Source organism: Paenibacillus sp. 453mf (assembly GCF_900116105.1).
Lineage (GTDB): Bacteria > Bacillota > Bacilli > Paenibacillales > Paenibacillaceae > Paenibacillus > Paenibacillus provencensis.
On record NZ_FPAC01000001.1, the window covers coordinates 1,674,539 to 1,732,209 of the forward strand.

A 57,671-nucleotide genomic window follows, 5' to 3' on the forward strand; every position below is an offset into this window, starting at 1 on the left:
GCTTCATCGAAATAACTCTTTCTAAAAACAAACCTATCATTATCTTCAGTAACACATCTGTGTATAGGATGAGACCAGCTGAAGATAAATACACCATCTTTTTTAAGGTAAGAAGCGATACGGCAAAAGGTACCTTCAAGGTCGGTTGTCCAACCGATGGCATAAATCGAATAAACATAGTCAAAATAATCCGCCGGTATACCGCATTCTTCTTCCATGGGAGAACAGATCAATTTTGCCGATAGACCGAGTGACTCCAAATGCTGCGCTGCCTTTTCGATTTGTCTTTCCGATATATCCACAGCCCATAGTTCAGATGCGTTGCGTTCAGCTTGATACTGCAAAGATTGACCATTGCCGCAGCCGATCTCCAGTAATTTTTTTCCTGAGATATCGCCAAAAAGCTGGTATTTTTCTTCTGAGACAAACGCACCATAGTTAGGAAGCACGATTGCTCTTAAGAAGTCATTGCCTTGTGTATCCCAATAGAAGCTGTTTGTATTATGAACAACATTCATATCCATGTTTTCCGAAATGGCAGCACCAACTTCGCCAGCGCTAATAATGATTGGTCTATTTACAGACTTCTTGTCCATGAAGACACCTCTCCAGAAATGTATTTGTAGTTTATCAAACTGATAAAATATTCAAGAAATGATTCAACTATCCTGCCCGTTAGCTTAATGAAAAAGCTATAAAATTTTAATTAGATATCTATCTAATCGGTAATAGGAACATGTTTTTGTCCATTCCGGCAATCGGTACAAGTTCTTGTCCTTGAATCGGGACACGAACTTGTACCGATAACATAAAAAAGCCGCTAAAATAGCGACTTTCAACGGGAATGTGTTCTTTGTTCCCCGACATCTTCTATATAATTGTGCCGATTGCCGTATTAGGGCTCCCACTGCACGCCATATTCCCGTAAATTAACAAATTGTTATCTTTATCATAGATTAGAAAATGTCACTCTTTCGGAAATATTTTTACTTATTTCTTCAGGATTTTCAACACCAATGATTAACTTTGATATTTTGAACTTACCAACTTTAAAGTTATTCAAATCTAAATGAAGAGTTTCAAGCTCATTTTCAAAAAAGTGCAGTTGATAACCACCATTTGATCTAAATAATCCATTTCTCATTCCTCCTAATAAAGCACCATATAGTTTAAAAGCTTTTGGTATCGGTCTACCTGTTGTTATTCCCTTGATTGAAGAGTATGGAATTTGTAACCCTTTATCTAATTTTAAAAAGGGTGAGTTTCCAAAGTCGATATTTACGTAGGTTTCCATTAGTTGAATTTTACGTTTCATATTTTGATTCCCCCATTTTCAAATAATCCATTTATTTAATAACCCAATACTAGAAATACCTTTTTTATTCATAAAAGTCTAAGCTCTGCCCGTTAGCTTAATAAAAGGACGTCTACCGCCGTCGATGAAATCATATCGGGAATGTAACAATGTTCTTATCATCCGTCGGCTGACTTCACCCATGTCCGAAATCGTGAAAATTCCAGCCAGTTTACCCGGAAAACGATTTGTTCGTAAAGAAGGGTGCTGGGATGCTAGAAGAATCGAAGTAAGGTCACGCAGTTACATTTGACATAACGGAATATCGAATTTTATGAAATATTCTTATCAATATTTAAAAAATATAGATTTTGGTGTTACTTTTTTTATTGCAAAATGATGCATGTGTCATTATGATTAAAATGACACATGGATCATTTATTTTGCTGCAATGAAAGGAAGGAGTATATGTCACCAAAACTGACCGATCGCCGTAAGGAACAGAGGCGCCTACAAATACTGGATGCGGCCAAGTGCGTTTTTGCAAAAAAAGGTTATGGTGCGGTTTCACTGAAGGATATCATCGAGGAAACCGGTATGAGCCGAGGGTGGATATACCTGTATTATCAAACAAAGGATGAGATTTTCGAAGCTCTTTTGGATCATCAGGATAAGGAGCATGAGGGATTTGTTGAAGAGCTGATTGAAGCTTCGTCATCGATCTGGGAAGTCGTAAACACCCTTTACGCCCAGCAGTTGGAAGAGCTTCAGCTTCTCGACAACGGCAGTTTGCTGCCTGCTTTTTACGAGTACTTTTTGGTTGGTTGGCGTGACCCCTCACGTAGAAAAATGCTTGAAATCAGATACGAGAATGGAATCCAACGTTTCGCCGAGCTGCTACAGCTCGGAATCCAACGTGGCGAGTTCTCCCCGGTCATGGATATCATGGAAATCTCCAGATTGGCCTCTTCATTCCAGGAAGGCATCATGACGCACTCCATTACGATCGGTACCACGAAAGCGAACACGAGCAAACAATTTAACGCCCTACTTCGCTATCTAAACAATCTACTTCAACCAACATCCGTCAAAGATCCAAAGCGAGAGGGTTCAGAGGAGGAAATTTATTGAAAACGCTTCTTAGAAATCCTACGTTCTGCAGACTGTTTTTTGCGACATTTACATCCCAATTGGGAACGGTGGTTGGAAACATGGCCTTTGCATATTATCTCGTGGATCGATTTAGCGAGCGCCCTTCGCTTGCCACGACTGCCGAGCTGATGTATTCGCTTCCTACCCTAGCTGTCTTTTGGATTGTCGGAGCTGTGGCCGATCGTTTTGATCGTAAGATTATTGCTGTATACAGCGACTGGATTCGAGCAGGGTTGACCTTGCTGCTGCTGTTGTTCGTTCATTACGATCTCATCTTCCTTTGTTTTATAGTACTGTTTTTGCGTAGCTCAATATCAAAATTTTTCGGACCATCAGAGATGGGGTTACTGCAAGGAAGCATTGGCAAAGATCAATATGTTCAGGCCTCCGGTCTAAACCAGATTTTGATGGGTATGTTCATGCTCTTTGGCATAAGTTTGGGAGCAACAGCCTATCATTTTATTGGAATTGAAGGCGCTATCATTATAGATGGAATTAGCTTTCTGATTTCGGGGCTATTGCTTGTCTGGGGTGACTTCCCCGAAAAAGCCCGTATTCCTAACGGTAAGAGCTCCGTTCGCGAGCTTCGTTTCTCGGTACTCCTAAGTGATTTTTGGCAAGGACTTCGTTATATTGCAAAAAGCCGAATATTGCTTGTACTCATTAGCGGCTTCATGTTCTTCGGTATCGTTAATGGCGTTTTTGCCGTACTACCCATTTTTGCCATGAAATATAAGCTTAGTCCGGACAATTATGTTGTCCATTCTTCGTTGATCACCGTTTTTCTGGGCATCGGCTTCCTAGTGGGCTCAATTCTCGGGCCTCGTCTAATCGCTCGCTTCACGCGTGCGCCAATTCTGATCACTGGTCTGTTCGTATCTAGTATACTTATCGGAGGCTTGGGCCTAGCGAGCCAAGTCGAATCATATTTTGTAATCGTACTCCTCGCGGGGATAGCGATTGCGCCGATCAATATCGCATTGGGTAGCTGGATGCCCGAATTGGTTCCTCCTAAAAATATGGGTCGCGTCAATGCCCTGATTGAACCGGTAATGATGCTTGGGCATTCCATCGCGCTGGGCATAGTAGCCCTTGCCTTTCCTGCCTGGATATCAGTAACTGGGTTACATTACATGCTAGCTATATGCACGGTTGCCGTCAGCTTCTTCTATTTGATTTCACTGCCGCGTTTAGTAAGAAAACATTCGGTTCGAGCTGCCACGGAACGCTCTACAGAGAGCGGAACAGCCTAACTGGATTCAACAATCGACTTCTAATTGCTATAATCGGGTACCCGGGTCGAGTCCATTTCCTTCTTTGGATCAAACGCGCTCCAATGGTAAAGAAAATATCTGTACCTAAAGTCGCTAGTAGGCGACAAATAGCTGTCCCGATTCCCATTGATCTACTAGCTCCAGTCACTATGGCAATTTTATTTTTATTAAACTAACCTGCCCGTTAGCTTAATGAATAATCTATCAAATTAATTACTCACTATATCAAGAAAGTTCATACCTTTGAACTACTAAGAGGCACTGCTCCTTTTTTCATAAATAAACCAGATAATAAAGCTGAAGAACCAAAGAATAAATTAGACTGGTCTTGGTCGATTTCTCGCATTTCACGAAGTTCAACAACATCGTAATTATGGAAGACTTCAATTAATCTTTCTTTGGTATATCCCAAACCACCTCTTAAGGATTTTTGCCTGTAAACCTCCCAATCTGACATATCCGCACCACCATATTTACCACCGACTTTAAAACATGTGATTGCAAAAGCACCGGATGGTTTAAGTACTTTGTTTAATATGCTCAAGTAATTTATTCTCCGGTGTGGAGGCACATAATGAAAACAGCCAGAATCATAAACCAAATCATACTCTGCTTCATTAAAATTCAAATCAAACATATCACCTAAAATTAAATTCACCTTAACATTTGCTTCTGTAGCACGATCATTTGCCCATTGAATAACCTCAGAGGAAATATCAACTGCGTCGACCTCCCAACCTCGGTCTGCTAAGTAAATAGCATTTCTACCAGGTCCGCAACCTAGGTCAAGAGCTTTTCCCGGCTTCAAGAGACCAGTATCCATGTATTGTACTAAATTTTCATCGGGGGCATTGGCAAAGAACGGGACCGGTTGCTCCCTATTAGAGTAAAAAGAATTCCAACTAAACTTTGATTCTTCTCTTAACAACTCATCTAGCATAGTAAGCACATCTTCAACACTATGTATTCTTTCCTTCATACTTTGCCACCTCCAGTAAGTATTTCTATACTATTTTACCATTAAAGGGGGTATTTTATGGAAGGAATTACAAGACCTTATAATAGACATTGGAAAACCCCATAGGTTAACTGATGAAATTCTTGGGGGTGCAATTTTTATGGCGACAAAGGGTCAGGAGTTTAAGGTTTTAAGCGAAGTAAGGGGCTGTCAATAATTTTGTGTAAACCTCGCTTGCTCCGTTCTTGCCATGGTCCGACTGGTGCAGGGTTGTCCGCCTGATTCCTATTCCCCGAAAATCCTCGGGCGGACCAAGGAGCGTGGTAGCGTATCATAGCGTGAATGCATTGTTATGTGCTGCTTCCGACCTCTTTAAACCACACCCAAATCCTGTTAAGTTCGATCCCAGTCTCAAGGATCGTCATCATATAAACATCAGGGTTGGAGAGCCCCTTCCAATCACTAAATCCAAACTGTTTATCATAATGCTTTATTATCAATGACAGCAGGTTCCCGTGAGTAACAACTACAATATCCCGATATGTATTATCCAATAGTTCTTGTATGACTGAAACACCACGCTGCATTGCTTCCCTCGACGACTCGCCCCCTGGGAGCTTTTTATCTAGGTCGTCAAAGGACACTCTTAGTGGTGACATCCAGTCACTTAAATTCTCTGAAGACCAGGAGTCTACTAAGTTGATTCGATTGATTAATCCCTTCTACTGTCAATTGAGCATCCGGATCTTGTCCGGTTGCCTTACAGAGCCTTATAAGAAATATCCTCTTCATTGAAATCCCCTTCACTCGGCAATTGGCACATAACCTCTGTGTATTCACGAACCCGAGAACCTTAAGCCCCAACGGGGCGGCCGCAGCGCGGTTAGGTTCGCAGGGTTGCCCGCCTAAATCAACTTCCCCTAAATCCTCTGGCGGACCGAGCAGCCGTTCAGACTTTGATGCGTGAATACAGTGTTAGGAGATGTAAACGACATCTTCGAACAACACTCACCATTGTTATTCATTCAATTCTAGTAGTTCGGATTCATATCTTATAAATAGTTCTTTCAAAGTTTCTAAATTTCTTTGTTCTGTTGCATGGATTGCATCAATCAACGATCTAATTCTTGAAGTCATTATGATGATATAACGTGCTGTACCAGGCTTTGGGTTCCAAAAAGTATGTGGAGTTCCACGGGGTACCACCACTGCTTGGTTAGCGTTAACTTCAATTTCTTTATCTCCAACTTTAAAACCAAGTGCGCCTTCCAATATGTACCAAGCTTCATCATCGTTATGATGTATATGTAATGGTGCAATAAATTGAGGTGTATCACCTAGGGATGTACCTGAAGCAGTCCACTCAGCAATTGCCAACCTTGAATTTTTTGGTTGAAGGATGTATCCATTATCAAGTGATGCAATGAAGTCTACTTGTTTCATTATCACTGGCTCCTTAAATTGTCTTTTCGTTGATTACATCTAACGTTTCCGTGTTCACGAACCCCGAAGGGGTTGTCTGCTGAAACTCCTCTCCGAAATCCCTCTCGCAGACCTAGGGCTCCAAAGGAGCCCTAGCTTGAATATTATGTTATGTGAAGTATCTGCCTTCCTGGCAATTCAGAGTATATTCATTTCTTTTTCAGTTCTTTCTTAGCCTCATCTCTAATAATTTGAATACATTTCTTGACTGCACCATACCATCTATCAAAGTCTCCAACATAATCACCATTACTGCTCTCTTGTTCGATATTTCTTACAAGTTTCCTCTAATGCTTTCGTCGATCTATCAGAAATTATAAAAGCACCTGAAGCATAAGTTTTAAATATTTGTTGTTTTGAATTACTAAAATTCTTCCATAGTTCATCATGGACATCACTATTAATTTTCTTAATTTGTATACCCTCATCAAATAGCTCGCCAAAGTAATATTGTAAATAGGATAGTTCCTCAATAATTTTTGAGTAAGTATCTGCCTTTCTTTCCCACCACTATTGAGTATAAAATTGCTTCATTGATAATCTAACAGTAATAAATGAAGTTACAATAGATATTAATATTCCTGGGAGTATTTTAGAAGTTATTACATCAAAGATAACGGTCATCTCAATTCCTCCATTGTTTGCGGGTATTTCACATAACGTCTTATCTACGAACTTCGCAAATAACCCCAAAGTAAAGTATTCGCGTAAGCATTGTTTTATCCTTCCTGTCCTTAATGAATTAGGGCTAATCGGTAATCGGACCAAGTTCCTGTCCATTTCGGCAATCGGTACAAGTTTTTGTCCTTAGCTCGGGACACGAACATGTATCGATAAAACAAAAAAGCCGCTATAATAGCGACTTTCAACATAATTGACACTAACAAATCTTTACTGGAAAATAGTGTGTCAAATCAAGGTTTACATTAAAAACAAGGTTGAACATTGGTTCGTCAAGGCTGCATGGCAAAAAAGCCTCACATTCCATTTCAGGATTCTAAGGCTTAGGATTTATTTGATAAAAGCATGCATCGCATTTTTTAACTGATCTAGCGCCTGCTGATATTCAAATTTTTCTTTTTCGTTTAATGCAAACTGCTTACGTACAGTTAGATCATTCTGTAATTCATTTACCAATTCGGATATTTGATCTTTGGGTTTTAGTAGCGTTTGTTTGGGTAAGCCTTCTTTTCCAGACTGTACAGTGAGCTCTCCCTTGTTGTCTACTTGACCGACAAACACTTGGTCTAGTGTTAGGTCTAACTTTCGAAGCTCTTTGTAGAGCCATTTTTCATCGTAGCCTGATGCCCTTAGAGTATCGGGCAAAATATGTCCATCAATAATTATCGTTATTGGTTCACGTTCTGAAGAGAGCTGGTATCCGAGTATGTTAGCAGTAAGAGGCTGATGTTCTTTTTTGAGCATAACATTAATATCCCCACTCTGCTCCATTACAGCAAACTCCACATCAGCAACTCTAAAAACATTTTTTTTGCGAAGTTGTTCCAAGAATTCATCTATGGTCAGGCGTTCTTTTTTAAGGTTCTCCCCCAGCAATACTCCTTTTTCCACTAATACGGTAGCTTTTCCATCAACGATATCACGGAACTTTTTATTTTTCATTGTGTAATATTCTGCTCCTGTTGATACAGCCACCCATACAAAAAGTGCGATAAAACCTAAAAACCAAGTATTATCAATATCTAGAGAGATGTAGCCCACCAAGTTACCTAGGGTAATTCCTGTAATATACTCAAATAAAGATAATTCGGAAATCTGTCGTTTTCCTAAAATTTTCGTGATAATAAAAAGAGTAGTTACGGCTGCCAATGTCCTGAGTGAGACCTCTAGCCAGTCAGGCATATTTATTTGCCCTCCTATATCGTTTTTATTGAATTGATTTCTCGATCCGAATTGACTTCTATGTGTGACTCCATTAACTCTTGTGCATCACAATTGTCAGGGTGGGAAGTACATTCTTCCCCCCCATATGCATACTATATAGGAGGGATGTTTTGCGAAAATTGTGGTACAGCATAATGTTTTACTAAATTAATTCAACTTATTCATTAAGTATGATCATTAAAGCTCTACTCCATATAACTACCAGCTCTTCCCACAGCTTGTTGTACATGTGAAGCAGATACAACGCCAATCCAATAACGGCTTTGCTGGGTTATTTCATTCGGCATTTTCCGTCCCTTTCTTATTGGCAATTTTCTAAAAAATTTTGTAAACGTTCCAGTTGCAATAGATGATGCCTATAATGCATTTCTACCAGCAAAAACACCACTCTGTAGCGTTTAACGCGCCTAAACCTGGATGAAGGATTTTATTCCCTTCCACCGCCTGACTCAAAGCGATTTCAGTACGTTTCATCCGTTCCACTACGCCACGGAGTCCTTCTATCAGCTGCTCCTTACTCTCCGGCTGCTGCGGTGTGTACTGTGGTGAAGCCGGGACCCGTATCCGAATGGGCGGAAGACTCCCAAGTTCAAACGCGGCCCTGCCATTCTCCGTTTTTTCCCCCGTGCTCACCAACACATCTCCGCTTCCCGCCAAACATTGGTCAGCATTACGCAGCTGCACGAATTGAGCCGACTGAATCAAATGCATATACATTTGCCCAATCGACCATTCCTCCTCGTTCGGCTTTGCATGTAGTTGCTCTATATCGAGGTTTTCCAGTTCAACTAAATACCGACCAACCGTCGACTCAAACGCCTGCAATGCTTCTGCTGTACTTCTCATATAAACAACACTCCTCATTCATCTTGGATATAATCCCAGTATAAAAAAACGCTCCTGACAACAGCATGTCAGTAGCGTTTTAAAATTTTTTCGGCCTCTTCCCGAATCCGGCAGCGTAAAGACTCCGGTTCCACAACCTCGACGTCTCCTCCCCAACTAAGGATAAGATGCAGCAATTCCTCCGGTGTTCGAACACGAAAGTGGATCCAAACACTGTCTAACCGCTCCTCGACCGCTTCCATATAAAAATTACCGGTCTCGACGATTTTATCGGCTATTTCTGGAATGGCCCGAATCAGCACGCGTTCGTTGCGGTCATCTGGCGGACGGTAATCGCTCAAGTTAAAGCCATACGGCATAACAAAGTACTTATCTAACACGACTAGTTCAGTCATTCGCGACAAACGGAAATGCCGTATATCCTGCCGCAGGTCGCAGCGTCCGATCAAAATCCAATTGCCCTGAACGAGCGCCAGTCCGTACGGATCGACCTCACGTATACTCTTCCTATTGCCGTCCGATTCCGGCATTTTTTTCTGGTACGAAATATTTATTTTTCGCCGCTCCAAAATCGCCCGCCGCACTTGTCCAAGATAGTCTTTTTCTCTCAAGCCAGTTAACGGTTCACTAGCTTGAAGAAGCCGCATGGTTTCCCGAACGCGTGCCGACTCATCTCGCACTTGCTCCGGCAGAATAGCTTCAATCTTGCGTCTGGCGGCCTGAGCCACAGTTTCGTAATTACCATCCAACCTCTGTTCGATAAAATCTGTTCCCATAAGCAAGGCCACGGTCTCTTCCGCCGAAAAACTGACCGGCGGCAGGAAATATCCATCGATCAGGGAATAACCCTGACCGGGAGCCCCCAATATTGGGACTCCCATTTCGCTCAGGGCTTGAATGTCTCGATATATCGTCCGCACGCTCGTCTCAAATAAAGAAGCCATATCTTCCGCTCTCAATACCTTGCTCCGTTGTAGTTCAAGCATTATGGCAAGCTGCCGTTCGGTTTTATTCATTTTTCTTTTCCCCCGCTGATCCATCATCCAGGTCCATTTAATTTATTCTAACACAGCAAGCTACCTCGATTACCGATAAAAGGGCATTTGATCCGAGACATGGGAGCGAAATTCGTTAGGGGCATCGTGGATAATTTTATAGAAAATGGAATAAATTAGGTGTGGCTACCTCAACCTCTGTTTCCGCACGCCTTCTAACGGCTCAATTAGCCACTCTTTCTTATCAGCGGTGCTTCCGCATGTATGTTGTTATCTGATGGATTTGCCTGCTATGTAACACTAAACTCTCTTTTACTTAATTTCTTAAATGCAGAGTAACCCTGATCGGACTTAATAAAACGTAATACTTTATCGGCACATTCGGTTGGACTCAATTTTTCCGTGTTTACTTCAAGATCATATTCATTATAGGAATATACTCTGTCAAACTGGGAATGTGCTAGTCCAATTAATCGATCTCCCCTGCTCTGCTCTCTTCTTGTGAGTTCTTCTTTCGAGCATCGTACGCCTACAAACAATATAGGATGATCAACAAGTAAATCATAAAAATCATTAAACGACTTGTCATTAGCGATTATGGTATCTACTATTACATTAAAACCAAATTCTGATAACAATTTAATAGTCGAATGGTACACTGAGAATATGGAATGATCAACGATTTGTGAGACAACTTGGTGATCTATTTCTCTTGGAGGATCATCTGGAAATTTATTATTAATAAAATCATTGTAATTATTAAAAAAATCATCAATTGATAAATGATAAAAAGGAATCTCTTTCTGATTTATCAGTTCTGTCGATATGGAGGTCTTTCCAGAACTTGACGTTCCGTTCAAAAACACAATGAGTCCTTGCTTCACATGAATCACCCTTATCTATAAGATTTTCGTTTCATTCATACAACCTTATTTCAACAAATTTCATTAAATTATCCAACTAATAAAAAATTCGAGGAACGATTCAACAATCCTGCCAGTTAGCTTAACGGACGACAGCAGTTTATGCGGGGATGTAACGATTCCTCTCTGTTATGACAAGCTTATCTAGCGGAAGCCTGTGTCTTGCCGGCTTTGGCCGATACGGAAAAATACCTCATCTCGCTAGGTGTGACAGGCTTTGGTTTCGGTTCACCCAACATTTTCTCTGGTACGCCGTCTAGACCTTCATCCGTGCAGTCCTGTCTATATCTCCCCTCCTCCAACTTCATGTCGATAAAATCAACAACTTGCTGCAGTGAAGTGATCTGGCTGACAATATTTTCACGATGACTTCTTAAGAGTTCCACAAGCTCCGGATATTCCGCGGGATCAGTATCGGCCGAGACCGCCAAAAAAGGCCGAATTTCCTCTAGCGGCATCCCCGTTTTTTTCAGGCATGCTATTAGCCGGATCGTACTGATGTCCTCTTGCCGGTAGATGCGGTGCCCGTTATCCTTCCGCTCTGCACGAGGCAGCAGCGCGATCTTTTCGTAATAACGGATTGTATCCTCAGTAATTCCGGTTTGCTTAGCGGTTTGCTTTATCGTAAAGCATTGCTCTTCCTTCATCCTGTTCCCTCCCTAAGATCGATTTTTGTACATTATATATCTTGAAGCTGACTCCAAGTCAAATCTCTTATCCTTGGAAAAAAGCTTTATTTTCGCGTCTTGACTTGGAGTCGACTTCAAGTTTTAGAATGTGGACTATCGAATCAAATATCCCGATATAAAAGGAGATGTACAATGAACAAGGACCAACCTGAACATATCGCATTGATTACAGGTGCAAGTGCCGGGATCGGGCTGGAACTAACACGGAAATTACTGTCGGAGAACTACCATGTGGTTGCCGTAACCCGTTCTGATTTTCCAGCCGACGATAGGAGTATTCAGAATGCGGTCAAGAACGGATCGCTTCGAATTTATAAAACGGATGATCTTTCCGATTATGCCTGCTTGAGACTTACTATGGAAGAGATCAAAAGCAAGGAGCAGCGGATCGATATTTTGTTCAATAACGCTGGAGGGTCTTTTCCCGAGCTGAGTTATTCGAAACAAGGACGCGAGAAACATTATGAAACTGATGACTGTCGTTCCGTATATTATTCTGATGGAATTGAAGGAACTCATTGAAATCAGTCGTTTAAAAACGGTAATCAATACCTCATCTTCAGCTCTAAAATTTACAAAAGAGTTTTAGATCGAAGTCCTGGAGCAGCCCAAAACCTTTCGCAAGTTGCTTGGTCCTTACGCGACCTCAAAGCTAGCTCTTTCTCTGTGGACTCAGGCCATCGCTTCGCAGCTCGCCAAGAATGGTATCAAGATCCGTAGCGTTGACCCGGGTAGCAACAATACACTAAGAAAAGGGAAACAATCCGGACTGCCCTTTTTGGTTGAAGTATTGATGAAGCTATTTTTCTCGCCTCCTACCCTCGGCGCCAACAAGCTGTATGAAGGGGCTCTCGGTGAACACCGTCATGAAAGCGGCGTGTTTTTGCTAAAAGGGCGGGTAGCGGAATTAAAGTTTAGAGACCAGGCGCAGAACGTTTTGGAAAGGATTCAAGCGATTTATGAAAACGAATTTCTCGTGTCTTGAAGCCCAGACCTTGAACAGGGTACTCCTAACCTGCCCGTTAGCTTAACAAAAAGGAGCAGCTGCCGACTGGCAAACTGCTCCATTCTATTTTCACCTAACGTTTTCCGTTAGTTCAATGCCATATCATTAAAATTAAATTTCATTGTATATTCCTCTTCAACTAAATCGGTCTCACCGTTAACTAAAAGAGATGAGAATTCTTTAAAAAGCTGTTTTAACTCGGTATTATCATTAATTAAATTAATGCTTCTTCTATATTCATTTTCGTCCTTATATTTTGATATTTCAATCCACTTACTTTTATCTTGATTACTATTTATACAGAAGGAATGAAAATCTATGTAAGACGCATAAATCTCTGCTGATTTTTTTTGAATATCTAAGTACTCTTCTATTCTATCAGGCTGAATTTGATAATGATAAACTTTAACAAACACTGGCTACCACCCCTTTTTAACCACGAACCTGCCCGTTTGCTTAAGGTCCAAGTAATAACTATCAGTTCGTGACCTTAAGCTATTCAATTATAACTTCATTAAAATGCTGCTTTTCATACAATTCTTCAATCAACCTTACTCCAAAAGCCTGCCGAACCATTTCATACCCTTGATCAAATTATTTCTTTCAATAATACTTTTCTAATTCGCTCTTTCTCTTTCACTCATATCAGAAACGCGAACTTGATAAGTCATTTCAAAAATCATATTGCACCTCCTATTTCTACTGAATTAATTATAGAACAAGCGTTCTTTTATGTAAATATATTCAAATTCCTCGCTAAACTAACCTACCCGTTAGCTTAATGAACTGTTAGTTCGCTTATTTCAAATTCTGCCGGCTATTGTCTTTCCGCGGCACTCTCCAAACTACTAATGTATCAATGAAAGCAGGGTGACCAGCTATTGTTAATCAATATTGGACTCCCATCATTCCCTCTCTCAGGGAACCCACTTGATTATTCAAAGTAAGTGGGTTTATTATATAAATAATTTCTTTTGCATTACATAAGGTTTTCAAAATATTGATCTTCAATTACCGGCAATCTGAAGGGACTTTTTTCAAATAACCTATATATTAAAAGGAAGCGATAATGTGGATCAGATCGATAAAAACATCCTGTTCCATCTGGAAAATCAAGCCAGATTGTCCATGACCGAATTGGGAAAGCTAGTGGGGCTATCACAGCCAGCCGTCACGGAACGTGTGAAACGTCTGGAAGAAGGCGGGGTGATAGAAGAGTATCGTACCGTTATCAACCCCCAAAAATTAGGCAAACAAAGTACATCCTATCTACTTTTCCGGACCAGAGAATGCCATGCTTTCCTTGATTTCTGCCGTTCCTCGCCTGAAGTTGTAGAATGTTATCGCGTAAGCGGGGAACATAATTATTTATTAAAAGTCATGACAGACTCCATCGCGGACCTAGAAGCGTTCGGAGATCAGTGTGACAAATACGGGACCTACACGACGCTTATCGCGATGTCTTCGCCTATTGCACATAAAAACCTGATTGAAGGAGCCGATCTCCTCATATGAGTATTGCGCATTTATTCAAAGACCGGCCGGCCATCTATCGGTTACATGGTTTGGGTCGGTCTTTCTTATAAAGCAGGAAGCCGTTTTGCAACGGATTCCTGACAATTGGTCTTTGTCGATGTAAAATATGCTTTTAGCGAGTTCTAGGAAATCCGTGTTTTTTGGCAGTCCAAGCTACAAGAAGGGTAATTAGCAACAAGAGAACTAACGAAACTGGTAGGAATCTGGCTCCGATCCAATCAAGCAAGATAGCACCAACAATTCCTCCCCCACCTATTCCAAGATTCCACGCCGTTACAAGCATGGATTGAGCGATATCCGCACTTTTGCCTCCTGCATGTGCAATGGCTGTCTGTAGTAATGTGGCTGCTCCTCCAAAGGTCAATCCCCATGCGATGACACCGAAGATGATGACGGACGGCTGATTTATCCAGATACCCATTGTCGCTGAGGCAAGGGCAAATATCGCAATGCTTGATAAAACCAGTATTCTCAAATAACGATCAATCAGCAACCCAATTATCCAAATGCCGATCACTGAAGTCACGCCGAATATCAGCAGAATCAGATCAACTCTATGGGACAGCGCCGTCTCGGCAAGAAAAGGAGAAATGTAAGTATACAAAATATTGTGAGCCAGTACCCAGGCGAGAACCACAAATAAAATGGATCGAATTCCAGGTATGAAAAGAATTTTATACAATGGGAGTTGATCCTGAGCGGGCTCTCCTTCATAGTCCGGCACCTTCCAGAGCACCCATGCGATGAGGGTTAGCGTCAATATGGACACTATCCCAAAGATCAGGCGCCAGCTTACAAATGTTCCGAGAAAGGTTCCTACGGGAACCCCAAGCGCCAATGCCAAAGGAGTGCCCACCATGGCCACGGCCATGGCTTTTCCTTTTAACGACTCAGGCACCATTCGGCGTGCATAACCTGCAGTCATTCCCCACAACACCCCCGCAGCTACTCCTGCACAGAAACGTGCGATTAGCGTTAAAGCATACATTGAAGATAAGGCAGTCACCGTGTTAAATACCAGAAAACCTATGATACAGAGCAGCAAAAGCGGTCTTCGTCTCCAACCTCGTGTTGCCGTGGTCAGCGGAATGGCAGCCAGCAGGGAGCCCAGTGCATATAACGTAACCAGTTGTCCGGCCAGCGCCTGCGTTACACCAAGATCAATCGCAATCTGGGGCAGTAGCCCTGCAGGCAGACTTTCTGTAAGTATGCAAATAAATCCTGCCATGGCTAACGCCAATAGACTTGCCCAGGGAAGGCTTTCCTTTTTGGTGTCGGTGTCATCTTTGACAGAATACGATTCGTTCGAGATCACAAAAATTCTCCTTTTTACTGTATTTTGAGATAGCTCAAATGCCCACTTGCTATCTTTCATAAGCTTACACAAATGAGCTCTCATTTTGCATAACGTATTAAAGGTAGTTAAAGCTTATCACAAGGATAATCCATTAATTTTGGATTTTTTACTTTAAATTTAATGGTCTTCTATATTTTAAGCTACTATGGCTGCGTTAACCTTCCCGTAAGTTGAATAAAAAAGAAGCAGCTGCCAACCGGCAAACTGCTCCTTGCTGTTTTGAACTAACGTTTCCCGTTAGTTTAATAAAGATAACCTAATAAATCCAAGTCTCCCTCGATCCATTCTCTCTTACCTACTTCCTTTATCATTAATTCGTTCACTGACTCATAGCCTATTCCTTTAATAATCTGAGATTCATTATCAATTTTCAACCATCTACACTTGTTTTTAACTGTTTTATATCCATTATTCAAATATAAGGTCATGTTATCTGCAAATAAAAGTATAAAATCTATATTTCTTACTTTAGAAAACTTATCAACTTCTAATAGTAACGTAGTACCTATTCCTATAGAACGAGTGTTTTGCGAAACACACAAATCAATTATACCTAATACTTTTATCGGTTCTCCATTTAGACTCATCACTCTGTAATCTAAACCCACATGTCCCACGAGTTGATTTTCTTGGTTGAACGCAAGAAATCTCAAATGCGGCAATTGCTTAAAATAAATCCTATTCGTTGGATAAATTTTTGGAAAACTGTTGGTTAATAAATCTTGTATCATTGCCTCCAGTTCCCTATTAATATCATATTCAGGCACCTTTTTTATTCTCAAATTACCTCTCCTACCATTCATTTATTTGTATAAAAGGATGCTAAACCCTTTCTGCTAACTCTCCGCCAATAGATCAATGAAAGAGCAGATGACAAGCCTCTGATAAGCTGCCAGCTTATTTCATTAAGGTAATGTTTCCCGTTAGCATAATGAATACTGTTAGTTCGCTTATTTCAAATTCTCCCGGCTATAGTCTTTCCGCGCTACTCCAAACTACTAATGAATCAATGAAAGCAGGCCGACTATGCACCCCTACTCCATCGAGAAGGAAACTCCTCTTTATTACGTTCTGTGTTCGATGTAAGATGAATTTAAAATACACGCTCCTTTTATATTTATTTGTAATACATATTTTCGCATCTAATATCTGTTATACTTTGGATTTCCTTATCTTCACTTGATAAGCTGCGACCATGAAAAAGAAGATAATGCACATCAAACTAAGAATTGCCGAGCTCAAGGCACCCGTGGGTCCATCACTTGCCTGCAGCGACTGCACCGAAATTTGCGGCAAGGAACCTGGGCTGCATTTCTTTACGAAAAAACAATAAGAACTGCCTCACTATTGCACCACCTTCATAAATAAATCTTCGAGTGTGCTGTGGCCTGCTTCAAGTGAACGAACATGATGCGGTGGGATACAGCGTCGGTCATGATCGCAAGAGAAATGTTCCGAGTAATGGATGATTAGGCACTGCTAGAGCCTCGCGAACGTAATGTAATCGACTTGGACAGGCTCTGCTGATTCGATCCGAAGTGCCCGGTTGATCTGTCCTCGGTGATATTGCCCATGTAAGAGGACCTGTAACAAAATGTCCCGCACGGACGATCTGAACGTAACCCCGGTCTGGTTCGTATATTCGATCACCCCGTCCAACTCAGATTCTTCAAGTTCTTCGATATAGACGCGATATTGCTCGGCGTTTTCTTTGAACATCGTCCGGATTTCCGTAAGATCTTCCGCTTCTTCCCATAACGAATATTGTGCACTGTCCTTGCCTTGCAATCGGGACAGCCAGATTTGTTCTGCGACCGCGACGTGGCGAACCAGCTTCAGTAGGTCCCTGTTCTTCATCTTACTCTCCTCAAGCGCATCCATAATTTGCTCGTCCGCCCAGTACAGGTGATCCATCATGCATTTGATCGTCTTCATTTCGGTTTCCTCCTCTGCCCGTTAGCTTAACGAAGAAAAAAGGAGCAACAGCCAACCGGCAACTGTTCGATGGTTAAATCAATAGACGAGAAACTAGTGAGTCAGCCTCATGATTATACCCTAATAAACGAAGATCATTGGCAATTCGATCAATTAAGGTTTTATCACCAGAGCAAGTATGTTGAAGATGGCGAACGAGAGCTAACATGTCTATAATTTCATTAGACACTGCTGGCATGAATTGTTTGATACCTACTGAATCTAGAGTATTTACAGTTACTTGGAATGATCTTTCTATACGAAGATTGTTTATATAGGTAAAAGGCTTCCCTATAGGCAATATGTTGAACCTATTCTTTACTTCATTTAACACTCTTCCTTTTTCGAACTTCCACCGATCATGATCAAACCATTCTGAATTACTATCCCTATTTTGTTCTTCTTGGAGATGACTTAAGTACTGATCTTCATTTTGGAATTCATTCCATGCTAACGATTCATTGTAAAAGTGAAGTGAAAAAAAATCATTTATATTCTTCGCAACTATACGAACACGTTCATTATCCATAGGAGATACTCTAACTACTAAAGCTTCTTCTAAATCCTTAACTACTCCAAAATCCGTTAGGAGTGCAAAGTGTATTCCGTCTCCACCAGTGCTGGCAAATGGAATGCTGTCTACGGGAGTACAGAAGTAACCATCTTGACTATAATCTAATCCGAGGAAAAGTCCTGATGGTTTTTCTAGATATGCAACCTCATTTGCAAAATAACCTTCCCATTCCACAAGTTGTTGCAGCAATTTAGGTGCCTTGTAGTTGGAGTTCATATTACACCTCGCAGTGTATTTTTATTTGAATGTATGTAATTTATAATTAACAATTTAACAATAAAATTTTTGTAGAATTAATGTTTAGGAACAACATCTTATACATTCGCCAATTTGCCTATAATTCCCCTTTTTACTAGACAGGAAAATTACTTGTCCCCCGTAAACTGTCGCCTATTCACTAAATACATCTTCTCCCCATGTTAAAGCTACCGGAATCGTTAATTAGAACATGTCGAAAGAGTCCCAATAATTAACCCAATTTCGGTATTGGCTATACTCGATCTTAAAATGCTTCCCTTCAGGTATGTAATAGGCGGACGGACGCAATTTAAAAATGATGACCTCTTTTAAATTTGATAATTAGGTGAATCAATTTCATATCCGCCTTTTTAATGAGTTATGAAATTGATTCAGGTAAGTAGCGAATTTTATTATCTTGGAGATGGAGATGGAATCTTGTATCAATCGTATAATTTGGGCAGTCGTACCCTCACTAGTAAACTCAAATTTTAACGTAAATATAGAAAATGGAGCAGATGCCAATCGGCATCTGCTCCATTATGTTTTCAATCAACTAAGGTTTCCCGTTAGGGAGCGAAATGATACTAATTATAATTTGGTGCGTTGCAAACACTTTAGAAAAGTTTAATTCACTAAGATATTTCTTTGGGTTTTGAATTCTCATAGTAATCTTCCCATAGAGGGCTGATGTATTTTTCTAATGATTTTACGATATCATCTCTTCTGCTCTCTTCGACATTTACAGTGTCGTTTAATATATCATTTCTAATTCGTATGAGTACAAATAAAGGAGGTAATTCAGCCTCGCGGAGAGCCTTAATCATGATATCTTCTTGTGGAGAAATATCCATAACATATATCTTCCTTTCTATAGATAATACATACAAATATATACCAGTATACCAGTGATTTCTGCCATTTTCTATTTCATATACCTCAGTAAAAACTAGTTCAAGACGCAGTTTTGATCATTATCAAAACTGCAAATGGGGCGACGCTGCAGCCGATTCTTGAGGCAATGCATCAATGGGGACAGCGTAGACTACGGTAAACTTTTTTATTGTTCTTTTCACAGATTACTCGTACTTGCTTATTTAAATGACCTAACCCCAGTTTAAATACTGGGGTTGGTGGGATATTACGCCTGAAGACACCGTAAAGCAATACTATATCTATTCTTGCCTTGTAAAAATAATTACCGTTTCTATAACAATTTATAAATAAGGAACTATTGCTCGGTTAAGAACCTTTCTTGACGAAATTTATATTAGGGTGAATTTTTTAAACCACCTTTATTTTAACCCCCTACTCCTTAACTGTTTCCAAAAAACAAAACCCAATAGTAAGTTATGTTCATGCTGGAAATAGATCACTTGGCAAAAAATGCTTTTAAGTATGGGCAAGCGAAAACCATCCTGTCTTCCCGCACTCCTCATAAACATGACGTTCTCGCGGACGGCCTAATATTGAAAGGTGCAAATGCGGCAGCATTATCTAATTGAAATAAAAGGAGTAGTAAAAACCAAAAATGAACAGACGACAGTGTGCAAGATCTAACATAAATGAGTCCCTCTAGATACATATATTTTTCATTGAATAGGAAATGCTAATGATGTGAAGGAGGATTTTTATGCTTAATGTTAACAATTGGCTTGGACACCTCGCGCATAATTATGTCCTAATTGTGGTTGGAGCCATCATTTTCTTTGCTGTTAAATCAATCCTTGGAATAATGACGTACCATCACTACAACAAAGAATTAGAACATTTACACAAGAAGATAGACCTTCTCTTAGCAAAGAGATCTGACGAATGACAGATACTTACATCCATGAATTTTATTAATATCCGGTCGCTTAGATTTTGCATTTTGTTCAGTAGAATCTGCATCCTAGCACGTGCGGTCCTCTTTTTAGCGGTCAGCAGGAGTAAGATAACTTCCCGCGCAGAGAACCTGGCAGCCAAATCCATCCAGATTGCCATAGGTGTCGTTGTAGCATTAGTAGTGAGATTTGGTATAACTTGGCTCGCTGACAGCATGATCGGACTGCATATCCCGCAGTTTGCGGATACAGCGCTGTTCCTTTCCATTACCTTTTTCAGCTTTTTCCTTTTGATCTCCGCGGTGATGTCCTTGTGAGCATCAAAGGAATTGCCATTTTTGCCTTGATTCTGTTCTTGGGGGCACCCCTGCTTGCTGTAGCTCCGGAAATGATGTCTCCTTTCTACCGGGACTGGGTGTACACATGGCTGCCGATGCGTTTTATGGTGGAAGGACTTCGAGACCTGTTCTTCTTCGGCAAAAGACTGAACTGGAATCATGCTGTATCCACTCTTACTTGGATCGGTCTGGGGAGCGCTGTCGTCATCTTGGCTTCCGCATGGAAGCCGCGAGCGGCTGAACAGTCATATAAAATTGAAGGGTAGTATAAAGATGCATGCGACTGGTGGGACTGACCTCTTAATGTGATACAAATTAAAACACCTTCAAGAAAATTGAACCATTTCGTTAGATATGGAGACAATCTTGAAGGTGTTTTTGCATTGGCAGCAAAACCGGCTGTATAGCCACAGCCGGCTCTCTGCTAATCATGTGTGCTAAATATTATGGTGTGGGAAAGGGAATGCTCTGCGCCGTTTCAATCTGCTGCAGATCGACGCTGAACTGTTCCTGCACGCTGAAGGGATGATACAATCCCTTGGCAATTGCATATTCGGTGATCTTCTCATGCGTATCGATCGCCTGTTCCAATTGACGTTCCAGAACAACCTTTATTTCCGGGGTGACGCATTCCGTTACGGCCATTGCTAAATTCCGGACGCCGCTCTTGGCCGTAGCCAGAAAGTCCATTGCGATCACATCATCCGTCATCTTGTTCATGCCAGTCATGTATTTCAGTACGGGATTCATTGCAGCGTCTCCTTTCCTTTTGTCAGGATCTCAGCGAGCTCGACCAGCTGATCGGATGACATGGCGGCATCCTCCTGAAGAATAAGCTTCAGCTCGGGGTCCATGACCAGGGCCTGCATCGTCTTGGACTTCGTCATGCAGACCGTCTTGAAGGCAGCAATCTCATGCACCTCCAAGGCTTCATGCATTGCATACGTTGGATTCATCTAGATTTCACTCCCTCGTTTAATCAAGCTCTTTACGGCTTTAAAATAACTTTGATGCAGTTATCCGTCTTCGTATCGAAAATTTCGTAGCCGCGTTTGGCCTCGCTCAGCGGAATAACGTGCGTAATGATATCGGACACGTTGACCTTTCCTGTCGTTACCAGTTCATACATGTAGGGCATATAATGAATGACCGGTGCTTGTCCGGAGCGAATGGCTATATTGCGCTGCATGATATCACCCAGCGGAAATCCGTTGTAGCGGCCGCCATATACGCCGGTAATTTGAATGGTACCGCCTTTGCGGACCGCTTGGGAAGCAATAATCAAAGCGCTCATGGTGCCGCCTTGCAGCTTCAGACCGCTCGCCAGGTACTCGAGATCGCTCATTTTCCCGTCCATGCCCACCGCGTCGATGACCACGTCTGCTCCACCCTTGGTGATTTCCTTCAGGTAGCTACCGACATTTTCATGTTGCTCGAAATTGACGGTTTCGACGTTATTGTTCTTTTTGGCATGCTGCAGCCGGTAATTTACGTAGTCTACGGCGATAACCCGCTTCGCACCTTTAAACCAGCAGAACTTTTGAGCAAGCAGTCCAACCGGACCGCAGCCAAGCACGATTACGGTATCGCCCTGTTTCACGCCCGCATTATCAACGCTCCAAAAAGCGGTCGTCATCGCATCGGCGATCAAAGCAAGGCTTTCATCCGGCTGCTCGTTGCTTTCCGGAATTTTAAAGTGCGTGAAATTGGCGAACGGAACCCGCAAGTATTCGGCCTGCCCGCCAGGATATCCGCCGGTCGTTCCCGAGTATCCGAAATACGCTCCCATATCTCCGTTATCATTGGAATTGTCGCACTGGCTCTCCAGATGATTTTTACAGTAAAAGCATTCGCCGCAAGCAATATTGAACGGGATTATGACGCGGTCGCCCTTTTTCAGCTTGGTGACTTCGGGTCCGACTTCCTCTACGATCCCCATCGGCTCATGCCCTATGACGTAATCCTCCTGCAGGTTGGGAATCATACCGTGAATCAGGTGCAAATCGGAGCCGCAAATGGCGGTGCTGGTCAGCTTGACAATCATGTCATCCGGCTTTTGAATTTTCGGATCGGGAACGTCTTTGACAACGACGTTTTTGACCCCTTGGTACGTCACTGCTTTCATCATGCCTGACTTTCCTCCTTATGCTCATCCGGCGTCCTGTCAAACATCCCTTTGCGCGACGTATCTCCCGGAAACAGGTTCATTCCGGCGATCATCGCCGTATTTTTGGCGGACAGCTGGTCCAGCTGATATTGCTCTTGCAGCTCATACGGATGAAACCATTTTTTGCGAATCATGAGCTCGGTAATTTCCTGGTGCAGGGCAATGCCCTGTTTTAACTGTTTTTTGAGAAGCTCCCTGGCTTCTGGCGATACGGTCTCGGTCAGGGCAACGGCGGTATTGCGGACCCCTTCCTTGGCCCGGAGCAGAAAATCCATGGCGAATGTCATATCGGCCATTTCCGGCATGTTAAGTGAATTGATTGGATCTAAATAATCGTTGTTCATTAGGTCATCACCTTTAATTTAGAATAGGGGTAGGCTTGCTTTCGGGAACTGGAGCCTGAAATGGAGCTCTTTGATAGACAGCTTTCAGTTCATGGATAGCCACCGTGGATTGATCAACATCTTTTTGCATGAGCGCCTTCAATTCCTGATCGAAAACGATCCCCTGCATTAGCTTGGACTTTGCCGCACAGAGCGTCTTGAAATTCAGCACTTCATGGAGATCAAGCGATTCGTGAGGGGCGAGTGAATTATATTTCACGGTTAATTTGTACCTCCTTCATTTAACATGTTTGCAAGGATAGGTTATCCCTCTGCACAGGGCTTGATTCGGGCTCCTCCTTTTTTACCGCATTCCAAAAAATGCCATCTAGGGGGCGCTCACGAAAAAAGGCTTCGGAATGTGAGATGTTATTACCGTTCATCATTTGGTGGTCGGCGTAGATATCGCTCAAGAGACCCATGTAGCCAGGGCTGTCAGCTTTCGCGGGATGGCTTTAGGGAATCCGCTCCAATTTGGAAAATTTCGTGAAGGCTTCGAGCTTTTCAAGCATAGACTCTCCCTGAACGCGGATTAATAACCAGTTCATCCCGCAACAGATCACAGCGAATAGTAGTACCATGTTCTTGTCTTGGCTCGGGCCAAGAACTTGTACCGATAAAATAAAAAAGCCGCATATTATGCGACTTTGAAGGTATTCATGTTCTTGTTGTTGTCTGACAAATATATTTATTTGCTGCTACACTATCTTTCTGCTCAAAAGCAGACGTAGATAATCCAGCACTGAATTTGAAAGAAGGCTCTCTCTTAATTAAAACAATTATTGGTATACCGACAGCTCTTTTTCAATTTCTTTCTTTATCAGGATGAGACACTCGTTAGATGTTTTTGCAAAGATTCTTTTTCCATTAACAAAAGCAAATGGTCTTCTTCCACACATTCCACAAAAGGAGAGACACTGATTTGCTATTACGGCTACGTCTGGATACTCAGCTTCCAATATTCCTTCAATATCGATGTCTAAGATAAATCCGCTGCTACAAATTTCAACGATGACGATTCCCAAAAAATATGATCTCCTTTTCTTACAAATGCTAAAACCCAATTGGATGTAATTACCCTTTATGAAACATCACTTTAACTTCATATGGCTGCTGTGACCAGGAGAAAGCTTGGCTGTAGGATCTATATATACTTTAGCATTATTAATCGCTGTTGGAGCTTCTCCAAACCCTACTGCAATTAGCTTTAATTTCCCAGGATAGGTCGTAATATCTCCAGCTGCAAATATTCCGGGAATACTCGTTTCCATTCTTGTGTCTACTTGTATCGATCCATTCTGTATATCAAGTCCCCATTCAGCAACTGGTCCTAATGAAGAGATAAACCCGTAATTAACAATTAGTGATTGACAAGGTATCGCAATTTCTTCCCCTGACTTGGTTTTGATAGAAATCTCTTCAATCTGGTCATCACCTCGAATTTGACTTATATCTACAAGAGTTAGGATATTTACACTTGATTTCATCAGTTTTTCTACACTATGCTCATGTGCTCTAAATTTATCTCTACGGTGTACCAAAGTAACCTTTTTGGCGATATTCTCAAGCATAAGTGCCCAATCAACTGCCGAATCGCCGCCCCCACATACTACAACTTCCTGACCTTGAAAAGATTGTATATCATTGATAAAATAGTGGATTCCATTTTCTTCATACTTTCGAACTTCTGGTAGATCAAGCTTCCTAGGTTCAAAAGCTCCAACTCCACCCGCTATAATAACTGAACGTCCATAATGAATTCCTTTACTTGTAATAATTTTGAACTGACGCTCAGCTTCCTTAACTACTTGAAGCACTTTTTCATCCAGATTAGTATCAACTGAAAATAACTTCATTTGTTCTTCTAAATTATTTACTATTTCTTGACCTGTTACTTTAGGGAAGCCTGCAATATCATAAATTTGTTTTTCGGGATATAATGCAGCAAGTTGTCCACCTAATTGAGGCATGCTATCAATAATCTTTACACTTGCTTTACGCATGCCTGCATAAAATGCAGCGAACATTCCTGTGGGGCCTCCCCCTATTATTATCATATCAACCATTTGATTTTCTGGGGACGAATTCATTACATACTCCTTTTTAATCTAATTATCTTTAAATATATAAGTACTAAACAGAAAGTGATTTTGACAGATGTAACATCTCGTCCACTAACTTTTTAATACGTCGATGATAATCGGGATCATCGATTTGATTATCTTCGTCGAACAAGTCACTGTGAACAAATATATTTCCAGTCGGGACGATTCCCTTCAAAAAGTTGAGTATCGGCTTCAGCTGATGCTCTGCTACGAGAAAATGTTTGTCAGTTCCAGCTATAGTAACAATACCTGTTACTTTATTTTTAAATGCATCGACCGGTAGATGATCTAATAGATTTTTCAAGGCCCCTGTAATCGAGGCTTGGTATATGGGTGTAGCTATGACAATTAAATCAGCATTCAATAATTTCTTCACTACAGTAACGGTATCATTATTATAAAATTGGAGAGGCATTCCCTTAACAAATTCGATTTCATAATCCTTCAAATCGATTAATTCTGTTTCTACCTCAGGATAATTTAATTTTGAATGTTTAAGGACATCATTTACGATATTTGCTGTTTTTGATCCCGATAGAGAACCGGACAAACCGACAAGCTTCATTCTTACTCCCCCTAATTTCAATTCACTTTTTAGAGCTTCACTTTCTAAGTATTAAAAAAAATAGATTCAGATGTCAATGGTAAATATATTTTTTATATAAAAATATTGAAAAAGTATTTTCTATCGAGTATTATCAAATATATCAATGTTCAATCTTGATAATATATTTTAATAAAGAGTGGAGATATTATTCTACTTTTTATAGAGGGGGGTAGGATTTATGGCATTTGTTATAACAGAGGCTTGTCTAACTCAAAAAGCTGCAGATTGTGTGGATGTATGTCCTGTTGATTGTATACATGAAGGTGAGGATCAATATTTCATTGACCCAGATTACTGCATCGACTGTGGCGCATGTGCGGCAGAATGCCCTGTGGAAGCGGTTTATCATGAAGATGAACTTACTGAAGAACAAATGATATATGTTGAAAAAGCTACGAGCTTCTTTAAATAGCTTATTAGCAAAAGGATGTGGGGTTTTGAACCTCACATCCTTTGCTTCTCTCTAAACAACACGTGTCGATCAAGTATTCTTATTTTATCCATAAAATTTACTATAAATTTAACGGTGAGTGATATAAATGACGAAAGATGAAATTGAAAAAATACTGCAAGACATCAGAGATACGGATTCTGATAAGTCGATACTTGAAAAAGGACTTATTAGAGATATTGTTGCTAATTCAAATATGGTAGCCCTTACTTTACTTACTTCAAATTATGAAAATAAACAAACAGTTCCTTACAAAAAGGAAATAGAGAACGAATTAACTAAAGCAGGCGTCCATAACTTCCATATCAGGATAAAATTAATAAATGAACAAGAACAGCAGCTTCGCACTGATCAAGCTCAGTTTAGCCAAACCAGTGGCAAGAAAAGCGCATTATTAAACAACACCTCTTTGCTTGGCCAACCCGCATTAAAATTTATTGCCATTGCCAGTGGAAAAGGTGGTGTTGGTAAATCTACTATCACTTTAAACCTAGCTGCTGCTTTAAATAAAGCCGGAAAACGTGTCGGTATTATTGATGCAGATATCTATGGTTTTAGTATTCCTAACATGTTAGGAATTAAACAGAAGCCGAAATCCCTAAACAATAGCATAACTCCGGTAGAAAGTAATGGCATGCACATTATGTCAACAGATTTTTTTGTTAAAGATAATAATCCTGTCATTTGGAGAGGACCCCGATTAGGTAAGATGCTATCGACTTTTGTTAACAATGTTGAATGGCCGGTATTGGACTACATGATAATCGATATGCCTCCAGGGACTGGAGATATAGCATTAAGTTTACAATCTATAGTTCCTGAGTATTCTGAAATCATCGTCACAACACCAGCTTCTACTGCCAGTGAAGTCGCTGCACGTGCGGGTGCAATGGCTATACAAACCAAACATCATCTCATTGGGGTTATTGAGAATATGTCATTCTTTGAAGATAATTCAGGACAAAAACATTATCTATTTGGAAGAAACGGAGGAATTCAGTTAGCCAAGAAACTCCAAACCCAGTTCCTTGGTCAACTTGAGATCATTTCTCCAGAGCAAATGAAAGAAATCACACCTTCTCACTTTTCACCTATTTTTCCTAGCGAATCACGTAATGGTGACATGATTTCAAGTTTAGCTGACCACATTATTCGACTCTAACGCTTTGCATAAATAAAACAAGGACTAGCTCAAAATTAGCTAGTCTTTGTTTTATCTGAATGGATATGAATATCACATACGTTTACATTAATAACTGAAAATGATACCTTCTTTATTACTATCCACTTTTAGTATCTTATCTTGCAAAATCCATTCGTCACTTTTTTCAACAAAGAAATAGTAACCACCAATTAATTTGGTTATTGCCGGATCGATCGGTTCAGCGTGAGCATTCAATCCAAGGCTAAATGCATCATTTCCTCCACCGGTATACTTAGCATATATCCGTATAGAGTCACCTTGCTCTAAGGCCCATTCATCTTTAAAAGTTTTAATTGCTTTATCAGAAACTATAAATGTCATTGAATTCGCCCGCCTTAATCCATGTTATTAATCACATTTTTTCGCTTTCCCACGATAATTAGCTATTCTAAAACTAGCTCCGCATCCACAAGTTGCTCTTGCATTAGGATTGTTAAGAGTAAAGCCCCCGATCATGCCAGACTCTTCATAATCTATTTGGAGATCTTCAATATACATAAGACTGTCAGAATTTATTAGAATATTAAAATCACCTTGATTTACGACAATATCCCCCTCTCTTTGTTGATCATCTACAACTAATGAATAAGATAACCCACTGCAGCCTCCCTCATCCACACCTACACGGAGATATGCATTTGGAATATTTTCTTGTAAAATTTCATTAATCTTCTCCGAAGCAACGTCACTTACGTATATCATGCCCTTTCCCCCTATGTAATGATTTAAATGCGCAATAATGCACATGAATGCAATACATTATTGCGCAAGCTTGATTAATTGTTAATTTCAAATTTTTCAGATACTATATCCCAATTTATGATTTTGAAGAAGTTAGAGATGTAATCAGCTCTTCTGTTTTGATAATTTAAGTAGTAAGCGTGTTCCCACACATCTAAGCCGAGAATGGCAATCTTACCATCCATAATGGGATTATCCTGATTCGGTGTGCTTGTTACTTTAAGCTCACCTTTTTCATCTATGATCAGCCAAGCCCAACCCGAACCAAACCGAGATACAGCAGCTGCAGTAAACTCTTTTTCAAAATTTTCGTAGTTGCCAAAAGCCTGATTAATCGCCTCCACCAATTTACTGCTATGCTTAGTCACATCCTTTGAAGGCTTAATAATGTCCCAGAAAAGCGTATGGTTGAGGTGTCCTCCACCATTATTTCTTACTGCTGTTCTTATTTTTTCTGGTATTGCGTCAAGATTGGCCAACAGATCTACTAAAGGCTTTGCTGCCAAATCTGCATGTCCTTCAAGCGCATTGTTTAAATTCGTTACATATGTTTGATGATGTTTGCCATAATGTATCTCCATAGTCAATTTATCAATATAAGGCTCTAGAGCATTAAAATCATAGTTTAAAATAGGTAGTTGATGCGTCATCAATGAAAACCTCCAATATTTTAATTATACTTATTATATTATTTAGTATAATAATATAATATTCTCAATTTAACGAAAAAGCAACTTTTTCATAACACAGTGAGGATTTCACACTTACTAATCAGCTTTAAATTTTTTATACTTTATCTTATAATATATTGATAACCTAATTTACTCCACTGTATGGAGGTGTTTATAGTGGAAACCAACACACGAAGCAGTACTAAAGATAAAATACTTCATCTTCTAAAAAAAGAAGGAATCCTCACCGTTAATGAACTCACTGAGCTATTAGATATAACACACATGGCTGTACGTAATCATCTTAGTGCCCTTGAAAAAGAAGGCTTCATTGTGTCTGAGCTTGTCAAGCAGCCGATGGGAAGACCTCTTCAAACATTTTCTCTGTCTGAAAAAGCCGAGTCATATTTTCCTAAAAATTATGAAGGTATCAGCATTGAGTTTTTGCACGACATTAAGGAATTGTATGGTATTGAATCCATCAATCATGTCTTTAATAAAAGAGAAGAACGATTAACTAAAGAATACACTTCTCGAATGCAAGATAAATCGGTTTCTGAAAAAGTATCGGAAATCTCAAAAATTCAAAATGAAAAAGGCTATATGACAGATGTGACTCAAATTGATGACACTACTTTTGAATTGACTGAATACAATTGTCCAATACTATCTGTAGCAAATGAATTTAAGTTGGCATGTCACTGTGAAACGGCCATGTTTAAGAATGTGTTAGGATCTTCTCAAGTATTGAGAACACACTGTCGTACTGAAGGAGATAAGAACTGTAAGTTTCTGTTTAAATTTAATGAGATAGACTCCACATCTTAAAGATAAAGATAAATATGTTATTCAGAGTCAGTCCTTGTATAAGTACAAGGACTGTTTTTTTTAATTACTGACGATTAATAATTTTACAATTAGGGTACTGAGCATTTACCTTTTTGTACGGATCTACGATTCCTGTCCATATTACTAAGTAAGGTATAATTTCAGCAAGTGATAACCCTTTAGGTGTTAACTCATAAACGATTTGCAAAGGCCTATCCATAGAAACTGTTTTCTTAACAATTCCATCTGTTTGTAATCCTTTCAAACATCTAGAAAGAGAAGTATCAGATATTGAAGGTATGATATGAAGAATTTCTGAGAATTTAGATGGACCATGTGACAGAATGAAAAGTATATGAATATTCCATTTCGTACTAATAATTCTATGTGCAATGAAAATCTTCTTTTGATCAAAAGAAAATTCATTCATCCTATATTCCTTCTCTCATATGATTTTATTTATGCAGCCATGTTAGTTCAGGCTGTTGTTAAGCAATGAGACCTGAGTAAAAATTCATCCCATTGTTACTATATTAAGATATATTATATATTATTAAGTATATAAACTTTAATTGTATAAGCAATATGATTGTCACAATTTATTCATTTTTTTAGATAGCTGTGCTGCCATCGACCATTATAGTGGCTAACCAGTCATTTGCGGTAGTTTGACATGAGGTATTTTCGTTATTATAATAAAAAAAGTAACTTACTAAAATATAGTGTAATATTGAATAATATTGATTACACAGATCAATAATGATTAAAAAGTACACTTATTTATATACTAATTATAAGAAAAGAGGGTTAATATGGAACAGTATCGGATTAATGCAGATAAAGGTTTGGAGTTTGGACTATATACCTTAGGAGATCATTTAGCGAATCCGGAAACTGGAAATAGAATATCAGTCAAACAACGTATTCATGAAATTATTGAGTTGGCCAAATTAGCCGAGCAAGCGGGTATTGATTTCTTTGGTGTTGGAGAGAGTCATCAAGAGTATTTTGCCACTCAGGCGCATAGCGTTGTGCTGGCAGCAATAGCACAGGCTACAACGAAAATGAAAATAGGTAGTTCCTCTACAATTATTAGTACCTCTGATCCAGTTAGGGTGTACGAAGATTTCGCTACTATTGATTTAATATCCAATGGTCGAGCCGAAATTATTGCAGGTCGTGCATCACGAGTAGGGCTATATACATTGTTAGGCTATGATCTTAATAATTATGAGGAATTATTTGAAGAAAAGTTTGATTTGCTATTAAAGATAAATGAAAATGAAGTTTTAAATTGGAAAGGAGAATTTCGTGCTCCACTCAACCAGGCAAAAGTTCTTCCTCGGCCTAATGAAGGCAGTCTACCGATATGGAGAGCAGTAGGAGGTACTCCTGCTAGCGCGATTAAAGCAGGCCTTGCAGGTGTACCTATGTTTCTGGCTCAATTAGGAGGACCTGCTGTATTGTTTAAAAGATCTATTGATGCTTATCGAGAAGCTGCACGTCAGAATGGATTTGATCCGTCGACATTACCTGTAGCGACTGCAGGATTATTTTATGTGGATGAAACGACACAAAAGGCACAAAGAGCTTATTACCCATACATTAACGAAGGAATGAAATTAACCAACGGACGTAGTTTTCCTAAACAGGCTTTTGCACAAGGAGCCCACTCGCACGATGTTATGAATATTGGTAGCCCACAAGAAATTATTGAGAAAATTTTATATCAACATGAACTCTTCGGTAATCAAAGATATATTGCGCAAATGGATTTTGGCGGAGTACCTTTTGAGAATCAAATGAAAAACATAGAACTAATCGGAAATGAGATTTTACCAAGTATAAAAAAATATACAGCCAAAAAATAAGACATAGGAGTTGAGAGTATGAAAGTTGTTGCATTATCCGGTTCGAAAATAGGCTCAAAAACCAGAATCGCTATGGATTACACAGTGAACGCTTTTCAAAAAAAGTACCAAGACTTTGAAGTCACGCTTCTAGATCTGGCTCTCTTTGATGTAGAGTTCAGTGATGGTCGGAATTATCTGGAATACGAAGGAGACACTAAATACGTTATTCAAACAATCATGGAGGCAGATATAATCATAATCGGTACGCCTGTTTTTCAAGCTTCAATTCCAGCAACACTGAAGAATATATTTGATTTAGCACCTGAAAAAGCATTTCGTGATAAGGTTGTAAGTATGATTGTCACGGCAGGATCTCAGCGACACTACCTTATTGCTGAGCAGCAATTGAAACCAATTTTGGCCTACATGAAAGCACAAATTGTACAAACTTATGTATTTATAGAAGAAAAGGATTTTCATCGAAAAGAACTTGTAAATGATGATGTCCTATTCCGAATAGACCGATTAGTAGAAGATACCTTCATACTAGCGGAAACTTATGCTAGAGTCCGAAAGGCTGAAGAAGAAAAATACGGATTCTAAGGAGCTTTATTATGAAATATAAGGATACTACATCAAAATCCATGACTGTTTCTACCCCTACGGCCGTACGCTCATTAGTGAAAAACGGGGATATGGAGAAAGTTATACGTCTGTATGGACGCCCATATACCATAAATGGGACGGTGGTCCATGGTGATGCTCTGGGAAGAACTTTAGGTTATCCAACGATTAATCTGGGAGTGGATGCTGACCATTATGTGCCTCCTAAACCTGGTATATATTTGGGCACTGCGGGAATATTTAATGGAGATAAGGAGACTCAGCATTATAATGCCTTAATCAGCGCGGGTTACCGCCCGACAGTGGATGGGCAATCTTATTCCATTGAAGCTTATTTAATTGATTATTCAGGCGATTTATATGACAGGAAGGTATCACTTCAATTTTTAAAATTTGTCAGGGAAGAAATCAAGTTTGACAATCTTGATCTGTTGGTTAGGCAAATGAAGTTAGATGAAGTTTACGCAAGAGATTATTTTAGATTAAATTAGGTAACTAACCCCCACGGCATCTTATCATTTGTTCGTATTCGTCTCACAGTGTGTTTCAGCAATTGAGTGGACATTGAAAAAACACCTATCCAAACTGACGTCGATATTCTATCGGCGTCAGTTTGTTTAATTTACGCAACCAATTCCAAAATATCTTCTTCCTGAAAAGCTTCGATACACGACTACCTTCTCAATCGTCTAATCCTATCCCTTATTCCATGACAACCTCTCTAGCAAACTTGTCCGCATTCCCACAATGCTTCCCAACCCTTCGAAACGCAGCTAAATTAGCTGCTTTCAATGGGACGATATACTTGCCCCTCGACTACCTAATATAAATTCTGCACTTGCTGTTGCTTTCTTTCGTAAACTATCCATTTCAGAATTGATAAGAACTCCGCCACGCTTCATTGCTTTTCCTGCGATGTATACACTGTCCACATTTGATGGATTGGCAAATTGTACAGCAGCCCCAATAGGATCATGGATTGGAAACATATTTAATTCTTTAGTAGAAATCAGCAGGAAATCGGCTTCTTTTCCTGGTGTCAAGCTGCCTACCTTATGATCCAGGCCAAGCGCCTTTGCTCCTCCGATCGTGGCGAAGTTAAGTACATCGTACGCGGTCAGCTTCAACTGATCAGGCATACCCCCCTCTTCTAACATTTCCTGATTAACCTTGGCTCTCTCTGCTTGCAGTGCAAATCTCATCTGACCAAACATATCGCCGGCAGTAGAGGTTACAACATCAATACCAAGAGAGGGAACTCCCCCAGCCTCGATCATTTTACCGGTAACCGGATAGCCATGTCCCATCATCATTTCAATTTCTGGCGTGACGGATAAAGAAGCCCCTGTGTCAGCCATCATTTTAAATTCATCGTCTCCCATCATATTTCCATGCACAATGTTGATATCGGGTGCTAGCAGGCCTTCCTTAAACATTTTCGTTATGGAACGTTGCTGTGCGCCCCAATTTCCGACTCCTAGATGCATCGAAATGAGCGCACCGTAATCACGTCCTATGTTAATTTCTTCGACAAAGGTATCCCAATGGCTGTATTCTGGACCTCTTATCGCTAATCCCAGTGTAAGCAGCTGATCCTTTGAATTAAAAAAACGCTCACTTACTCGTTTTATATCTCCTATAGAAGTCAGCCTGCTTTCACGATCCAAATACTCTCTTTCGCCAGAGGCACCTAAAGCGTATACCGCTCGAATACCCGATCTTTGAAGTCCTCGTATAAATTCGTCCGTATGCTCCGAAGAATACGTCATGTTCCAATCCAGCAATGTTGTTATTCCTGCATTTATAGCCTCCATCGCACCAAGATAATTTGCAATGTAGCTGTCCTCTACTCTAAGTCTACTTCCGTATCCTCCATAATAAATATGCTGCATATATGTGTTAAGCGACCAGTCCGCACCGATATTACGAACCAATGATTCCCACACATGTCTGTGAGTATCTATAAAGCCCGGAATGACGATCATCCCACTAGCATCCACTATTTCGGAATTCTCTTCTTCATAGACGTCTAAATGAGCTCCTATCCTAACAATAAGAGAATCGCTGATCATCATATCCGTATTGTGCAGAGTACCTAAAGACGGGTCCATCGTAATGATAGTAGCATTTTTTATGAACAAATTAGCAGTCATTATTAATTTCTCCCTTCATTATTCTTCCAAATTATGGCTTACGCTGATAGTATAGCTTAAGTAAGTAATGTTAAATAAGTACGATCTTTAATGATACATAGTATCTTAGAACATACTTTGGAGGCTAGATATGACGATGGAGAATTCAAATCTCTCTGAAGAAAAAGGTGAGGTTGTGCCGGATCTATGTGAAGTGGATAAAACGATGAATGTACTATTTGGAAAGTGGAAGGTAATTATTTTAATACATCTGTTATATGGAGGTACACAGCGATTTAACGAGCTAAAGAGGAAGCTTCCGCATATTACACAAAAAACCTTAACCACACAGTTAAGGGAACTAGAAAATGAAGGTATTATCAACAGGGTCGTTTACGCTCAGGTTCCTCCCAAAGTTGAATATTCAATGACTCCCTATGGAGCAACTTTACAGCCAATTCTTGAAGCGATGCATCAATGGGGACAATCCCATTCAAAAGAAAGAGGACAACAAAATCTTACAAGCTATTCGAAATGATAATAATTTTCGACCCGGAACCCATGGCTTTTCGTAAAGAGATGCCATCAGCATATTCCGCACCGTGAAACTTTTGAACGGGGGTTGTCCTTCACTTGTCCCCCGCGAAAAAGATTCCGCGATCGCACCAACCGGTTCGTCCATACTGCCACAGATAGGGATACATAGGATATACCACGCAACAACGAAAGGAAGTGGAGCATCTATGGGAACCTTTCTTGACCAAAGAAGCTCGATGAACGCAAGCACGACCATCGCGATAGCCGCAACGACGACTCCGGCTCTATTCGGCGACATCGGCTTGCAGACCCAAGGGGTAACCGGCGACGGATTCGGAAACAACGGCTCTCTGATCGTCGACCTGGCCGGTACCGTCGGACTCTCAATTGTTGCGCCACACACAGTCACGATCAATGTTGTACGCGGCAGCACCATTGCCGGAGGCACGATCATCTACACGGCCGTTCTTCCGATTCTGTCGAACATCAGCACGATCGTCTCCTTCAACGCGCAGGACCTGCTCGCTCCCGCCGCTCTCCTAACGCAGTACACAGCCTTTATCAGCGGCACCGGCGTAGCGGGCGTTTTGTTGGGTACCCGTATCGGACCCGAAGCTTTCTGGGGCGTAGCTTCCCAAGGCTAATCGCATGGAAGCTTGCGGACGAGGACGAATATTTTCTCGTTCGCAAGCTTCCTCTTCTCCATAACGACTTTATTTCGGAAAGGATGGAAGTCTTGATCACTGTCAGCTTATGCATGATTGTCAAGAACGAGGAAGAGACGATCGGGCGTTGCCTGGACTCCGTCCGGAGCCTGGTTGACGAGATCAACATCGTCGACACGGGTTCGACCGACCGGACCAAGGAAATCGTATCCCGTTACACGAACCGCATCTTCGATTTCGAATGGATTCAGGACTTCGCCGCGGCCCGCAACTATTCGTTCGACCAGGCGACGAAACAATACGTGATGTGGCTCGATGCGGACGACGTGCTGCTGGAACGGGACCGGGAGCGGTTCCGCGAGCTCAAGAACACGCTCGATACGGGGTTCGATTCTGTGATCATGAGCTACGTGCTCTCGCGCGACGCAGCCGGCAACCCGCACGACGTCACCCGCCACAATCGACTCGTCAAGCGTTCGATCGGGCCGCGCTGGATCTATCCGATCCACGAAATCCTCGTCGTCCGCGGCAAGCTCCTCTTCTCCCCCGTCGAGATCACCCACAAGCCGAAGCTGGAAAAAAGAGACCGCACCCGCAACCTCACCATTCTTCAGGAGCACATCCACAAGAACGGGCCGACACGCCGAACCCAGTTTTACTTGGCCAACGAGTTGTTTGACAACGGGCGCCGGGACGAAGCATTGACCGTTTACGAAGCGCTTCTTGAGGGAAGCGTCGAGAACTTCGAGGATCATATCGCCGCCTGCGGCATGCTTGCCCACTTGTACCGCGATCGCGGCGATGCCGCCAAAGAGCTGCACTACTTATTCAAGACGTTCGAATTCGACGTGCCGCGGGCGGATTATTGCTGCCAGATCGGGCTTTGGTTCGAACAAAAGGGCGAATACCGGCAAGCGGCTTTCTGGTACGAAGTGGCCGCGCAGCAGGACATTCCCGTCGACTATTTCGGCCTGATGAATCTCGTCTGCTGGACTTGGGCCCCCCACGTGCAGCTGATGCTCTGCTACGGAAAACTCGGGGAATTGGAGAAGGCTGTGGCGCATAACCAAAAAGCGCTGGCTTATTTCCCGAACGATCTCAACCTGCTGGAAAATGAAAGAAGGCTGAAAGCCGCCGTGCGGCAACGGAAGCCGAAAATCGCCGAAGAGGATCCGCAATGACGATGAGCATTATCGTGCTGACCCATAACCAGCTGCGCTCACCCAAGCCTGCTTCGAGAGCATACGCCGCCGTACGAAGGAGGAATTTTCATGCCAGTATCAAATTTACTTCCGAGTGATGATACGTTTATTGCTTCAAGTTACCCTACAACCGTATTCGGCAGTTATCCCTTTTTATATGTAGGTGAATATGTAGCTCCGGGAGATAATTACAGGACTTTGTTAAAATTTGACCTGTTCGTTATTCCTCAAGGAAGTGACATCCTTGAGGCAATATTAAAACTTTATATATTCAGAAAAGACGTTCCAGGTCCGATCGTTATAAGTGTTTATTTAAATCAAAGCGACTTCAACCAGAATACGGTGACATATTTAAATGCACCTGCTGTTACGCCTACGGGCATTACTAAAACCGTTAATGACGCAGATGTAAACAATTTTATCAGTATTGATATAACTCCGCTTGCTCAACAATGGTATACGAATCCTGCAGCAAATAACGGTATTACAATAATTGGCCCGGAAAATACCAATTCATTAGTTGGCAGTTACAGTACGAACTTTTCCGACAGCAGCTTATATCCATATCTTCAGGTAACTTACCAGGAAGGCAGTAACACCAGTGACATGATCAATGAAGTAACTCAATCCGGAGATTACATCATTAACGAGTCAAATACGCTTTTGTTAGACCAAAGAATACTTGGTACTTTCAGTGTTGAAAATACCGAGTTTACCAATGGACTTGCCGTACTTCAAATACTGAACGGCAGCAGCATCTGGGTGGATGAGAAGTCGGCAGAAGTAAGCCCCGGACAGACAAAGGTGTTATCCACCACAGCATCCAGGCTTGATGAAAGAATATCAATTGTCGGTATCATTGATCCTATTATTTCCGGAGCTGTTGGTGATACCCTGAATGCAAACGACAACCTTTTCAATCCGAATAATGTACCGCTTACCTTTAGTTCAGACAATCCTGATTTTCCTGTAGACCCAAATACCGGCGTTATTTCAATAAATAATTCCGGCTCTGCCGTAATAACCGTTACCACAAAAAATATTGAAGGCCCCAGCATATCATTTACAGTCATCGCCATAGAAAGCAATTCGGTATATAATCAAACCCAGGGGACTTTCTATACTTCGATTCAACAGGCCATAAATGCTGCCAATCCAGGCGATGTTATTCAGGTCGGACCTGGAAACTATCCCGAAAACGTGACAATTGACAGGCGTATTATTCTAAATGGCTCCGGAAGCGACGTTGGCGGAACTATAATTAATCCGGCGTCAGGAGTCGGCATATCAATATCAAACGGAGGGTTGAATTCGACAAATCGGCTGGTAATATCAGACTTGCTGGTCACCGGCGCTTCCCAGGGTATTTCAACCATCGGAAACAATCAGCCCAGCTTTATTACTCTTTCAAACGTATCATTGCTGAATAATTTGAATAACGGCTTTAGTATTAATATCAGTTCCTCTTTTCCTCGTATGAACGATCTGATTATAACAGGCAGTAACTTCTCCAATAACGTTACAGCGGGATTCAGAGTCCCGACTTACGCACAGGTTTCAAATGTAACTATCCATAGCAGCATGTTTAACGGAAATGCCTTTGGAATACTTGTATTTTCAGGAACAGCAATATTTAACAACATTAATATTTCAAATTCCCAGTTCAACAACAACACCACAAAGGGAATGTATTATGAAGCGTTGAACAATGCATTTCTTACAAATAATACTATCGATAGCAGTGGTACAGCCGGGAGTTTTGCAGCCGGTATAGATATCAACCTCAAACACGGCAACTACCAGAATATCAACCTCATAAACAATATGGTAACAAACAGCGGGAACGGCGACCCTGTAAACGGTGCGGCTGCAGTAATAAAAGGCAGGGATGACGGTACCAACAACGGTACGCTTACTGATGTGACCGTATCCGGCGGCACTTACTCCAATGCCCCAGTTGGAATACGTTTTGGAGAGACCGGTCAAAACAACAATTATCCGACAGATACGATTGTAACCGGTGCAACTATTGAAAACAATGAAATAGGCCTGCAAAACGTTACAACAGTTACAATAAGCCAAAATAACAATACCTTTATCAACAATGGCATAGATATTGTAGGTAACTTCAATTAATTTCAATCGATATCAAATAAAACGGCTCTTTCGCATTTATTGAACTGTAACCCGGATTGTGCACGGTTTAAAAGAAACAGCCCTAAGCCTAACCAGCAAGCAGATGACCTCTGAATTCGTCGGGGGTCATCTTTTTTAATGTCCACTGATATCGCTCAGAGTTGTAGTTTCAACCTTACGGGAATCGATATTAATCCAGATACAAAATCTCAATCTCACCCGGAGCGTAGGATTGCTCTGCGTAATTCCCCCCCCAATCACAAAGCAATCTCAAAATGGGTTCTAGTGATTGACCCAGTTCCGTCGTTGAATATTCTACCTTAGGCGGTACTTGATTGTACATTTTTCTGCGAATTAATCCGTCTGTTTCCAGTTCCCGAAGTGTTTGGATCAGCATCTTTTGCGATATATTATTAACGAGTCGCTTAAGCTCCCCCGTCCGTTTGGGTCCTTTTATTAAATAATACAGAACAAGTCCCTTCCACTTTCCTCCAATAACCTCTAGTGTAACTTCCAGTTCACAGTAAAAAGTTTTCATATCAATACACCATCTCCCGACCTGAGAACATCCCCTTCATGTATCACTCGATCCTTCGAGAATCACTGAAAGAAAAAGTGAACGTTACATGAAGGGAATAATACAAGCCCGTTAAGTTGATTTAAAAAAATTTGTCGTTTTAGGAATTATTATATCCTTGTTAAACTTGAGCTACTCCGCCATCTACAAATAATTCAACGCCGTTCAAATAACTGCTTTCATTAGAGGCTAGGAACATGACAGCATTTGAGATCTCTTCAACCTGTCCGACTCTGCCGAGCGGAATATCATTTTTTGCCTGTTCTAGGAAATGATCTAGTTCGGAGCCAAATAACTCATCGTACGCCGGCGTTACGATTGTTCCTGGACTAAGGATGTTCATACGAACTTCGGTCCCTTTCATATCAAGAATCCAGCTGCGGACGAGTTGTCTGATCGCTGCCTTTGAGGCACCATAGATACTAAACGCTGGCATCCCCGTCGAGCCAGCAGTGGATCCCGTTAGAATAATCGAACCTCTTTTATTTGGAAACAAAGGTAATGCCTTTTGTACTGTAAAGATGGTTCCTTTCACGTTGACATCGAAAGTTTTGTAGTATTGTGCTTCTGTAATTTCTCCTAATGGAAGCAATGACCCTAGTCCGGCATTTGCAAAGAGAATGTCTATCTGTCCCTTCTCTCGCTCTACTGTTTCGAACAATCTATCTAGATCTTCCGACTTTGATATGTCACCTCGGACGCCTGTAACATTCTTACCGATCTGCTTTACTGCTTCATCCAGTTCACGTTGTCTGCGTCCCGTGATAAATACGTAAGCCCCTTCTTGTACAAACTGTTGTGCCGTCGCGAGACCAATGCCGCTTGTACCTCCGGTTACAACTGCTACCTTTCCGTCAAATTTCCCCATTCTATGACACTCCTCATATAATTTTTTATATTGTATAGGATGCTCTGTCTACCTCATGAGCTTCCTATGCACGATAGTATGGAGGAAAAGTTACAAGAAAAACAGTACCCACTTTTTGGTGATATAGTCACCAAAAGGTGATAATTGAGGCGGCACAAGCTTTTGTTTTTACAGCCTAGCAGATGGAAGTGAGTTTCATAGGCGAATTATAAATTTCAATTTTCATCATTCGATTCTCCTCTCAAATAAAGAAGCCGAGAATTTTCATCTCGGCTGGATTGTACACTTACTCGCCCGTTTTCGCGAACGTTTCAATACGTTGTCCAATTTCATTACGTACACGTTGGAATACTGACCATTTTTCATCGTCTGTTCCTTGAGCTTTTGCTGGATCATCAAATCCCCAGTGTTCACGGCGTACATTCGGTGGAGTAATTGGACATTTATCGGCTGCATCACCGCACAGAGTGACAACAAGATCAGCAGAGTTCAGAATAGCTGGATCGATAATATCCGATGTCTGATTGGAAATATCAATTCCCACTTCGTTCATTGCTTTCACTGCATTTGGATTTAATCCATGGGCTTCAATTCCGGCACTATACACATTCCATTCGTTTCCTAGATGTTTTTTAGCCCAACCTTCAGCCATTTGACTGCGGCAAGAATTTCCTGTACACAAGAAATAGATCGTTTTTTTACTCATTTTGATATTCTCTCCTTTAGAATCAATTTCATAAATCATTAAATAGGTAAATTTGAAACTATATTTATAAAATGAGGAGCCATAGATACAAACCTAAGAGTGTAATAAACAGAGTAGGAATCGTAATGATAATCCCCGTCTTAAAGTAGGTTCCCCATGATATTTTGATGCCTTTGGTTGAAAGTACATGCAGCCATAGAAGCGTTGCTAATGAACCGATTGGAGTAATTTTAGGTCCTAAATCGGATCCGATGACGTTTGCGTATACTAAAGCTTCTTTTATGACTCCTGTTGTATGAGTTGCATCAATAGCAAGCGCATTAATCATTACTGTCGGCATGTTATTCATAATGGATGAAAGAATAGCAGCCATAAATCCCATTCCCATCGTTGCTACAAATAGTCCCTGCTCTGCAACTGTTCCAATTGCATCAGCCAAGAGATCTGTCATGCCTGCATTTCGAAGACCGTACACAACAACGTACATTCCTACCGAAAAGAATACGATGTTCCAAGGCGCGCCTTTCACCACTTCTTTCGTTTGTACAGCTGGACTTCTTCTCGCAAGCATTAAGAAAGCTAACGCGATGATTCCAGCAACGATAGAAACCGGAATACCGACGAACTCACTTGCAAAGTATCCGATAACGAGGATGGCGAGTACGTACCAAGAAACCCGAAACATGGCTCTGTCCTTTATCGCTTCCATTGGAGCTTTAAGATCGGAGTCGTCAAATCTCTTAGGAATGCTTCTTCTGAAGAAAATATATAGAACAAGAATACTTGCCGCCAAAGCAAAAACATTCGGAATAATCATCCGACTCGCATACTCAGTGAAGCTGATCCCAAAGAAATCGGCAGACACGATGTTGACCAGGTTACTTACAACCAGAGGAAGCGATGTAGTGTCTGCAATAAAACCACTGGCAATTATAAACGGAAACACTTTTTTCTCATCAAAATTTAGGGCTCGTACCATAGCAAGCACAATCGGTGTCAGGATGAGTGCAGCTCCGTCATTCGCAAAGAAAGCAGCAACGATTGCACCGAGTACACTAATGTACACAAACATACGGATTCCATTTCCTTTGGCTGCCCGAGCCATATGCAGTGCAGCCCATTCAAAGAATCCAATTCGATCCAAGATTAACGAAATTAAAATAATGGCCACAAACGCTAATGTTGCATTCCATACGATTTGCGTAACGTCCCAAACATCTTGGAAACTGACAACTCCAACTAACAGAGCAAGAACAGCACCGCCACATGCAGACCAACCGATGTTTAAATTTTTCGGCTGCCATATGACAAGCACAAGTGTAACTAAAAAAATGATACAAGCTAAGATTGTCGATACCAACTATAAACCCTCCAACTTGACTATCTTCTAAGGTTTGGCAAGACATACAAACAGCATGCTCTTACCCTCTCCATAAAAACATCACAGAACCAGAGTACTAGCTCTAAGATTTGTCATCAACCGCCTCCTCTATTCCGAAATCATTATATAAGCATATACTTATATATACAACCTGCTTTTTATTTTCCTCCAATACAAGAAGATTGTAATCCTTGTTTATTAAGGTCCGTTAGAATTTGCTGAGCATTCGGTAAATTATGCAGAACCGCCTGAATATAAGGTTTGTCCTCCACATGTATTGAATAGTAAATCCACTGACTCCTTCTTGATTCTTTTACAAGATCCAGGGATTTCAGCTTCCGGATATGCTGACTTATCGCCGGCTGAGACATTTCAAAGATATCCACAAATTCGCATACGCACCATTCGCGTTCTTGTAAAAGCAACATCATCGTAAGTCTTGTTTTATCTCCCAGAAGCTTCAGACGATCCGCAGCGAGAGATAAATCAGATGTGGTTACAACTTCACTCACGGTCCTTCTCCCCTTTCTTCCTGTCGATTATTTCTTATGTATCCATCTTACATAACATCATTACATTTATCAAATAATTTTGATGTATTGATATAACACTGACTCTATGTTAATATTTAGTTAATCAAAAATATTTGATTTATAAAAAGGGAGTATGTTCTCATGACGATAGACGCGACATTCTTGGTCAGTTACGAGGCTAAGTTTAAAGCATTAGCTGATCAGAAGCGACTTCTCATTATCAATGAGCTTTGCCAATATGAAGAGGTTTGTGTTTGTGATCTTGTAGAAAAGATGGATATACCTCAGTCCAAGCTCTCTTACCACCTTAAAATACTTCTTGATGCCGGCTTTATACTCAAAGAAACCAGGGGTACTTGGAGCTACTACCGACTAAATGAAGGAGAAATTAACAAAGTATTGTCTCTGGAATTGTGCTGTATGTTCACAAAACCGAGTAGTACAACCAATGCTCAAACTAAATGCTAATTTGAACCCCCTCATTAGTGAAGCAGACGGGTTATTTGTCGCTATTGGACATACGCCAAACACCTCTTTCTTAGGTGAACAAATCAATACCGATGCTCATGGATACATTGTTGTAAATCCAGGAACGACAGAAACCAATATCCCAGGTGTCTTTGCTTGCGGAGACGTACAGGACTCTAAATACCGTCAAGCGATTACCGCTGCCGGATCAGGTTGTATGGCTGCTATGGACTCCGAAAAATTCCTGGAGGGTTCTGCCATACATGACTGAAGTGAGATTCTAAATCAATAATCTTTTTTAAAAAGCTCATCAAACACTTTGATGAGCTTTTGTTTTATATTAAAGAAAATAGTCTACAATGGAGGCAGCAAAAATGCAGATACGTATAAGACCTGCTATCGAAAATGATGCTCAAGGTATTATGGAAATCTATAATTACTCAATCGTAGTTGAGAGAAATGCAACCTATGAGACAACACCTAAGACGTTAGAAGATCGAACCCAGTGGATACGATCCCAAGGAGATCGGTATCCGATTTTAGTTGCAGAAATAAATGATCAGATTATTGGCTGGGCATCTGTCTCTAGTTACCGGACAAGAGAATGTTATCGCGGAGTTGGCGAATTCTCTGTATATGTACATAAAGACTTTAGAAAGCAAAATGTAGGTTACAAGCTACTCGATGAACTTCTTGAGGTCTGCAAGGATGCAGGTTATTGGAAGCTGCTCTCACGTATCTTCACCTTTAATCAAGGAAGCCGTAAACTGTGTGAGCGTTGTGGGTTTAGAGAAGTTGGGATATATGAAAAACACGCAAAATTAGGGGATGAGTGGCTCGATGTTGTTATAGTCGAGAAAATCATTTCCGAAAATATAATCTAATGAACATCAAAAAAGCCCGTCATCCGGCGGGCTCTTATAGTTATTTTATATATTTGAGTTTCGCTAGTTTAGCTACAGCATGAAGACACTTTAGTAGCAGGTGTTGTAGAACAGCAGCTCTCCTCAACTTGATCTGAGACATTATTTATACTGCACACACCCTTCTCTGGTAATTCCAACTCCACTTTTTCGGCTCCTTCGTAATCTCCTGCCAGATATGCAGCAATGGATCTCACCTGCTCGTAGCCTGTCGCCATTAGAAAGGTTGGGGCTCTGCCGTAGCTCTTCATGCCTACAATATAAAAGTTCTCTTCCAGATGCCGAAGTTCTTTCTCACCGTGTGGACGAACCGTTCCGCAGCTGTGTACATTAGGATCAATAAGTGGGGCTAGAGTTTCTACACTCTCCGTAGTTTGATCGATACTGAGCCTGAGCTCGCTTATGAACGAGAAATCCGGACGACTTCCTGTGTTCACAACAATTTCATCTATGCCCTCAACTTGCTTTATTTCACCAAGACTCATGCCGATAATGTTGATTTTACCCTCCACCTGTTTCAACTGATGAATACGGAATGGTGTAAAGACCTTTATTCTACCTTGATCTACAAGTCGATGAATTCGACTTCCGAGTGCTCCTCTAGCCTTCAATTGGTCATTGTCTTCCCCACCATACGCATTTCCTACTTTACTCTTCCGCATGATCCAGAAAATTTCTGTGTTTGGGTCTTTAGACAGTTCCAGCATTGAATTGATAGCCGAATGCCCTCCTCCAATTACCGCCACTTTTTTACCATTGAACCGTTCTCCATCTCTGTTTTTAATGTCAGGAATACCATAATAAATATGCTCTTTAAGATCTCCTTCTTCCTTCGTCCAAATCCCACTGCTATGGATCGGATTCGCTTTCCCCCAAGTGCCTGTTGCATCGATAACTGCTTTTGCCTCATAAAGGGTTGTTAACTGGTTTTCCTCCACGAAAACAATGAATGGCTGGCTTTCACGCCCTAAGGTTTTCATTTTATCCATATCTTTTCTGCTGACTGCTGTTACTTTTGCATTTAGCTTTAAGCTGGACTCTATTTCAGGCAATCTGGATAGAGGGTATAGATACTGCTCCAAAAGCTCTTTACCTGTAGGTAAATCGTCATCATTCGGACGTTCCCAATCCGTTTTCTCGAGTAATCTAGCTGCTGCTTTGTCGATGTTGTATTGCCAAGGGGAAAATACCTGTACATGCCCCCAAGCCTTAATATGACTTCCTACCTCAGATCCCGACTCAAAGATGATAATACTTTCTCCTCTTTCAATAAGGTGTGCAGCTGCAGCAAGTCCGATCGGACCGGCACCAATGATGGCCACAGGAAGATCGGTGGACGAGTTACTGTCCGGCTTAACTAAATCTCTGTTGATTTCAGGTGAACAACAACTGTTCTGAACTTGTTTAAATTGGATTTCCTTCATTTCACATACCTCACTTTTTTATTTGCAATTTGCAAGTATATGTTAATTATATAGGGTGACCTTGAAGATCACCCCATAGGAGTACAGCATTTGTCTGATTTAAGCATACTTTCATTTAATAATTTAATCGATCTGAGAACGGTTTCTCGCTCAAATTCATTCATAAAAGAGAAAACCTCATTTAAGTAACTGTTCATATTCTCATCAATCGTTGTAGCCACGAATTTCCCTTCTGACGTTAGATGTAGAATATATACTCTACGATCCTCGGGAAGTGTTGTTTTCTTGACTAAATTCTTTTTAATCAATGTTTGCACCTGACGGCTAAATGTGGTTATATCCATACCAAGCGTATCCGCGATCTGCTGCATAGATGGCTCATGCTGTCGATCAATTTCATAAAGAATATGGCTTTGGATCATTGATATATCATTAGTTCCTACACTACAGCAATTCTTATTCAAAAGGCCGAATCGGCGTGCAGTCACTTGTAGTAATTCTCTAGGACTTTCTTCCATCTAAGCTCACCTCTAGATTCAGTTTTACCATACATATTTGCATTTTGCAATTATTATGTTTAAAGAGTTCATTTTAATACAAATACACAATCACCAAGCCAATACTGAATTTATTCCCCTCAATTTTGGGTCTTCAAGCATTCTTATTACTAATACTAATTGCAATACCGCCCCAACTGGCAATATGAACTCAGATGTGGGCAAAAACGGGGGTTGAGAGGAAACAGCCGTTCTGCAGTACGCTCAGTGGCACAAGATGCTGCCTCTTGATGACAAAGAAGCAGTCTGCAATGGCAATCTGCTTCTTGAAGTAAATATTTTTAAAATTCTTTATCCGCAATTGGACGAAATTGGTCTGTGACTGTAATCAGTTTGCTGCCTCTCAGGTAAAACTCGTCATCTGCTCTCCATGTATGGCTCTTCTTGTTCTGCCTGCGATGATATACATAATTATAGGGTGTGGTAGCATACGTTTTGAATCCTTTCTTCCTGCACTGCCTCAGAAACGTAACATCTTCGCCTACAGAACGATCGGTAAATCGAACCTTTCTGAGCACTTCCTTCTTGAACAGTATCGTCCCCCCTTGTACAAATTCAACAAATTTACTAGCTTCTTCAGGGGACCTGACCAAGAGCTTCTTTGAAGCGCATAGATATACGAGACAGGAATGTTTACCTACGATATCACTGTTGGTTCTTCTCAGTGCTCCTACTTGTTCTTTCAAATAGTAGGCGGAATAATAGTCGTCGTCATCAGCCTTCGCAATTAACGGAAACCGTGCACGTTCAATCCCTGCATTCAAACATTGTCCTAATGAAATCCTTTCGGGCACTTGGAATATACTTACATTGGCATAATGTCGAACGCGATTTCGATATGATTCTAGATTCATGCTGTCATGATTCAGAATGATAATTAGCTCTTTGTTCTTATATTGCTGTCTATTAAAATTTGTCAGGATATTATTAAAAAATTGCGGTCGATTCGTACATACAACGATAGAAACGCCATATCTACTCTCTTTTCTCTTCAACGCTTAACCTCTCTTCTATCCATGATTTTTTATCATATGGTAGAAGGGTTGCGCTGGTGTAGGCAAATAGTATCAAATTTATAGTGTAGTCACTGGGTTGGTCAGTCGAAGAGTTAATGCAAGAATCACGGTTTTTGTGCCAAAACTTTCATAAGCTTAATGGCCGAGCGCATGCGGGGTCGCTTCAAATACTCCTCCACATAGCGGTAATCCGTCAGGATCACTTTGGCATCTCGCAGTCCATAAGAAAAATCATCGTCAAACAGCAGCTGGTACTCCCATACCCGCTTTTCCCAATGCGGAATGTTCGTCAGCATCCACTCATCTTCCGCTCCGGGGTGGACATAGGTTTCGCTGACCCCTTCAGGAAGTCTGTACAGCTTATCAATCAGTGATTGCTTAAAGCTCTCATAGGTCTCCCCCTCCATAACAGAAAAAGGATGCGAGAGCAGATAATCCGGGATGGGAACGCCAAACGTGTCAGCTAGGCCTGAAGCGAGTGCAACAGGACGCTCAATATTCGGCAGTGAGCTGAGCAGTGGGTCTTCAGGATCGATATAGCGGAACAATCGAGCCGGGAGGCGCCAACGCTTCGTCTTCCACAGCATCTGCGGAATGAGACTACGTCCTGTTTCCATACCGTACAGGCTACCCATGTGATTATCCACATGGCTGATTTGAATGCCTGCCTTGCTCGCCAGCTGGTACTGCGCTTCCAGCTCTTTTAACACGGCACTGTCCTCTGCCCCTCGTTCAAACTCACGAACGGTCCGGTACTGATGACCACTGTCATCGTGAAGAGAGGAATGCCTCGTTAAACTGCTCCATCGAAGGGCTTCGAATTCGCTCGTCAAGGTCAGATGCAGCCCGACATTCGGTTGACCTCGGCGTGCCGCCCAAGACGCAGCCTCTTCAAAGCCGGGAGCCACGGTCATAATGGTCGCCGAAGACACTTTATTCTCCTCCAGCAGATGCTGTATCGCCTTATTCATGGCCTTGCTCTGCCCAAAATCATCACAGTTGATGATGAGTCTTCGATCCAGTATCATGCCCGCCTCCTCTCATATTTTTTGAGAATTCGATTTTGGCTGCAAACGAGAACAGGAATGAAATAGCAAGTAAGCATAAGGGAACGATGCTAATCAAATACCTGAAGGTTGATTCCGGATTACTCCCCGGATTATCACCGCTTTCATATCCGAATATCATGCCTACAACAAAAAACGCCAGAGCAGAGATCAAACCACTGGAACGTGTAATAAATCCGCTGACAGCGGTATATATCCCCTCTCTGCGTTGTCCCGTCCGCTCCGCATCTTCGTCAATGATACTGCCGTTAACCATGGCCGGTGTTACCAGAAATCCTGCCAGACCAAACCCAACACAAATGCCTGCCAGAATTCCGCTGATCAGATCGTTGCCAAACCAGAGGGGAATAACGGATACACCGTATACGAAGAGCGACAATCGCCATGCCTTCACACCATCCATTCTACGAATGATTGAATACCAGACGAACACCAAAGGGATAACAGATACAAATACAGCCGCGAGCAGAATCGACACTTGATTATCTGGAATATTCAGTACATATTTTGCGTAAAAAGGAATCGTCGAGCTAATCAGTCCATTTACCGTCTGGGCAAATGAATTGGAGATATTAAATACCCAAAATTTCTTGTTGCGCAGGGTTTCGCGGAACGCTTGAATTAACTTGAGTGGTTCGCTTGTGCTGTATACATCTTGCTCCCTAACGCTCATCATGCAGAGAAACATAAATGCGCCGAACAGCAGCGCATACAGTATCGCCATATTTGAGAATCCCATTGCATTATAGATCACCGGAGTCAGCGCGGTACCGATCAATAGTGCCACGACCTGGTAGCCCTGCTGGATGGCAGACGCCTTCGCACGAATGCGGTCTCCGCGATACAATTCGGGAAACAGGGCTCCATAATTGACCCATAATACGGTTGCAGCCGCTTCATATAGAATAAGGGCAACCATGAACCACATAAACAATCCGTTCTGTGATAATCCTTCCGGTGGCGAGAACACCAGTACGAAGGTAAGCATAAACAGTGGAATAGCACCGAATACCCACGGTCTGCGACGTCCCAGTCGGGTTTTCGTGCGGTCGGACCAATATCCCATAAGTGGATTGTTTAAGGCATCCCAGATCAGAAATACGGTTCGTGCCAGAGAGGCAAGCCCTATGCCAAGGCCCAATGTATCCACGTAAAAAAAGATGTAAAACGAGCTGAACGCCTGGCTCGGGACCATCATGGCAAACATGCCAAGCGAATATGCATACGGTGAATTCACGAAGCTGCGCTTCATCCATTTCCCTCCATCCATGTCGCTCTGACAAAGCTAACATATTTTATTAGTATCGTTCCATTTTGTATCATCTCCCTGTCATTAGTAGTAATTATATTATACATTCTCTTCCTATCCGGGTCCTAAACATCAACCAGAATAGAAACGTCTTCGTCAGTTGACGTCTTTTGAGAAGTGCGTTTCATTCTTACAATTCTCATACATCCATCTTAATGTAATAAAAAAGCAGCTGCTGCTGGATATATGCAGCTACTGCTTTGATTTAGTTCAATTTAATAGATTTCTCATTTTGGTCACCAGATCTGTTAGGCGGGTTCGTACAGCGCGATGAATCGACTTGCTTACTTCTTCTGTTAATAGGTGTTCGCGTGTAGTATCGTTGATATAAATTTCAGCCTTTGTACCCTTAGTCATCTCAACTGATTTAGCCAAACCTCCAAAATACTCATAATAATGATCGAGATCGGTAACTTCATGCTCATGATTGCTCCTGATTTAGATACAATGTCAACGGCAGCTAGGTTCGCCCTGTACAAATCATGCATATCCTTGCCTCTGTATTGGGAGCTATACACATGCTTAAGGCTGTTTATGAAGGCTGCGCCAAGTTCCTCTTCTTCTTCCCATTGCTTCGTTTCAATCAGTTTGCCTACTGAGGTTCCGTATTCTCCTTCAGCCGGACCATATAGACGGGCTCATGCCAAGTCCCAAGCTTCATCATGCTCAGCGCCGGTACTGCGTAATTGATGATACAACTTCTCCGAATGCTGTTTAATCCGATTCTGATCCAAGGGCTCATCCAATTCAGCAATATCTTTAAACAATTGATGAAGCCTGGACAGCTGATCTGGAAACATATCACGGAAAAATCCACAGATATGGACTAGTATATTGAGTCTAACTGTACGCTCAGACGCATCAGACTTATCCAGATACGACAGCGCTTGTGATGTGGGGGCTGGAGACGGCTCGAACACAAGGAGAGACGATAGGTCAAATTCTGGGTTATTTAGGCGCCAGAGTTAAGCAGCTGAAGAATTTGCAAATGGAGTATGAAATTATCCCCCTTGCTGACCTAGAGAAAATATGCAGGCCATTTGGGATATAAGATCTGCGTATTAGATACAGCTCGGACTCTAATGTCTCCAAGTCGGAGGCTTCAATAAACAACGCTTCTGCCTGCTCCTGTATTTGGTCCCATAGATCCGGAAGCCGTGCAGAATTTATATGCCCCGCTTCACGGTATTGATGCGGCATCGCTTCCAGCCCAGCGTATTCTCCATATAATCCCGATAACGTAAACGGAGGGGATTGATAGCCGATTAAGGATGCATGAGATCTTCGTTTCGCAATCATCGCTTCGGAAGGATTGCCTACATAGTAAATATAAAAATGCGGGATATCTTGAATCAACGCATCAGGTATACAGTCACCAGACATTCCACTTTCTTTGCCACTCATAAATTCCAAAGTACCGTGGGTTCCAACATGCAGAATTGCATCCGCCTCAAATTCATTGTGAAGGTATTGAAAAAAGGCTAAATACTGATGATGGGAAGCAGGCTTTTATCATGATAAGCTGACATCTTAGTCATTCCTATATAATGATTGTGAAAGTATCTAGCTCTGATGAAGTAAGTGGCTACAAATTTACGTGGCACCTCTTTAATTCAAAAATTAGGTGACCCAAATCACTTCACTGGTATCCATTTCAACCTGCTCCAGTACTTCTTCAAAATGACGGCTGGGAGTAATCGTTGATAATGAACGCCATTCATTACCATCGGATTTGGTATACACTGCCCATGCATGATCCTCAAGGCGAAACTGAACAAACTCAGTTGAGTCCCACATTCTCTCGGTCCAATCGGGTCTTTCCTCGGACATGGTAACCGTTCTATCCCCAATATGGTAAGTAATACGAACTTCTCCGCGTAAATCGGCAGGGATTTTCAAGCTGATATAACCATCCAGAATGGAGCAGATTCTTTTTATAGTAAAATGATCCATATCTATCCCCCTTCTTTTTTAGAAAACTTATTGCTTATATGATCAACCAGGCGAGCAGCAGAGTGCTTCCCACAGACATAACGATTTGCCTGCCCGCTAACCGAAGTGCAAAAGAAGCTCCCATTTCCTTGTTGATTGTCCACAGTGTCACCAGACATGCTGTCAAGGTAGATGCTAAGTAGACCAATATAAAGAGCTCACCACCACTTAATGACTCCACAAAAGAACCTTGGCCCTGATTCAGCAGGAGTAGTCCGTCTTTTCTCAAGACAGAGAATAGAATGCCGCTGGCCGCTTGTTCTGGTAATTGGAAGACGGAGAGCAATGGACCGACAATTTGGACTAGTCCTGTGATAATTCCTATCTGATCGAGTATGGTAGCTAGCAGACAGATACCTATGAATATCGGCATGGCCTGTGTCAAGAATTGTTTAACAACAGATCGAACTCTCCAGCTTATGGATTTCCACGTTGGCATTTGTAAATATGTTCGATTATAGAGGAATTGCTGATCATCTAGCTTATCCCGATTCCAAATACGTGTATGAATAGCTCCCACAAGAACAAGAACAATAATATAAGGAACAAATAACCAAGGTTTGCCCCCTGAACTGAAAATGGATAATGATGCCCCTATCTGATAACTGCAGGCTGATCCAAATGAAATCATGGAAATACAAGCCCTTCGGGTACATGAGCTGCATGTACGACTTTGAAAAACGGCAACGACATTGCATCCAAAACCACTAAGTACCGGGATTAGATCCTTACCATTTAATCCAATCTTGATCATCCAACCATCTAGAGAATCGGTGATACGATCTTTGAGTCCACTTTCTTCTGTTATAGCGACGCTGATACCGATTAGCAGAACTACTGGAAACGCCCAGATAAAGGAGTACAATCCCAAGCTAATCATTCCATAGTCGCCCAAGAAGAATGATCTAACCGGATCACTTATACCCGATGTTATCCGATTTAAAGGATCAAGGATCCAGGATTCCATAAACGGCTGAATCCAGTCTGAGAATAAGTAGGCAATGTACACCGGCACTGCAAATAACAATAAAAGTGCAACTAGAGCTGCAATTCTCCCCAAGAAGCTGTGTTCAAACAGAGTCGATTGTGGTTTTACTGCATATGAAACGGGTGGATCATCAATCTCTGGCACTTTCTTCATGGGCCTGGCGACAGAAACTGCCTTTAGAATCAGCGATCTTTCATCTTCACTTAATTGTCTCGTATTTCCGGGAATTACAGATATGCCAAGACCTTTGCGATAGTAATCTACCTGCGAGGCTAGCTCAGGAGAACACTTATCCGCATATGATAGAACTAAGACTACATTTTTTTCTTTCAAATCAAGCATTTCAAGAAGCAAGGGTAACTCTTCATTGACATTCGTTCCACGTACGACAAGTACAATCGTATCTCCAACTGAGAGTTGCTCCAAGGCAAGCATTGTTGTAGCAGAATCATCCTTCAATTGTATTCCTGGAGTATCAATAACTTCTAATGGAACATCAAACAGTTGACCCTTGCGAACGGTAACGGTAGAACCGCGGTAATTGGATTCTTCTCCAGTGTCCTTACCGGTAATACAACGGAACAGAGCGGATTTACCCGCTGATTCAAAGCCTACTAATACTACGTTCTTGAGGGCATCTCTTGTGGTAATGGCTTGGTTTAGCATTTGCAATCTTCACCACAGCAAGAAAGATCATCGAGGAACATGCCTGCCTCACGATATTGTGAAAGAATCGAGACATCCATATCCAATCTCTGTGCAATAGCCTGTGCTACAACTGCAAATCTTTGTCTATATTTGTATATGAAGCATAATTGAAGATTACCATGTACCACTTGTGGACCCGTTATAAACAAACCAGGATTTATAGTGGATTCATCTGCAGTGCTTAATTTTAATTCGCCCTCTTGATTACGCTCAATCAGATGTTCAATTGTCTTCAAACTGCTCTGAAAACCGGTCGCTAGTATGGGCGGCTGCATAGTTTTTATTAGGCGTGTATCAGCAGATTCATTCTCACAATACAGCACGTAGCCCCCATCGTCTTCAGCTTCGATCCACTGTACCTCGAACCCGTGTAGTATAGTGATCTTATTATTTGCCATGGCTAATCGAAGTCTATCTTTTGTATAAGGGCTAAGTTCAACGCTTGGATCACTTGAACCTTTGGCCAAGCTTCTGTGATCCCGGTCAATGACTGTCACTTGTTTGCCTTGGCCGCTTAAATGGATTGCTGCGTCAATACCACTCTCATAACCGCCGACAATAATAAATTCCTCTCCTTGAACTTCAGCCCATTCGGTGAATAAGCTGCTGTGGATACCATATTCAGCACCCGGGAACGAATCCAATTTAGGATATTGAAACTCCCCTGCTGCCCAAATTACAAACCGTGAATTGATCTCACCGTGTGATGTCATCAGCTTATACTCCTGGCCCTGCGGAATTACTTCCGAGACAACGACCCCTGTTTTAACAGGTAATTTCTTATACTGCGCCACAGCCTGCAAATACGTTGCGTACTCCTTGCCGGTTGGATGCTCTGAACCGAGGGTATATGCCGGGGATGTGTTTAGAACAACCGCATTCAAATCTAACATTCCATACGCATTACTAGTGAACGAAGGAGTAATAAGCCTCATTTCCTTCGGCCATGCCATGAAGCTTGCGCCAATCTCGTGCTGCTCCAAGATAACAAACCGTTTCATACCAAGATCTTGTAAGACAGAAGCCATGCCTATTCCTGCTGGACCTCCACCAATAATTACGCAGTCATAATCTTTTAGTAATTTCATATTTTTCACCTTTCGAATTTCTAAGCTTCAATTCCATCACGTTATGTTTATCAATGTCAGACTGTTCGGTCTCAACAAACCCAATATTTTTATAGTAATCAATCAACCCATGAGTCAAATGATCTTTGGAATGAGAACAATGCGCGTTATCCACATGGGGTTGAGCAATTAAGAACACAATGCCATGCTGATTGGTAAATAGATTCTGAATCGAATGCTTGATTAGATGTGCCCCTAATTTATTCCCTCTGAATAAAGGATGAACGATTAAATTCTGAATATAAAAGAGACTCCCATGATCCAGTGAATTGGGATACTTATTCGTTTGCACAATCTCATCTGCTCGAACCCCAATAATGGAATGTTCTCCGTCTACGGAATCTAACCAATCAAACCAAGTTCCTCCTATTTTCTCTTTCCATTCACTTCGAAATTCTGATATGTCCAGTTTTGCAATCATCAGTTTCTTCTGATATTCGTCTACCCAATAGTTCTCACATGTTCTGTTGAACTCTTCTTCAAAAAGTAACCCTTGATCAATCTCATCGAGCGGAATAATCATTTGCATATGATGAAAAATGGGGAGTGTATCACAATTAAAATGATGACCTTCAAAGCTGAAAAAGCCACGAGATTCATATTGTAAATAGGGAGTAATCGTAACGGAAGCAGGATTGGATATATTGATTCTTAAGTTAATGTTCAGATGTTCCCCCCCCTGTTCTCCTGTATAAATCCCCTGCTCTTATCCTGAGTAGCTATGAATCAAAGACTCAAGCTTCTTCTTGCCATTTGGACAAATGCCGCCATGGTAGAAGAGAATTTGATCAAAGTCATAATCAAGCAGCTGTTCGAGCGATTTCATCGCTTGGGGCATATTGATCGTCAGCTCCTGAGGTGGAACTTGAATTTCACCGTTCGTATAAAAGAGTGCATCCCCAATGATTAATTGACGGCTTTCTTCCAATAGGAAACTTATATGTCCATCGGTATGGCCTGGGGTGTGAATAACTTGTATACCTCCGCATAGACTTAACCGCTCTTTATGAGCTAATAGCTGGTCTACTCTGCTAGATGGCAAAACTTCCAATTCTTTTTGCCGAGGTACAACGTTCTCCTTCAGTAGACGGTTCTCACCACGAATATACGGAGCATCAAATGGATGCGCACAGATCAGAACATTAGGGTTAACCGCCGAGATTTCTGGAAGACATCCGATATGATCCAGATCCTGATGTGTCAGTAATAAGTAATCCAGGCTCGCAGCCGAGCTTCCTGCACGAAGCATCTCATTCTCTAATTGTTCGAATTGTCCGGGCAATCCTGCGTCAATTAGAATTTGGACATTGTCATCTCGAATCAACATGGGATGAATCATGCTCTGTTCTCCCATGAAGAACATATCTAGTTCTAGTAAACTCACTCTATTGTCAATAATCTTCATTTATATAAATCCTCCGGCACAAATCTTTCCGAATGAGCTGATCACGCTCAGACAACCGCACATTCGCTGAATTGGGATCTAAACCAGTCTTCATCCAGGTTTTTCCCAATAATTACAATCCTGCTTGTCCTGTCCTCTCCTGCATTCCATTCTCTCTCCGCATCCACTCCGAACATCATGTGTACTCCCTGAAACACGACTCGCTTGTTCGTTCTCTGTACATTGAGAATTCCTTTGTACCGGTAAGTATCAGTGGCGTGCTCAACTAACCATGTATTGATAAATTTATTCACCTTCTCCAAATCCAGCGGTCTTGATTCAGTTAGTACAATGGAAAAAACATCATCTTCATGATGGTGGTGGTGGTGGTGATCCATAAAATGAGGATCAACCTCCAGCTTGTGATCCATGTCAAAGGTGTAAATTCCCAAAATCTCATTCAAGTCGATCACCGAATATTGTGTGTACAATAAGCGGGCATGACTATTTATGTTTTTTAATCTGGATTCTAATCGTGCGAGGTCTTCCCGGGTGACGAGATCTGTTTTATTTAACAGGATGACATCAGCGAAAGCCACTTGCCCCTTCGTTTCACGACTGTGGTCCAGGTGATACTCTGCATGCTTTGCATCCGCAACCGTAATTACTGCATCAACTCTGAAGAACTGGGAGATCAGGGGTTCAGCGAGAAAAGTCTGAATAACAGGAGCAGGATCAGCCAATCCCGTTGTTTCAACAACCACCCGATCATAATGAATACGCTCAGGAGAACTTACAAATTTGCGATGCAGCAGATTCTCCATAATATCTACGAGATCACTTCGAACCGTGCAGCATATGCAGCCATTATTCATCTCGATAATCTCTTCATCGGATTTCACAATCAGCTCATTATCAATGCCTACTTCGCCAAATTCATTTACAATGACTGCCATTTTATGACCATGATCCTCATTTAATATGTGGTTAAGCAAGGTTGTTTTGCCAGCTCCCAAAAATCCGGTAATAATGGTAACGGGAATACGCACATCCTTCTCCATATTCATTTCATTTCAATCCTCCTTTGTACTTAGAGATGAAAATGAGTTTATTCGTAATGATTACGATTAAACAATACTATAATCCTATTTTTTATTTGTGTCAATATAACTCCTCTGCAAACCAAAAAAGCCGCAATTAATAGCGACTTTATTCATCTGTTTTACGAACCGACTCATGATAGATTTCAGCGTACTTTTTCGAGTCCTTGATGAGGTCGTCGCAAAAAGCGCGGCATATCATAAAGAAAGGACGGAAGCCGCATTGTCCGTGCAGCTTCCGTCCCGATCTTAGAAAATTATAGCCATTCGTCTTAATTGTAAGCTGTACTGCCTTGCATTCATTTTGCTTCTATTTCTTCTTCGTTCTTTTCCTTAGGAGGAATTGATTTCAATTCCTCAGCTACTAAGCCTTCTTCCTGTGTTTGAACCATCTCAATTACTGCCGCAAGGAAAGCGAGACCGAGGCCTTGCCCCCAGCCTTGTGCCCACTTCCGGTCGATGAGGAGATATCCTTCAATGTCGTTCATAACGGCTGTTCCACCGGATACGTTCATAACTCGCCCGTTCGGGGAGATGTTGGCAAGCACACCGTCCAGAGCCTTCCGAACGTACTTAGCATGAAGCGGATTGCCTTGCATTAGCATTGCGGCAGCGATACCCGATGTAGCGGATACTTCACCATATGAATCCTGGTAATCAAGTACGGTTCCCCAGAGTCCGTCTTCCTTCTGCAGCTTTTTAATTGCAGCAAGCTGATCCCGAAGTGAACTCCATATATGCATCATCGGAGGATATAAATAGCTTTCCGGCAGTCCTCTCGCTGCACGTGACATCGTATAGGCGGCCCAAGCGTTAGCACGCGCCCAATGAATTCCTGACATGTGGTCTTTGTTAATATGATTATAGCCGT

The 57,671-nt window shown here is 41.4% G+C and carries 62 protein-coding genes and 7 pseudogenes (2 of these 69 running past the window's edge); 19 read left to right on the forward strand and 50 right to left on the reverse strand.

What is annotated here, in order from left to right:
• A protein-coding gene (locus tag BM415_RS07930) for a class I SAM-dependent methyltransferase (RefSeq protein ID WP_091156585.1) crosses the window boundary here: on the reverse strand, positions 1-596 show its 5' portion. The gene continues 217 nt to the left of window position 1, outside the view; only the first 596 of its 813 coding nucleotides appear in the window; the start codon lies at positions 594-596; its stop codon lies off the left edge, out of view.
• Between the two features lie 353 nt (positions 597-949).
• On the reverse strand, positions 950-1,315 hold the full coding sequence (locus tag BM415_RS07935; RefSeq protein WP_091156588.1) for a hypothetical protein: 366 nt from the start codon (positions 1,313-1,315) through the stop codon (positions 950-952).
• Positions 1,316-1,762: 447 nt separating this feature from the next.
• On the opposite strand from BM415_RS07935, the gene BM415_RS07940 reads away from it, so the two are divergent.
• Positions 1,763-2,425, forward strand: a complete 663-nt coding sequence (locus BM415_RS07940; RefSeq protein WP_170862400.1) for a TetR/AcrR family transcriptional regulator — start codon at positions 1,763-1,765, stop codon at positions 2,423-2,425.
• Positions 2,422-3,699, forward strand: coding sequence for an MFS transporter (locus BM415_RS07945; RefSeq protein WP_091156593.1), 1,278 nt, complete (start codon positions 2,422-2,424; stop codon positions 3,697-3,699). The genes BM415_RS07940 and BM415_RS07945 overlap by 4 nt, the downstream gene beginning before the upstream one ends.
• Positions 3,700-3,784: 85 nt before the next feature.
• On the opposite strand, the pseudogene BM415_RS25465 reads toward BM415_RS07945, so the two are convergent.
• From BM415_RS25465 to BM415_RS07985, 9 genes and pseudogenes are all read right to left on the reverse strand, one after another.
• A pseudogene (locus tag BM415_RS25465) lies at positions 3,785-3,877 on the reverse strand (oxidoreductase); the annotation flags it as partial.
• Between the two features lie 78 nt (positions 3,878-3,955).
• Positions 3,956-4,699 carry a class I SAM-dependent methyltransferase gene (locus BM415_RS07950; RefSeq protein ID WP_091156596.1) on the reverse strand — a complete coding sequence of 248 codons (744 nt, stop codon included), beginning with the start codon at positions 4,697-4,699 and terminating at the stop codon, positions 3,956-3,958.
• A 329-nt stretch (positions 4,700-5,028) separates the two neighbouring features.
• Positions 5,029-5,322: a histidine phosphatase family protein gene (locus tag BM415_RS07955; protein WP_244533181.1), complete on the reverse strand. Its 294-nt coding sequence runs from the start codon at positions 5,320-5,322 to the stop codon at positions 5,029-5,031.
• 373 nt (positions 5,323-5,695) lie between these two features.
• Positions 5,696-6,121, reverse strand: coding sequence for a cupin domain-containing protein (locus BM415_RS07960; RefSeq protein WP_244533182.1), 426 nt, complete (start codon positions 6,119-6,121; stop codon positions 5,696-5,698).
• Between the two features lie 1,050 nt (positions 6,122-7,171).
• Entirely contained in the window at positions 7,172-8,023 is an 852-nt protein-coding gene (locus BM415_RS07965; RefSeq protein ID WP_091156598.1) for a DUF421 domain-containing protein, read from the reverse strand.
• Positions 8,024-8,366: 343 nt separating this feature from the next.
• Positions 8,367-8,911, reverse strand: a pseudogene (locus BM415_RS07970) (DinB family protein).
• 68 nt (positions 8,912-8,979) lie between these two features.
• Complete coding sequence (locus BM415_RS07975; RefSeq protein WP_091156601.1) at positions 8,980-9,927, reverse strand: helix-turn-helix transcriptional regulator; 948 nt, start codon at positions 9,925-9,927, stop codon at positions 8,980-8,982.
• A 269-nt stretch (positions 9,928-10,196) separates the two neighbouring features.
• Positions 10,197-10,790, reverse strand: coding sequence for a chloramphenicol phosphotransferase CPT family protein (locus BM415_RS07980; protein WP_091156604.1), 594 nt, complete (start codon positions 10,788-10,790; stop codon positions 10,197-10,199).
• A gap of 179 nt (positions 10,791-10,969) precedes the next feature.
• Positions 10,970-11,476 (reverse strand): MerR family transcriptional regulator, encoded by a 507-nt coding sequence (locus BM415_RS07985; protein ID WP_091156606.1) that lies wholly within the window; start codon positions 11,474-11,476, stop codon positions 10,970-10,972.
• A 174-nt stretch (positions 11,477-11,650) separates the two neighbouring features.
• Here BM415_RS07985 and BM415_RS07990 point away from each other — a divergent pair.
• A pseudogene (locus BM415_RS07990) lies at positions 11,651-12,503 on the forward strand (SDR family NAD(P)-dependent oxidoreductase).
• Between the two features lie 107 nt (positions 12,504-12,610).
• On the opposite strand, the gene BM415_RS07995 reads toward BM415_RS07990, so the two are convergent.
• Positions 12,611-12,940 (reverse strand): hypothetical protein, encoded by a 330-nt coding sequence (locus BM415_RS07995; protein WP_091156609.1) that lies wholly within the window; start codon positions 12,938-12,940, stop codon positions 12,611-12,613.
• 655 nt (positions 12,941-13,595) lie between these two features.
• On the opposite strand from BM415_RS07995, the gene BM415_RS08000 reads away from it, so the two are divergent.
• Complete coding sequence (locus BM415_RS08000) at positions 13,596-14,039, forward strand: Lrp/AsnC family transcriptional regulator (RefSeq protein WP_091156611.1); 444 nt, start codon at positions 13,596-13,598, stop codon at positions 14,037-14,039.
• Between the two features lie 133 nt (positions 14,040-14,172).
• Here the strand turns inward: BM415_RS08000 and BM415_RS08005 are convergent, their stop codons facing one another.
• The 5 genes from BM415_RS08005 to BM415_RS08025 form a co-directional block, all read right to left on the reverse strand.
• A complete protein-coding gene (locus BM415_RS08005) occupies positions 14,173-15,288 on the reverse strand; it encodes an MFS transporter (RefSeq protein ID WP_244533269.1) in 1,116 nt (371 codons plus the stop codon).
• Between the two features lie 371 nt (positions 15,289-15,659).
• Entirely contained in the window at positions 15,660-16,199 is a 540-nt protein-coding gene (locus BM415_RS08010) for a GNAT family N-acetyltransferase (protein WP_091156614.1), read from the reverse strand.
• 697 nt (positions 16,200-16,896) lie between these two features.
• A complete protein-coding gene (locus tag BM415_RS08015; RefSeq protein WP_091156616.1) occupies positions 16,897-17,352 on the reverse strand; it encodes a DinB family protein in 456 nt (151 codons plus the stop codon).
• Positions 17,353-17,425: 73 nt separating this feature from the next.
• Complete coding sequence (locus tag BM415_RS08020; RefSeq protein ID WP_091156618.1) at positions 17,426-18,181, reverse strand: hypothetical protein; 756 nt, start codon at positions 18,179-18,181, stop codon at positions 17,426-17,428.
• 656 nt (positions 18,182-18,837) lie between these two features.
• Positions 18,838-19,056, reverse strand: a complete 219-nt coding sequence (locus BM415_RS08025; protein ID WP_091156619.1) for a hypothetical protein — start codon at positions 19,054-19,056, stop codon at positions 18,838-18,840.
• 1,019 nt (positions 19,057-20,075) lie between these two features.
• On the opposite strand from BM415_RS08025, the gene BM415_RS25470 reads away from it, so the two are divergent.
• Complete coding sequence (locus BM415_RS25470) at positions 20,076-20,345, forward strand: hypothetical protein (protein WP_244533183.1); 270 nt, start codon at positions 20,076-20,078, stop codon at positions 20,343-20,345.
• Entirely contained in the window at positions 20,342-20,632 is a 291-nt protein-coding gene (locus BM415_RS08035) for an SNG1 family protein (RefSeq protein ID WP_244533184.1), read from the forward strand. Before BM415_RS25470 ends, BM415_RS08035 begins: the two co-directional genes overlap by 4 nt.
• A 178-nt stretch (positions 20,633-20,810) precedes the next feature.
• Here the strand turns inward: BM415_RS08035 and BM415_RS08040 are convergent, their stop codons facing one another.
• The 8 genes from BM415_RS08040 to BM415_RS08075 all read right to left on the reverse strand — a co-directional run bounded on the left by BM415_RS08040 (position 20,811) and on the right by BM415_RS08075 (position 25,586).
• On the reverse strand, positions 20,811-21,116 hold the full coding sequence (locus tag BM415_RS08040) for a spore coat protein (RefSeq protein WP_091156624.1): 306 nt from the start codon (positions 21,114-21,116) through the stop codon (positions 20,811-20,813).
• Entirely contained in the window at positions 21,113-21,322 is a 210-nt protein-coding gene (locus BM415_RS08045) for a hypothetical protein (RefSeq protein ID WP_091156626.1), read from the reverse strand. Before BM415_RS08045 ends, BM415_RS08040 begins: the two co-directional genes overlap by 4 nt.
• A gap of 32 nt (positions 21,323-21,354) precedes the next feature.
• A complete protein-coding gene (locus tag BM415_RS08050) occupies positions 21,355-22,491 on the reverse strand; it encodes a zinc-dependent alcohol dehydrogenase (RefSeq protein ID WP_091159129.1) in 1,137 nt (378 codons plus the stop codon).
• Positions 22,491-22,877, reverse strand: coding sequence for a spore coat protein (locus BM415_RS08055; RefSeq protein WP_091156629.1), 387 nt, complete (start codon positions 22,875-22,877; stop codon positions 22,491-22,493). The genes BM415_RS08050 and BM415_RS08055 overlap by 1 nt, the downstream gene beginning before the upstream one ends.
• Positions 22,878-22,890: 13 nt before the next feature.
• Positions 22,891-23,136, reverse strand: a complete 246-nt coding sequence (locus BM415_RS08060) for a spore gernimation protein GerQ (protein ID WP_091156631.1) — start codon at positions 23,134-23,136, stop codon at positions 22,891-22,893.
• A gap of 559 nt (positions 23,137-23,695) precedes the next feature.
• Entirely contained in the window at positions 23,696-23,941 is a 246-nt protein-coding gene (locus BM415_RS08065) for a YuzB family protein (RefSeq protein ID WP_091156634.1), read from the reverse strand.
• Between the two features lie 66 nt (positions 23,942-24,007).
• A complete protein-coding gene (locus tag BM415_RS08070) occupies positions 24,008-25,006 on the reverse strand; it encodes an NAD(P)/FAD-dependent oxidoreductase (protein ID WP_091156635.1) in 999 nt (332 codons plus the stop codon).
• A 43-nt stretch (positions 25,007-25,049) separates the two neighbouring features.
• Positions 25,050-25,586: an NADPH-dependent FMN reductase gene (locus BM415_RS08075; RefSeq protein WP_091156638.1), complete on the reverse strand. Its 537-nt coding sequence runs from the start codon at positions 25,584-25,586 to the stop codon at positions 25,050-25,052.
• A 220-nt stretch (positions 25,587-25,806) separates the two neighbouring features.
• On the opposite strand from BM415_RS08075, the gene BM415_RS08080 reads away from it, so the two are divergent.
• Positions 25,807-26,040 (forward strand): indolepyruvate ferredoxin oxidoreductase subunit alpha, encoded by a 234-nt coding sequence (locus BM415_RS08080; protein WP_091156641.1) that lies wholly within the window; start codon positions 25,807-25,809, stop codon positions 26,038-26,040.
• Positions 26,041-26,167: 127 nt separating this feature from the next.
• Positions 26,168-27,241, forward strand: coding sequence for a P-loop NTPase (locus BM415_RS08085; RefSeq protein ID WP_091156642.1), 1,074 nt, complete (start codon positions 26,168-26,170; stop codon positions 27,239-27,241).
• Between the two features lie 87 nt (positions 27,242-27,328).
• Here BM415_RS08085 and BM415_RS08090 read toward each other — a convergent pair whose 3' ends face one another.
• The 3 genes from BM415_RS08090 to BM415_RS08100 all read right to left on the reverse strand — a co-directional run bounded on the left by BM415_RS08090 (position 27,329) and on the right by BM415_RS08100 (position 28,674).
• Positions 27,329-27,604: a HesB/YadR/YfhF family protein gene (locus BM415_RS08090; protein WP_091156645.1), complete on the reverse strand. Its 276-nt coding sequence runs from the start codon at positions 27,602-27,604 to the stop codon at positions 27,329-27,331.
• A gap of 27 nt (positions 27,605-27,631) precedes the next feature.
• On the reverse strand, positions 27,632-27,985 hold the full coding sequence (locus BM415_RS08095) for a HesB/IscA family protein (RefSeq protein ID WP_091156647.1): 354 nt from the start codon (positions 27,983-27,985) through the stop codon (positions 27,632-27,634).
• A gap of 74 nt (positions 27,986-28,059) precedes the next feature.
• Positions 28,060-28,674 (reverse strand): superoxide dismutase, encoded by a 615-nt coding sequence (locus tag BM415_RS08100; RefSeq protein ID WP_091156649.1) that lies wholly within the window; start codon positions 28,672-28,674, stop codon positions 28,060-28,062.
• Between the two features lie 198 nt (positions 28,675-28,872).
• Here BM415_RS08100 and BM415_RS08105 point away from each other — a divergent pair, with 198 nt between their 5' ends.
• Entirely contained in the window at positions 28,873-29,523 is a 651-nt protein-coding gene (locus tag BM415_RS08105) for a helix-turn-helix transcriptional regulator (RefSeq protein ID WP_244533185.1), read from the forward strand.
• 64 nt (positions 29,524-29,587) lie between these two features.
• Here BM415_RS08105 and BM415_RS08110 read toward each other — a convergent pair whose 3' ends face one another.
• Positions 29,588-29,953, reverse strand: coding sequence for a winged helix-turn-helix transcriptional regulator (locus tag BM415_RS08110; RefSeq protein ID WP_091156653.1), 366 nt, complete (start codon positions 29,951-29,953; stop codon positions 29,588-29,590).
• Positions 29,954-30,335: 382 nt separating this feature from the next.
• Here BM415_RS08110 and BM415_RS08115 point away from each other — a divergent pair, with 382 nt between their 5' ends.
• Genes BM415_RS08115 through BM415_RS08125 form a run of 3 tightly spaced genes read left to right on the forward strand, consistent with a single transcriptional unit; the run spans position 30,336 to position 32,491 of the window.
• On the forward strand, positions 30,336-31,394 hold the full coding sequence (locus tag BM415_RS08115) for an LLM class flavin-dependent oxidoreductase (protein ID WP_091156654.1): 1,059 nt from the start codon (positions 30,336-30,338) through the stop codon (positions 31,392-31,394).
• An 18-nt stretch (positions 31,395-31,412) separates the two neighbouring features.
• On the forward strand, positions 31,413-31,979 hold the full coding sequence (locus BM415_RS08120) for an NADPH-dependent FMN reductase (RefSeq protein WP_091156657.1): 567 nt from the start codon (positions 31,413-31,415) through the stop codon (positions 31,977-31,979).
• An 11-nt stretch (positions 31,980-31,990) separates the two neighbouring features.
• The gene (locus BM415_RS08125; RefSeq protein WP_091156659.1) at positions 31,991-32,491 is read left to right on the forward strand and encodes a riboflavin kinase; all 501 of its coding nucleotides are present in this window, start codon (positions 31,991-31,993) and stop codon (positions 32,489-32,491) included.
• 297 nt (positions 32,492-32,788) lie between these two features.
• Here the strand turns inward: BM415_RS08125 and BM415_RS08130 are convergent, their stop codons facing one another.
• Positions 32,789-34,153 (reverse strand): amidohydrolase family protein, encoded by a 1,365-nt coding sequence (locus BM415_RS08130; RefSeq protein WP_091156662.1) that lies wholly within the window; start codon positions 34,151-34,153, stop codon positions 32,789-32,791.
• A gap of 130 nt (positions 34,154-34,283) precedes the next feature.
• Between BM415_RS08130 and BM415_RS08135 the strand changes: the two genes are divergently transcribed.
• The 4 genes from BM415_RS08135 to BM415_RS08150 all read left to right on the forward strand — a co-directional run bounded on the left by BM415_RS08135 (position 34,284) and on the right by BM415_RS08150 (position 38,672).
• Positions 34,284-34,670 carry a winged helix-turn-helix transcriptional regulator gene (locus tag BM415_RS08135; protein WP_280142849.1) on the forward strand — a complete coding sequence of 129 codons (387 nt, stop codon included), beginning with the start codon at positions 34,284-34,286 and terminating at the stop codon, positions 34,668-34,670.
• A 205-nt stretch (positions 34,671-34,875) separates the two neighbouring features.
• Complete coding sequence (locus tag BM415_RS08140) at positions 34,876-35,313, forward strand: hypothetical protein (protein ID WP_211753653.1); 438 nt, start codon at positions 34,876-34,878, stop codon at positions 35,311-35,313.
• Positions 35,314-35,405: 92 nt separating this feature from the next.
• Entirely contained in the window at positions 35,406-36,515 is a 1,110-nt protein-coding gene (locus BM415_RS08145) for a glycosyltransferase (protein ID WP_170862402.1), read from the forward strand.
• A 90-nt stretch (positions 36,516-36,605) separates the two neighbouring features.
• On the forward strand, positions 36,606-38,672 hold the full coding sequence (locus BM415_RS08150) for a DNRLRE domain-containing protein (protein ID WP_091156666.1): 2,067 nt from the start codon (positions 36,606-36,608) through the stop codon (positions 38,670-38,672).
• Between the two features lie 88 nt (positions 38,673-38,760).
• On the opposite strand, the pseudogene BM415_RS25905 reads toward BM415_RS08150, so the two are convergent.
• The 6 genes and pseudogenes from BM415_RS25905 to BM415_RS08175 form a co-directional block, all read right to left on the reverse strand.
• A pseudogene (locus tag BM415_RS25905) lies at positions 38,761-38,830 on the reverse strand (hypothetical protein); the annotation flags it as partial.
• A 32-nt stretch (positions 38,831-38,862) separates the two neighbouring features.
• Positions 38,863-39,210: a winged helix-turn-helix transcriptional regulator gene (locus tag BM415_RS08155; RefSeq protein ID WP_091156669.1), complete on the reverse strand. Its 348-nt coding sequence runs from the start codon at positions 39,208-39,210 to the stop codon at positions 38,863-38,865.
• Between the two features lie 160 nt (positions 39,211-39,370).
• On the reverse strand, positions 39,371-40,117 hold the full coding sequence (locus BM415_RS08160) for an SDR family NAD(P)-dependent oxidoreductase (RefSeq protein WP_091156670.1): 747 nt from the start codon (positions 40,115-40,117) through the stop codon (positions 39,371-39,373).
• A 286-nt stretch (positions 40,118-40,403) separates the two neighbouring features.
• Positions 40,404-40,823: an arsenate reductase (thioredoxin) gene (gene arsC, locus BM415_RS08165; protein WP_091156673.1), complete on the reverse strand. Its 420-nt coding sequence runs from the start codon at positions 40,821-40,823 to the stop codon at positions 40,404-40,406.
• 64 nt (positions 40,824-40,887) lie between these two features.
• A complete protein-coding gene (locus BM415_RS08170) occupies positions 40,888-42,183 on the reverse strand; it encodes an arsenic transporter (RefSeq protein ID WP_091156675.1) in 1,296 nt (431 codons plus the stop codon).
• Between the two features lie 179 nt (positions 42,184-42,362).
• A complete protein-coding gene (locus BM415_RS08175) occupies positions 42,363-42,716 on the reverse strand; it encodes an ArsR/SmtB family transcription factor (protein ID WP_244533186.1) in 354 nt (117 codons plus the stop codon).
• A gap of 162 nt (positions 42,717-42,878) precedes the next feature.
• Here BM415_RS08175 and BM415_RS08180 point away from each other — a divergent pair, with 162 nt between their 5' ends.
• The 3 genes and pseudogenes from BM415_RS08180 (at position 42,879) to BM415_RS08190 (ending at position 44,089) form a co-directional block, all read left to right on the forward strand.
• Positions 42,879-43,205: an ArsR/SmtB family transcription factor gene (locus BM415_RS08180; RefSeq protein WP_091156678.1), complete on the forward strand. Its 327-nt coding sequence runs from the start codon at positions 42,879-42,881 to the stop codon at positions 43,203-43,205.
• A 19-nt stretch (positions 43,206-43,224) separates the two neighbouring features.
• A pseudogene (locus BM415_RS08185) lies at positions 43,225-43,476 on the forward strand (FAD-dependent oxidoreductase); the annotation flags it as partial.
• A 103-nt stretch (positions 43,477-43,579) separates the two neighbouring features.
• Positions 43,580-44,089, forward strand: a complete 510-nt coding sequence (locus BM415_RS08190; RefSeq protein ID WP_091156681.1) for an arsinothricin resistance N-acetyltransferase ArsN1 family A — start codon at positions 43,580-43,582, stop codon at positions 44,087-44,089.
• Between the two features lie 68 nt (positions 44,090-44,157).
• On the opposite strand, the gene BM415_RS08195 is transcribed toward BM415_RS08190, so the two are convergent.
• The 14 genes and pseudogenes from BM415_RS08195 to BM415_RS08255 form a co-directional block, all read right to left on the reverse strand.
• Positions 44,158-45,552, reverse strand: a complete 1,395-nt coding sequence (locus BM415_RS08195; protein WP_091156684.1) for an NAD(P)-binding domain-containing protein — start codon at positions 45,550-45,552, stop codon at positions 44,158-44,160.
• A gap of 68 nt (positions 45,553-45,620) precedes the next feature.
• Entirely contained in the window at positions 45,621-46,070 is a 450-nt protein-coding gene (locus BM415_RS08200; protein WP_091156685.1) for a MarR family winged helix-turn-helix transcriptional regulator, read from the reverse strand.
• A 320-nt stretch (positions 46,071-46,390) separates the two neighbouring features.
• Positions 46,391-47,104 (reverse strand): glycosyltransferase family 2 protein, encoded by a 714-nt coding sequence (locus BM415_RS08205; protein WP_091156688.1) that lies wholly within the window; start codon positions 47,102-47,104, stop codon positions 46,391-46,393.
• A 125-nt stretch (positions 47,105-47,229) separates the two neighbouring features.
• Complete coding sequence (locus tag BM415_RS08210) at positions 47,230-48,153, reverse strand: polysaccharide deacetylase family protein (protein WP_091156691.1); 924 nt, start codon at positions 48,151-48,153, stop codon at positions 47,230-47,232.
• The gene (locus tag BM415_RS08215; protein WP_091156692.1) at positions 48,119-49,444 is read right to left on the reverse strand and encodes an MFS transporter; all 1,326 of its coding nucleotides are present in this window, start codon (positions 49,442-49,444) and stop codon (positions 48,119-48,121) included. Before BM415_RS08215 ends, BM415_RS08210 begins: the two co-directional genes overlap by 35 nt.
• A gap of 267 nt (positions 49,445-49,711) precedes the next feature.
• Positions 49,712-50,301 (reverse strand): annotated as a pseudogene (locus BM415_RS25475) (cobaltochelatase subunit CobN).
• Positions 50,302-50,449: 148 nt separating this feature from the next.
• A pseudogene (locus tag BM415_RS08220) lies at positions 50,450-50,989 on the reverse strand (cobaltochelatase subunit CobN); the annotation flags it as partial.
• Positions 50,990-51,121: 132 nt separating this feature from the next.
• Positions 51,122-51,454: a DUF3024 domain-containing protein gene (locus BM415_RS08225; RefSeq protein WP_091156694.1), complete on the reverse strand. Its 333-nt coding sequence runs from the start codon at positions 51,452-51,454 to the stop codon at positions 51,122-51,124.
• Positions 51,455-51,488: 34 nt separating this feature from the next.
• The gene (locus BM415_RS08230) at positions 51,489-53,147 is read right to left on the reverse strand and encodes a nucleoside recognition domain-containing protein (RefSeq protein WP_091156695.1); all 1,659 of its coding nucleotides are present in this window, start codon (positions 53,145-53,147) and stop codon (positions 51,489-51,491) included.
• Entirely contained in the window at positions 53,141-54,277 is a 1,137-nt protein-coding gene (locus BM415_RS08235; RefSeq protein ID WP_091156697.1) for an NAD(P)/FAD-dependent oxidoreductase, read from the reverse strand. Before BM415_RS08235 ends, BM415_RS08230 begins: the two co-directional genes overlap by 7 nt.
• Complete coding sequence (locus BM415_RS08240; protein WP_170862404.1) at positions 54,255-54,737, reverse strand: GNAT family N-acetyltransferase; 483 nt, start codon at positions 54,735-54,737, stop codon at positions 54,255-54,257. The genes BM415_RS08235 and BM415_RS08240 overlap by 23 nt, the downstream gene beginning before the upstream one ends.
• Before the next feature lie 285 nt (positions 54,738-55,022).
• Entirely contained in the window at positions 55,023-55,721 is a 699-nt protein-coding gene (locus tag BM415_RS08245) for an MBL fold metallo-hydrolase (protein ID WP_091156701.1), read from the reverse strand.
• Between the two features lie 47 nt (positions 55,722-55,768).
• Positions 55,769-56,767 carry a CobW family GTP-binding protein gene (locus BM415_RS08250; RefSeq protein ID WP_091156704.1) on the reverse strand — a complete coding sequence of 333 codons (999 nt, stop codon included), beginning with the start codon at positions 56,765-56,767 and terminating at the stop codon, positions 55,769-55,771.
• Between the two features lie 332 nt (positions 56,768-57,099).
• Positions 57,100-57,671 carry the 3' portion of a glycoside hydrolase family 88/105 protein gene (locus BM415_RS08255; RefSeq protein WP_091156706.1) on the reverse strand. Its footprint extends 541 nt past the window's final position, so the window shows 572 of its 1,113 coding nt (coding positions 542-1,113); its start codon lies off the right edge, out of view; the stop codon is at positions 57,100-57,102.

Coding starts and splice junctions, on each gene's coding strand:
- BM415_RS07935 (WP_091156588.1), bottom strand. CDS start 1,315: ATGAAACGTAAAATTCAACTAATGGAAACCTACGTAAATATCGACTTT.
- BM415_RS07940 (WP_170862400.1), top strand. CDS start 1,763: ATGTCACCAAAACTGACCGATCGCCGTAAGGAACAGAGGCGCCTACAA.
- BM415_RS07950 (WP_091156596.1), bottom strand. CDS start 4,699: ATGAAGGAAAGAATACATAGTGTTGAAGATGTGCTTACTATGCTAGAT.
- BM415_RS07960 (WP_244533182.1), bottom strand. CDS start 6,121: ATGAAACAAGTAGACTTCATTGCATCACTTGATAATGGATACATCCTT.
- BM415_RS07965 (WP_091156598.1), bottom strand. CDS start 8,023: ATGCCTGACTGGCTAGAGGTCTCACTCAGGACATTGGCAGCCGTAACT.
- BM415_RS07975 (WP_091156601.1), bottom strand. CDS start 9,927: ATGAATAAAACCGAACGGCAGCTTGCCATAATGCTTGAACTACAACGG.
- BM415_RS07985 (WP_091156606.1), bottom strand. CDS start 11,476: ATGAAGGAAGAGCAATGCTTTACGATAAAGCAAACCGCTAAGCAAACC.
- BM415_RS08005 (WP_244533269.1), bottom strand. CDS start 15,288: ATGGCAGGATTTATTTGCATACTTACAGAAAGTCTGCCTGCAGGGCTA.
- BM415_RS08015 (WP_091156616.1), bottom strand. CDS start 17,352: ATGAAGACGATCAAATGCATGATGGATCACCTGTACTGGGCGGACGAG.
- BM415_RS08020 (WP_091156618.1), bottom strand. CDS start 18,181: ATGAACTCCAACTACAAGGCACCTAAATTGCTGCAACAACTTGTGGAA.
- BM415_RS08025 (WP_091156619.1), bottom strand. CDS start 19,056: ATGGATATTTCTCCACAAGAAGATATCATGATTAAGGCTCTCCGCGAG.
- BM415_RS08040 (WP_091156624.1), bottom strand. CDS start 21,116: ATGAATCCCGTACTGAAATACATGACTGGCATGAACAAGATGACGGAT.
- BM415_RS08045 (WP_091156626.1), bottom strand. CDS start 21,322: ATGAATCCAACGTATGCAATGCATGAAGCCTTGGAGGTGCATGAGATT.
- BM415_RS08050 (WP_091159129.1), bottom strand. CDS start 22,491: ATGAAAGCAGTGACGTACCAAGGGGTCAAAAACGTCGTTGTCAAAGAC.
- BM415_RS08055 (WP_091156629.1), bottom strand. CDS start 22,877: ATGAACAACGATTATTTAGATCCAATCAATTCACTTAACATGCCGGAA.
- BM415_RS08070 (WP_091156635.1), bottom strand. CDS start 25,006: ATGAATTCGTCCCCAGAAAATCAAATGGTTGATATGATAATAATAGGG.
- BM415_RS08075 (WP_091156638.1), bottom strand. CDS start 25,586: ATGAAGCTTGTCGGTTTGTCCGGTTCTCTATCGGGATCAAAAACAGCA.
- BM415_RS08080 (WP_091156641.1), top strand. CDS start 25,807: ATGGCATTTGTTATAACAGAGGCTTGTCTAACTCAAAAAGCTGCAGAT.
- BM415_RS08085 (WP_091156642.1), top strand. CDS start 26,168: ATGACGAAAGATGAAATTGAAAAAATACTGCAAGACATCAGAGATACG.
- BM415_RS08090 (WP_091156645.1), bottom strand. CDS start 27,604: ATGACATTTATAGTTTCTGATAAAGCAATTAAAACTTTTAAAGATGAA.
- BM415_RS08095 (WP_091156647.1), bottom strand. CDS start 27,985: ATGATATACGTAAGTGACGTTGCTTCGGAGAAGATTAATGAAATTTTA.
- BM415_RS08100 (WP_091156649.1), bottom strand. CDS start 28,674: ATGACGCATCAACTACCTATTTTAAACTATGATTTTAATGCTCTAGAG.
- BM415_RS08110 (WP_091156653.1), bottom strand. CDS start 29,953: ATGAATGAATTTTCTTTTGATCAAAAGAAGATTTTCATTGCACATAGA.
- BM415_RS08115 (WP_091156654.1), top strand. CDS start 30,336: ATGGAACAGTATCGGATTAATGCAGATAAAGGTTTGGAGTTTGGACTA.
- BM415_RS08120 (WP_091156657.1), top strand. CDS start 31,413: ATGAAAGTTGTTGCATTATCCGGTTCGAAAATAGGCTCAAAAACCAGA.
- BM415_RS08125 (WP_091156659.1), top strand. CDS start 31,991: ATGAAATATAAGGATACTACATCAAAATCCATGACTGTTTCTACCCCT.
- BM415_RS08130 (WP_091156662.1), bottom strand. CDS start 34,153: ATGACTGCTAATTTGTTCATAAAAAATGCTACTATCATTACGATGGAC.
- BM415_RS08135 (WP_280142849.1), top strand. CDS start 34,284: ATGACGATGGAGAATTCAAATCTCTCTGAAGAAAAAGGTGAGGTTGTG.
- BM415_RS08140 (WP_211753653.1), top strand. CDS start 34,876: ATGGGAACCTTTCTTGACCAAAGAAGCTCGATGAACGCAAGCACGACC.
- BM415_RS08150 (WP_091156666.1), top strand. CDS start 36,606: ATGCCAGTATCAAATTTACTTCCGAGTGATGATACGTTTATTGCTTCA.
- BM415_RS08155 (WP_091156669.1), bottom strand. CDS start 39,210: ATGAAAACTTTTTACTGTGAACTGGAAGTTACACTAGAGGTTATTGGA.
- BM415_RS08160 (WP_091156670.1), bottom strand. CDS start 40,117: ATGGGGAAATTTGACGGAAAGGTAGCAGTTGTAACCGGAGGTACAAGC.
- arsC (WP_091156673.1), bottom strand. CDS start 40,823: ATGAGTAAAAAAACGATCTATTTCTTGTGTACAGGAAATTCTTGCCGC.
- BM415_RS08180 (WP_091156678.1), top strand. CDS start 42,879: ATGACGATAGACGCGACATTCTTGGTCAGTTACGAGGCTAAGTTTAAA.
- BM415_RS08190 (WP_091156681.1), top strand. CDS start 43,580: ATGCAGATACGTATAAGACCTGCTATCGAAAATGATGCTCAAGGTATT.
- BM415_RS08195 (WP_091156684.1), bottom strand. CDS start 45,552: ATGAAGGAAATCCAATTTAAACAAGTTCAGAACAGTTGTTGTTCACCT.
- BM415_RS08200 (WP_091156685.1), bottom strand. CDS start 46,070: ATGGAAGAAAGTCCTAGAGAATTACTACAAGTGACTGCACGCCGATTC.
- BM415_RS08210 (WP_091156691.1), bottom strand. CDS start 48,153: ATGATACTGGATCGAAGACTCATCATCAACTGTGATGATTTTGGGCAG.
- BM415_RS08215 (WP_091156692.1), bottom strand. CDS start 49,444: ATGAAGCGCAGCTTCGTGAATTCACCGTATGCATATTCGCTTGGCATG.
- BM415_RS08225 (WP_091156694.1), bottom strand. CDS start 51,454: ATGGATCATTTTACTATAAAAAGAATCTGCTCCATTCTGGATGGTTAT.
- BM415_RS08230 (WP_091156695.1), bottom strand. CDS start 53,147: ATGCTAAACCAAGCCATTACCACAAGAGATGCCCTCAAGAACGTAGTA.
- BM415_RS08235 (WP_091156697.1), bottom strand. CDS start 54,277: ATGAAATTACTAAAAGATTATGACTGCGTAATTATTGGTGGAGGTCCA.
- BM415_RS08240 (WP_170862404.1), bottom strand. CDS start 54,737: ATGATTGCAAAACTGGACATATCAGAATTTCGAAGTGAATGGAAAGAG.
- BM415_RS08245 (WP_091156701.1), bottom strand. CDS start 55,721: ATGAAGATTATTGACAATAGAGTGAGTTTACTAGAACTAGATATGTTC.
- BM415_RS08250 (WP_091156704.1), bottom strand. CDS start 56,767: ATGAATATGGAGAAGGATGTGCGTATTCCCGTTACCATTATTACCGGA.